The following is a 57671-nucleotide window of genomic DNA, read 5'->3' on the forward strand; positions in this document are numbered from 1 at the left end:
TTTATGTTTAATGGGCATTGGAGACTGAAAGCAAAACTCAGCTATTATATGGTAAGACATTTTTAAAAAGCATAAAAAAGACACCCTAAGGTGCTATCCTCCGACTTGAGAATCGTATCTATGTATGGAGAAATTTTGAAAAGACAAATACAAAAGAGAAGATTCTAACTATAATTTATAGAACTCTTATGCCATGAATTACTTACATATTTCCTTATTTACCAGAAGAAGAATCTCAGTTACATTATTTTCTGAACAGTCTCGTTAAAGCCATCCCAAGAAATCCAATGCCCATTCCTATTAGCCATCCAGTTTGGGCATTACCTAACATAGATCCCACTCCTCCACCAAGAAACATACAGCCAACGAATACTAATCCTCCAATTCCCCAATTTGGCCGTTCCATAATTCAATCACATCCTTTCAATAAAACATATGCGATTAGCTCCCTCAACTTTCTTCCATAGGATAGTTCATTATTTTGCTTAGGTTTAGCACTTCAGGGCATTCAAAAGATGCGAAGCTTGAGTCATTTATATAGATTGTAGAAGTATGAAGATTTTCCACATTTCAAAATAGTAAAGTATAAACATGAAAAAACTCCAAACAAATTTTGTTCGGAGTTTTTTCAAATACGCGATATTTATTTAATCTTCATTATCAATTACTATTGTACCTGTCCTTGCACTAACTTTTAAAATATTTAACAGATTATCAGGTGTCTTGATTTCCACTTCATATTCAAATTTTGATTGTGCTAAGTTGTCATCTTCTAATTCGAATTCTTTTTTCACATTAATAATTTCTCCATTTGTATGAGCTAAAGAAATTTCACGAACTTGTTTCTCTGTGTAGTTTTCATTCTTTTTTGCATAATTGTAACCCATGCCATAATATCCACTAATAATAGCAATACCACTTACTAAAATAGCAATTATACTTATCATTATTTTCTTTTTATGTTTTAACATTTCCATCCACTCCTTAATGATTAATCCTCTATTCCAAATCTTGCTTCAAGTGCATTTTCTGCTTGTTCTAATTGATCTTCCAGTATATCGTGTTCTCTTTCTTGCGTTTGATATTGTTCAACAGTTATCGTTCCAGCGTGATAATCTGCTTCTAGCTGATTATCAGATAGATCTATCTTGTCATCCAGTTGGTCAATTTCTTTTTTTACTGCTAAGTACGTATTTAGGTTTTCTTCTTTTGCTCCAACTGGTTTCGTGTTATTTGCCTTTTCTACAATAGATGAGACTTCGTTTTTGAAATCTTGTATTTGTTTCTTATCATTTGTAGCAGCTTGTGTTTTGTTTGGTTCTTGTTGTAGTTGAGCGACTTCTTTTTGTAATTTATCATTTTCCACTTTCAGTTGTTGTACTTCTGTATTGTTATCAACTTGAGTAGAACAAGCTGTTAAGAATAAACAGGACATTGCTCCAATCAGCATCCATTTTCCCATTCTGTTTTCCTCCCTTTACATGTGCACCTTATCCTTGCCTTTATATTACTGAACAAACATTAAAGGAAGATTAATGTACAAAAAAATAAAGTGAAGGCTTTTACAGGCAGTTAATCCCTACCTCCCTCGCATTCACCGAATTTTGAGGGAGGAGTCTTACTGCCCGTTAATGCGGGATAAAATGATATAATTAACTAGTTTCTAATCTTTCTTTAATGTTTTGGAATTATAGTGATACATATTAATAAGAAGAAAAGGAGAATGTTAATGCGAGTTCTTATCGTCGAAGATGAACAAGACTTACAAAATATATTGGTGAAACGATTAAATGCAGAACATTATAGTGTCGATGCATGTGGGAATGGAGAAGATGCCCTGGATTATATAAACATGGCTACCTACGATTTGATTGTCCTTGACATTATGATTCCCGGAATAGATGGTTTACACGTATTACAAAGATTACGCGCGGACAATAATGCAACTCCTGTCTTGCTTCTTACAGCTAAAGATACAATTGATGATCGTGTAACAGGACTCGACTTAGGTGCAGATGATTATTTAGTAAAGCCGTTTGCTTTTGATGAACTGTTAGCAAGAATTCGAGTGTTAATGCGAAGAAAAACAGGAAATACATCTAATGTATTTGAAATCGCTGACCTAGTGGTAGATTGCAATATGCATAAAGTAACAAGAGGAGACCAAGTTATCACTCTTTCCAGTAAAGAATTTGCTATTTTAGAATATATGATTCGTAATAAAGAAGTTGTGTTGACACGAGATAAAATTGAGCAACATGTGTGGAATTACGATTATGAAGGTGGCTCGAATATTATTGATGTTTACGTCCGCTATCTTCGCAAAAAAATTGATAGCCAGTTTGAAACGAAGTTAATTCATACAGTACGAGGAACTGGTTACGTATTGCGAGTAGAATCATGAAAAGACTATCAATAAAAATGAGAGTAACTCTGTGGTATACGGGGCTAATTGTAATTATTATGGCACTCGTGTTAGCTTTTATTTTAACTTCTTCAGATAAAGTTTTGCTTTTTAATATGAAAGATCAATTGAAGAACACAGTAAAAGAAAGCATGGAAGATATCGAATATAAGCATGGGCAGTTAAAGATTGACGATGATTTTGAAACCTTAGAAGATGGAGTAAATATAAGCATTTATAGTAAACAAGGTGAGCTGTTGGTAGGACATAGTCCAACAAGCTTTAATAAAAAGATATCGCTTAAATCCGATGAAATACAAACCATTAAAGACGGCAATAAAGAATGGATAGTATATGATTTTCTCCATAATGCAGGCGGCGATGAGCAAGTCTGGGTTCGTGGAATAATGACTATGAACCAATTATCCTCAACGATGAATACGCTTATCGTGGTAACAATCATCTCATTCCCATTACTTATTCTTATTGCGGCATTCGGAGGATATTTTATCACGCAAAGGGCGTTTCGACCTGTGCAACAAATGAGTGATTCCGCCAGTAAAATTGGTGATGGTAAAGACCTTTCGAAGAGAATTAATTTACAAGGTTCACCGAAAGACGAAATGTATCATTTAGCACAAACCTTTGACAAAATGTTTGAGCGATTGGAGACATCATTTGAAAGTGAAAAACAATTTACATCTGACGCATCTCATGAATTAAGAACGCCAACATCTGTTATTATTTCACAATGCGAATACGCTTTATCGCAGAGGAATAACCCGAAAGAAATGGAAGAATCGTTAGAAGTAATTTTAAAGCAATCACGTAAAATGTCCGCTCTAATCTCACAACTCTTATTATTAGCAAGAGCTGACCAAGGAAATCATAATACTTTCCAATTTGAATGTATCAATATGAGTGAATTAACGGAAATCGTTGTAGAAGAACTTTCATTAATGGTTCAAGAAAATTCGATTGAAATAACAACTAATATAGAGGAAGACCTATTTATTAAAGCCGATCAAACATTGATGATGCGTTTATTAATGAATTTACTAACGAATGCGATTGCTTATAGCAAAGCGAGTGGAACTGTGAATATGCAACTATTCCGTGATGAAACCAACATAATAGGTAAAGTCTCCGATAATGGCATCGGCATCAGCGAGCAACATATTACTAAAATATGGGACCGCTTCTATCGAGTTGACGCAGCACGAACATCTTCAAACATCGGAAACACAGGTTTAGGATTGTCGATGGTAAAATGGATTGTCGAACTACATGGAGGAGAAATTACGGTTGAAAGTAAATTAGGAGAAGGCAGTACTTTTACATTTAAACTACCAATTGAAAAAAGAGCATAATTTATACGTATCTGTCGCTTCAGAATAAAGATTGATTCAAAGGCTCTCTACAATCCTTATGTAAAAATAACTGACGCATTTTAAACATCATCGATTTTATCATTTTGGACAACCTATTCTGTTAAATTAATATACATGCGAAAACACTATCAAAATAAAACCCCAGAAATCCAATGGTCTCTGGGGCTTCATTATATATTTAGCTCTTTTTGCTTTTTGTTTTGTTTATGTCTATAGAGCAATTTACGACTTATTAGAGAAATCACTAATAAGGTCAGAATTAATAAGATAAGTTGCATAAATGATAAATCAAAATATTTAGCACCTGTAACGATTAAAAGTGTAGAAATCGTGCCTTTTACAACGAAAAAAATAATAACCCATAATCCGCCTTTTTTCCAGTTCATTTTATATTACCCTTTCCTACGTTTAAATTCTTAAAATATTTAATGATAGTTCGTAAATATGACAACTTAATAGAAATCTATTATATTAACAAAAAATTCATGTCTAATTAAATGCGACGATTCTATATTAAGTGAAAATGATATTCATTGTCAATTTTATTGATTATTTGAATACTTATTCTTAATCTCTTTCTACTTTGTTTCTTATAAGCAATACACTCTTGTATTCAAACAAAAACACCTCCATTGCATTTGCACACTTAGTATGCGAATGCAAGAGGTGTTTTTTCATATACCATCAGATAAGATTTCCTGCTTTGTTTATTTCTTGATACGTAGCTATTTTCTAGTACACGATAACTGGATCATACGTGTTCAAACTATCATATACAGTTTTTGCAACATTAGGAAGAAGGTTCACACATCCACCTGATCCTCCTGTTAAATAAGCATTATTTCCCCAGTCTTTTCGCCAGCCGGCATCGTGGAATCCTTGACCACTATTTGTGAATGGAACCCAGTAATCTACTTTAACCGCATAATCAGCTTTTCCTACTGCGTTACCTCTTAGCGTATATGGTGTTCGTTTATATAGGACGTACCACACACCTGGTGATGTATCTTCACCAGTACTATGTTTACCAGTTACTACATTTGTTGTAACAACTAATTTTCCATCTTTGTAAATCCAAATTTGTTGCTCTGCAATTGAAACTTCCGCATACGTGTCTCCGATGCCATTATTCGCTGTTGTTTTATAACCGATACCTTCCTTCTCCCAACCATTTCCGTGAATGTTAGAAGCAGAAAGCGACTTTTCGCCTTTCTCAAAGGCTTGTTGAACTTGTTTAGTTTCTTTTTCAACATCTAGTGCCCAGCCGTAGCCTTGCCCTTTTACTGATATGACTGAACCAGAATGCGTTTTAAATGAGAAATCTTTATTTAATGTTGATTTGGCATTATTAATTTCAGTAATTTTATTCTTAATGTCGCTCGCGTCAATTGTAACTTTCATATCCTTTGACATAGAAGCATTTTGAATTAAATCTTTTGCTTTTAAAGGATAAACTTCATTCTGCACTTTATACTCAACAGACTGCCCAAGAAGATTCTGTAGTGCTTTCTCCTCTTTTTTGACAATCGGATCGTCTTCTTTAATAGGTTTTATGTATGCAGACTTCAGATGAATTTCGCTTTTATATTTTTGCTTATCGTAATCTTTCAGTAGACTAGTAACGTCATACTGTTTTCCTTCAACACTTTTCGAAATAACAATTTTTCCTTGTTCTAGCTTCGCCATAGCATCTTGAGGCGCTTTTAATTTCTCATTCATAGAGATGAGCTTTTCTTCTACAAGTTTTTTCATCGTTTCACTACGATACTGATCTGCCTTCTCTGGTAGCAATGAATAATTTTCTCCCTTTGAGGAAGGGAAAAATGTCCACTGACTTTTTAATAGTTTCTTAACTTGAGGCAAATCTTTTTCCGTAAGTTCCGTTTTTGTATCTTTTTCATCTAAAATTTGTTGTTGATCAACATAGACTTTGTTTGCTAGTCCAGATGTCTTTAATTTCTGTATTGCCTGATCAGCGCTCAGACCACCAACTTTTGTGTCATTAATTGTAACATTCGAATTGAAGTGAGTTGCCTGATAATAACTCATTCCCCCAATAAGAAGTGCAATTACACCAATACCCGCTGCGATAAACTTCCAATTTGTATAACGTTTTTTTGATCTTACTCGTTTTTGATCAATTTCTTCAACTGATTCATTTGTTGTATTGTTGTTCATCAATCTTTCCCCCGTATGCATTAACGTCAAACGATTTTCAACTAAAATCATAGACTAGTGTACCTTATTTTTCCTAAAATTTCATTATTTCCGACCACATTTTATCGCAATTTAATGATTTAATTTAGATTTTTTAATAGTACGATGCATTGAACAGCCCTTTACAAGTCATAAAGTGAAACTTAAATTAACCGTCACACCAAGAGATTTAGCTTAATATTCTAGGGGGAAATTTTTCTCTTTACGTAAAATACGAATTATATTATCCATTTTTATGAACATCAATCCCTAATTTTGTCAAAAAATAAACGATAGTCCTTCTACATTTTTGATAAAAGGACTATCGTTTTTCAGTTAGAGTATTTGTATAATCGTTTAACTTTTTATTTCCTGAAGGTCAAACGTGATGAAGATGATGAAATTTCATCTCCAAGACTTTAAATGAAAACATTATGTTTTTTTATGGCAACCAAGTTTATTTTCTTAGCTTGATGACGATGGGATATCACAGCATGTCCAGCAGCCTAAGATTAAGTAAGAGTCCGTTCAACTAGATTTTTTCTAATATTTTTAGGAGCATCTTATTTCAGCCTCGTCATATTACACTAATTGAATTTAAAACAAATCCGTATGCTATTTAGTAAAATTTACGATTCGAGACATAATTATTGCAGTAGCCAAGATAATAATAGCGGTTATCAAACCAGATTCTCCAATCCAAATCTCAGTTTGATCTCCTGTACTTGCACGTGCGAAAGGTCCTTGAATAATGGCATTCCAAGTAGTATGAATGATAACCGAAGGCCAAACGCTACCTGTGATAAGTCGTAAATAAGCTGTAATATAACTGAATGGCACAATACAAAAATAGATGCCAAGTACTGAAAGTAGGGCAGATGTTCCTTCTACATATAGACCAGCAATAACAATTGGAACATGCCACGTTGCCCAAATCAATCCGCTAATAAGGATTGGGCGTGAAAACTCTGCATCGATTAGTCTTGTAAGCATATAACCTCGCCAACCCATTTCTTCTCCCATAACTGGAATTAAGTTAAGCAAGCTACCTAATACTCCGCTCAATACTACTATAAAAATGAAACTTAATGGTATCGGTAGATACTGAAATCCAAGTATATTGTAAATAGGTTCTAGCATACCACCTTGCGGGGGCTGAAACTTCGCAATTCCGCTCAACCAGGCGATAGAATAAGTAATTCCACAAATAATCATAGGTATTAGCAGAGCAAAACCAATCCCCTTCCATATCTTTAAGTTACCGAGACTAAAAGATACATCTTTAAACCCTTCTTTCAATATTATACGAGTCAAAATAGAAGAAAATGCCGGAGTAAACATATATACCACAATAAGCGGCATACTTTTAGTAATCATTACTAGTACATTTAGGATAATAGAAGTAATAGTTAAGATACTTAGAAAAAGTTGAAGTCCTATTTTAGCACGATGGATTTTATCTTTATTGTGGAACGATTTTGCGTGTAATAACATTGTAATCCGCCCTTCCCCTTTATTCATTTGTTTATCAAATTTACTTCCTGTCATTTCAACAGCTACAACTTAGAATAAAAATATTTTGACATACAGATCATTCATCTTTAAAATCCCTCCCAAATTCATAATCTAGTCTTACTTGCGATTCAACAATTTAATTATTATTTATAAACTGTCATAGCCGATAGTACAAAAGTGTAATGATTAACCTATGACTTGTGTCAATTAATCTTATGACAATATGTAACTAGAAAATATGATATGGAATAAATAACAATTGAATTAAGGCAATTGATTCGTGCAAGTACATGAATCAATCTTGCTTTTGAAAATAATTCAATTGAGGTGGGCAAAAATGAATAAGAAAAGAATGATTGCAATGGTTAGTACAGCTTTATTAGTCACAGGATGCGCGGAAGTAGGAAACGCTCAAACTGTAGCAGTCGAAAATTCAGGTCAATCAGTCCAAAAAAATATAGTTAAATCAATACAATCACAGGCTAACCCATTAAAAACGATAGAGCCGTCAAAACCATTTGAAGATTTAAAACCACTTAAGAAAATGATTGGGAACGCGCAATATGTAGGATTAGGAGAGAATACTCATGGAAGCTCTGAAATTTTTACTATGAAGTTTCGCCTTGTGAAATATTTGGTTACTGAAATGGGTTTTACGAATTTTGCAATGGAAGAAGATTGGGGAAACGGCTTAAAACTAAATGAATATATCCAAACAGGAAAAGGAAACCCTAGGGAATTTTTAAAATTGTTATATCCTACTGATGAAATTATAGCCATGATTGAGTGGATGAAAGATTATAATGCTGATCCATCCAATAAAAAAAAGATCCAATTTATTGGGCTCGACTTAAAGGCGTTGGACCAAGGTAGCTTTAATAAAGTAATTGATTATGTAAGGCTGCATCGACCAGATTTGCTGGCAGAAGTAGAAGAAAATTATAAAGAATTGTCTTCTTTTACTGGAAGTATACAGGAATATATGAAACTTGCTCCTGAAAGGAAAGAGAAGTTTAAAGCAAACGCTGAGAGAGTAGCCCGATTACTAAAAGATGAGAATGAACAAGCCAACACAGAAATAATTCCATCCGAGTACATCTGGGCGAAAGCAACGGCAAGTGCAATAGAGAAATTTACCACAATGCTACTCCCTAACGACTATCCAAGTATAATAAAACTACATGAACAATACTTGGCCGATCATGCAATGTGGGCACAAGAGACATTTGGTGGTAAAACGATGGTATGGGCACACAATATTCATATAGCTAAAGGAATTATCGATGAGAAATTATACCCTTATGTTGCGGGGCAGTTTTTGAAGGAACGTTTAGACAATAATTATGTCACAATTGGTAGTACAACTACGGAGGGGAATTTTACCTTATACAGCGAATATAATCCTTCCACTGGAGGTAAGATTACAACAGACACTATTCCACAAGATGTAAAAAGTTTCAATTATACTCTCGGAAAAGTGCCATATAAAATGTTTTTATTGGATAACCGTCACCTTAAAGGACAAGCAGAAAAATGGGTTAAAGCAAAAAGACCATTACTAAGTATAGGGGGACAAATCCTCCCGAACAGTTCGGTGTATTTTGATACTTCATTGCTTGAGCAATTTGATATTATTTTTCATATTCGAAAAACAAGTCCATCTCATATTAAATAAAAGTACAAAGCAATCCCGTTCTTGCAGATGTAAGAACGGGATTGCTTTGTGGAGGAGTAATAAAGTGAAACTTTAATCAGCAGGTTTTTGTTCATCCCCCACTGATTATTAGCCTTCACCAATCGTGCGTTTACCGGCAGCCCGCCCCCCACCTAACGCTGAATTTTGAGGTGGGAGTCTTACTGCCCAGTAAATAGCGGGATAAAAGCATCTTTTTTAACCAGAAGTAAGCTGCTCTCCCCTTTTTAACATCATTTAGAACTGTCATATGACACTTTTACACTAGTGAGAATGACAAAAAAAGCAGTATGATTCGGTTATTACACAGATAGGAGCGATGAACTTTATGAAATCAAGATTCATCCATAATGGTTATTTTTTATTGCTAACTTTCGGTACAGGATTGTTTTATTTTTGTTTTTACCTAATAGCTCTGCTATTTAGTTTAACCCTTTCATTTACTGTTGTTGGGATTCCATTAATTATGCGCGTACTACAGACTACCACACCCTTTATCCAATTCGAGCGCATACAGACGAAAATTTATACAGATATTTCAACAGACTCTTACGATAGAAGTATAACAATGGATACATCGAACTGGTCTCAGGTGAAATTAGTGCTAACAGATCGTCGCACTTGGTGTGCTGTCTATTGGCTAATGCAGAAATTTACGATTGGCATTTTCAGTCTCATTAGTGCAATCATTTTTTACGTAATGCCACTTATGTTCCTGTTGGCACCACTACTGTATCGATACATCGATATGAATATTATATTTATACAAATAGATACTTTTGCCAAGTCACTCTTTGTAATGTTTATGGGTATAGTATTTACCGCCATAAGTATTAGAATAGTCGATGGTTTGACAAAGAAAATTGGGGGCTATACACGTAGTATGATTCGGCAACTAAATCAATAGAAGTTTGCAGTCTGTGAGTAGTATCGTAGTTTTAAATTAAAAAGTATAATAAGGCAGGAAGGATTAAATTATTATATAGGAAGTAAAATGGTAGGCTATTTAGGGGGTAAAGGACTTGTTAGATATGGTTAAGTATTGGTTTTGGTATGATTGGATTATGTTAGGGGTACGCCTACTTGCTAGTGTGTCTATCATTCTAGCTACATTAAATTTTCAGGATGGTTTAACATTACCACTTTGGATTATTATTCTTTGGGAAATTATTGCCTTCTCTGTTCCATGGGTAGCCTTACTATTCAATTATAAATATTATTTGTTCACAGAAATACTGCTATATGGTGGACTATGTATATATTTAACCTTATTATTTCCAGAAGCTTACAACACATTTCTTATATCGGTGTTTCTAATTGCTGCGAATAGTAAGCATTTGTCCTATTATTGGACAGCTCCAATAACGGTTTTTATAACAACTGGAATTTTCTATGCGGTTGCGCCAAGTAATAGCTATTGGATTATGGTCACCTATTATGGATTCGCATATGTAATGGGCTTCGCTTTTCATTTATTAATCGTCAATCATAAACAAAATGAATCAATTCGTAAACAAAACGCGGTACTTGAGCAATATATGTCTCAGATTGAACGCATTACACTGGCGGAAGAACGAAACAGACTGTCGAGTGAGCTTCATGATACAGTTGGTCACGCTTATACTTCTATTATTATGGGGATGGAAACGTTGCGCACCGAACTTGCTACTGAAATGGGTATACAGAGGCTAGATTCTCTGCTTGAAATGGGACGTAAAAGCATCGAGGACGTGAGAGGTTACCTACATCAAATGGAGTCTCCTTGTCAATCGCCTTCCTTAATTCAATCTCTCCAAAATCTTGGAGCCGAATTTCAGGAGCACGCTCTGGTTAATGTAAGTTTTCGGGCATACGGAGAGGAATATGAATTGTCTCGGCAAGCGAAGATAGCGTTCATTCGTTGCTTACAAGAGTCCCTTACGAATGCAGTACGTCATGGTCAGGGAACTGAAATTATAGTTTCATTGCAGTTTGAACAACAATATACGAGATTAGAAGTTCAAGATAATGGAAAAGGAAATGTAGAATGGCAAGAAGGCTTCGGTATGAATGCGATGAAAGAACGAGCAATGAATTTGCAAGGTCAATTGTCTGTATATACAAAGCCAGATGAAGGAATGCTTGTTACATGTACCATACCGCGACAAACTGAAATAAAAGATGGACTTATTCGTTTGTTAATTGTAGACGACCAGCCATTTGTTCGGGAAAGTTTGAGGACACTACTCGATAGATATGAAGATTTAAATGTAGTCGGTTTGGCCGAGGATGGCAATGAAGCCATCGATTTGTGTGGGCGCCTTCAACCTCATGTTATACTTATGGATTTAGATATGCAACACATGGATGGAGTCGAAGCAACCAAAAAGATTAAGCAACAATGGCCACATATCCGCATATTGATTTTTACCACTTTTCAGGATACCGAACAGGCGTTGGAATCGCTTCGCAACGGTGCGGATGGTTTTTTACTCAAATCTATTGAAACATTGGAGCTAGCTAATACGATCCGACTTATTCACAAAGGTGGGACACTGATTGATCAGGGAATGTCTCACAAAATATTTGAAAAGTTTGATGCGCAAAAAGAGACACCACAATCAAAAGCAACCGCTTATGAGCTAACAGCTAGGGAGATAGAAATATTGCAACTAGTAGCCAAGGGACTTCGATACACTACCATAGCATCAAGGTTATATTTATCGAATGGTACGGTCAGAAATTATGCTTCCACAGCTTATACAAAGCTAGGAGTCCGCAACAAAGAAGAAGCTGTGCAAAAGGCTCTAGAAATTGGAATTATTGAATAAAAAAACGTTTTTTGTTTCTTTACAGCAAGGTAAAATGTAGTTACAAGGTACAGTAGAAGATAAAGTGAAACTTTAATCAGTGGGGTTTGTTCATCCCCCACTGATTATGAGCCCTCACCAATCGTGCTGCCCGTTAATGCGGGATAAACAACATCATTACATTAATCTTTTTTAGGGAGTACAATTCCTTTAAATAATTGAACAGTAATCCAGTAATACATCGAGTAAATTACTACAAAAATAACAAGTGGTAACCAAATGCGAGAGTACGGATCGATTACAAGAGGGCTAAACATGTTCATACCAACTAATATATGAGTAATCCCTACAATTGCTGGGAATAAGAATATGAAGAATAACTCTTTATAAATCGATTTTGTTAATAACTCTCGGCGAACACCAATTTTATGAAGCATTTGATAACGTGTTACATCTTTTGATGCTCCCGACAGAACTTTAAACATTAAGCAGCTTGCCATCATTGCTAAAAATGCAATTCCAACGAAGAAACCCATAAACATTAGTCCGCTGGCAAAATCATGACTCATAATATATGTTTGATACTTACTACCCAATTCTTCCGCTTTCACATTTTTATATTTTGCTATCTGTAATTCATCAAGTTTTTTCCATTCTTTTATGTATGATCCAAAATCATCTGTTTTCCCCATAAACACAATACTTTCTTTCCCCTTCAATCCATTGTATATGTTATAATCTACAATTTTTATTTCATAATCAGGATATAAATAATTGGGCTGGATCGTTCTGAAAACCTGAATCCATTGTTTTGTGTCTGTCTCTCCTTCAGCCCGTTTTATTGAAAATGCACCAATTGGTATTTCCTCTGAAGCTTTCTCTATTTTCATACCTTGCAAGAAAGGGCGATTTTTCTCTACATCTTCTTTAAGATAATAAACATATCTATCATCAACTTTGTAATGATATTCAAGTTTTTCTTGAAATAAGATACTACCCAAAATTGTCTTTTCTTCCACTGTTGGATTATGAATGACTGAATCGTAAATTTGTATTTGATCTGTAATTTTTAGGATGTTGTTTTTAAATGCCATACCACAAGCAATTCCACCAGCACCAAGAGCCACTAAAATTGCTACTGTTGCAAGCACATTTGTTAGACTATTAATGCGGAAATTTAATTGTGCAAAAGTAAAAGCATTGAGGCCTTTTTCACTACGTTTTTTATTACTCTTTAGCTTGTTAATCATAACTGGAAGAAGTGATCCAAATATAAGGTAAGTACCAACAGTTGCTGAGATTAATCCAACAGCCATTAATCCCAAAACAATTAGCGAATTTGCATATGATATATAAATAAGTGATGCATAACCAATACCCAATAAAAGAATACCAAGGAATGCAACTACAACTGTCATTTTTCCTTTTATGGCAACACGTTCTGTTTGTTCATCAGCATGTACAAGTTGCAGTACAGAAATACGAGATAATTTAATACTATTCATAATTGCAGATAATACAAAGAGTGCAAAGAAGAAGATGCAAGTAATAGCTATAGATGGCAGATAAAATGCTTTATAACCTTCGCCAGCAAACTCGAGTTGTTTCATTAATAGCTGACCGATACCTTCTGCAAGTCCTACACCAATTGTAATTCCAATCAAAAGAGAGGTGGCACCTAATATGATTGTTTCAATGAACATAAGTAAGGTAACTTTATGCTTTTTTGCTCCTAACATCATATACATACCAAATTCTTTTTGACGAAGAGCTGATAAGAAAGAGTTTGCATATAAAATATAGAAAAATGTGATAATCGCTAACAAAACGGAACCAATTTTAAAGACAGCCACAATATCCCTAGTAGAAGAGTTAGATTCAAGGAACGTTTTATTGGATGCTAGCGTTTGAAACATATAAAAAGTTGAAATAGAGACAATAAGACCAACAAGTAAAACAATGTAATCTTGCAACTTACTTTTTAGGCCTGACATAGAAAGCTTAAATAACATGATTGAACTTCCTTCCTTACGCTTTTTGTGTGCCTAAGTTTGCAAGCACATCTAAAATTTCTTTATAGAATTCTTCACGGGTACTACCGCGATGAATTTCTTTATATAACTCACCATCTTGAATGAATAAAATACGTTGACAGTAACTTGCGCTGTAAGGATCATGCGTAACCATCATAATGGATACACCTTGCTCTTTATTTAAGCTTGTCATGGCATTAAGTAAACTCGTTGCATTTTTAGAATCTAGAGCTCCAGTCGGCTCATCTCCCAAAATAATTGCTGGTTCATGAACTAACGCACGTGCTGCTGCGGAACGTTGCTTTTGTCCACCAGATACTTCAGAAGGATATTTTTGAAGTATCGCTGTAATGCCTAACATATCAGCTACTTTTTCTACTTTCTTTCCAATATTACGAGATGAAACACCTTGAAGTGAAAGTGGGAGTGCGATATTTTCATAGATAGATAAATTCTCCAATAAGTTAAAGTCTTGGAAAATGAATCCTAACTTTTGTGAACGAAAATCAGAAAGTTCCCCCTGCTTCATCCTCGTAATATCCGTTCCTGCAATTTCAACAACGCCGCCTGTCGCTTTATCTAACGTTGAAATTACATTTAATAATGTTGTTTTACCAGAACCAGAAGGCCCCATAATACCAACAAACTCTCCCTCTTGAATTGAGAATGATACACCTTTTAATGCGTGTGATTGATTCTCACCTTTTTTACCGTACAATTTTTGAATGTTTTTTACATCTACAACTGGCTTTATCATTTATATCCTCCTACATTTTTTTATTTCATTACAATAAGCTACTAAATTTGTTTACTACTAACAAAATAGACATGTTTCCTCCACACTTAAGCTACAATGAAATCTTTCCTTTTATCTTCTTTGCTCACCTCATCACTTTGAATACACCCATGATAAACTATGAAAATTAGGAAACACCCCGTAAAATCCTTAAGATTTCTTAAGTTTTAAAAAAAGCTTATGGAACCTGTAGTTCCATAAGCTTTCTATCTAATTGAATGTTCAACAATAAAAGACATCCAACCATCTTTATATTCTGCATGTATATTACCATGATGAAGTTCAACAATTCTTTTTGAAATAGCAAGTCCCAGTCCATTTCCCTGGTCATCTTTTCTTGCCTTGTCCCCCCTGAAAAACCTTTCAAACAATTTATTTGGATCGCTAACAGGCGGTTTCTCGACTTTATTTGATACTTTCAACATTGCCTTGTTACCTATTAGTTCAAGACATATAGATAATTCGGATGGTTTCATGCTGTACTTTATCGCATTCATAAAAAGATTTTCATAAACACGTACCATTTTTTCTACATCTATGAAGATAGGTATTGTTTCTTGCGTAATTGATTTTTGAACGATTAAACTTTCCTTTTCAAATATAGGTATGTATTCTCCAACTATTTGTTCCAACAAACCTGATAAATCAACTTCATTAAGGTTTAACTTAGCATCTATACCTGATAAACGAGTATACTCAAACAGCTCATCAATTAAATATTTCAGTCTCTGTGACTTTGAATACGTGGTTTCAAGGTATTCCTGTAATTGTATGTTACTGTTGTATTGCCCTCTTTTTAATAAATCTATATAGCCAATAATAGATGTTAAAGGTGTGCGTAAATCATGAGATACATTGGTGATAAGTTCATTTTTTGTACGTTCTAATTGTCTTTCTTGTTCAAATGTATTCTCCAATTCCTTGGACATATAGTTGATATTTTGAGCAAGTTGGGTCAATTCGTCCTTCCCCTTAATCCCAATTGTTAAACCCAGTTTTCCATTTGCAATATCATTCACATTTTCCGAAATGAGCTTCAAATATACTATTTTCTTTCGAACCAATAGCAAAAAGATTACTATAAAGTTTAAGATTGCGAACGTAAATAAGAACAACATTACGAGTCTCACTTCAAACATGCCAAAATCTTCGTGTTTTATAAAAAATGGATCTATGACGTATTGCACAATGAGGATTGTTAAACCAAATGAAATAAAAAAACTAATTGCAACAGCACCAAGAAGTTTTATAATAATCTTATTTCTGAAACTAACATTCTTCATATTTTATACCCAATTCCCCAAACAGTTTTAATATAAATGGGATGTTTAGAATCTTCTTCAATTTTGTCTCTTATTTTTGTAATATGCACCATGACGGTATTATCTGATTTATAAAAAACCTCTTTCCAAACTGCTTCATATATTTTTGCTACACTCAGGACAATCCCTTTGTTACGGGCGAGTAGTTCGAGAATAGCAAACTCTTTTGGAGTTAACCTTGTTTCTTTTCCCCTTACCCATACTTGACGAGTATCTGTATTCACGGTTAAGTCACCAATTTCTAGAATACTTTTATTATGTTCTATGGACGTATTGTATTTTTTAAACCTTCTTAATTGGGATTTTACCCTAGCAATTAATTCTAGTGGGTTAAACGGTTTTGATAAATAATCGTCTGCACCAGAGGCTAGGCCCTGAATTTTGTCTATATCCTCAGATTTTGCAGATAGCATAATGATAGGCATATTGCGATCTTCCCTAATTTTCATACATGCTTCAATGCCATCCATATTCGGCATCATAATATCTAAAATAATCAAATCAAATTCCTTTTCTTCTAACAGTTGTAAAGCTTGTATAGCATCTTCTACCTTTTGAGTTTTTAGGCCTTCATTTTCCAGATATACAGAGATAAGATTTCTAATCTCTTTATCATCATCAACAATAAGAATTTTTGACTCCATATTATTCCTCCACATTAAATGCAATAAGTATCCAATAAAGCATATATTTGTTGTTACTTAGTTAATAAACTTAATAGAGATGGTTTCTATCTTCTTTCTTTACTTAAGACGATCTTTTGTAAAATACACAAAAAGACCGTCACAGTATTGTGACTAAAAAACAAGAAAATTTCAATAACTAATACTATTATTATTTATTTTTAGCTTTTAAGACACCCAGCGCTATTTTGGTTGCTTCTGCAATAAGCTTATCATCGTATTTAGCATCCTCTTTATCATGATTAGAAAGTATCGCAAGAACAATTGGCTTTTTATTTGGTGGCCAAATAATTGCGATATCATTTCTGGTTCCATAAGATCCTGATCCAGTCTTATCAGCTACTTCCCATCCTCCTGGAACTCCAGCACGAATTAAGTTGTCTCCCGTAGTATTCCTTTTCATCCAATCTATTAATAAATCCCGTTTCTCAGTTGAAAGTACATCTCCTAGCGCAAAAGCCTGAAGACTAGTAGCTAATGCCTTTGGGGTACTAGTATCATGTACGTCTCCTGGATGCACTTCGTTTAACTCTGGTTCAAAACGTTCAGGATTTGTAACGGTATCTCCTATTTCTCTCAGTGATTTTTTGAATTCACTAGGTCCACCTAATTGTTTAAGAATAAGATTTTGGGCAGTATTATCACTATATCGAAGGGAAGCATCTGCAAGCTCTTTCAGAGTCATACCCCTATCAACATACTTTTCTGTAATTGGATTGTAATTAACAAGATCTTCACGAGTATACAAAACTCTTTGATTTAGATCTTCTATTAATTTCTTTTGTAAAAGTACTCCCACAGCTAAAGCTTTGTGGGTAGATGCGTATGCAAACCGTTTATCTGATTGATACGTAACGGTTTGATTCGTATCAGTGTCCAATGCATAAATACCGAGTTTAGCATCAAATTCTTTTTCAAGTTTAGCAAAAGAATCATTACCAGTAGTTTCTTGTTTGGTTTGATTTGTTTGTTTCGTTTGTTTCGTTTGTTTTGTTTGTTTAGGTAATTCAGACTGAGTATTGCCATCGGAACAGCCTATAAGCGTTGCACACGAAAGAAATACTACAGGTACCATCTTTTTGTAATGTAAAATGTTAAAAAACTTGTTTAAGACTATCATATATTTTCAACCTCTTTCAAGAATATATAGTTTTTCTAGGTGTTATACATATCGATACAATTAAAGAGTGTATCGGATATCACTCTTCTTGCATCTCACTTTTCATAAAATGATTGAACTATCATGAACACCTGTTTTATACGTATACTTAATAGACAACCTAAGTAACAAGTTTGTTCCATTTTTATCAGTAGTCGTATCTAGAAACCTAAAAGAGTCCATTTAGAAGATTTAAATGGACTCTTTCACTCATATAATACTATCTATTGTTAAACAAATAAGATTAAATACATTTAAATTTTCTTGTTTTATCTACTAAACTGTTTAGGCATTTCTTTAACGTGCTTATCATCATCACGCCAATCATAGGTTTCTTTCTGCGAAACATCTAAAGTTTGATCTCCAATTCTAACAATATTCTTATTTACCCATTCAATATATGGATCGGTATCTGGATAATTCCAATATATATTTTTCTCTGAATCTGTATCAAGGTTAACTAATTCACCCCTAACAGCATCCGCACTTAATGATCCTGCATTATGAAAATAAGTCTTGATGAGATATTTTCCATCTGGAGATTTCACTGTTCGAATTAATTCCCCTTTTGGAACACCTTGCAAACTAAAAAGTTTCCAATATCCAAATCCAATTATAATTACTAACATAGTAAGTATAGTTAGTAATACTTTTCTTTTTGTTTTTTTAATTTCACCTTTTGTATTTATAATACTCATTCAACTCCATTCCATAATATATCAAAAATAAAAATCCTCCGTTAATACGGGATAAACATGAAAATTCCCATTTAGGAAAACTTTAAAAAATCAGACTGTATACTTGAATTGCTCTTCGCAAGAGAATATACTAATAAAGCAGGCTATGACGTTCCTTCCTTCTAACTTCTTTGGCGAAATAGGGATGTTACTTTCCTGCTAAACACATAGGCTATGACAATTCTTCCTTCTTTGTAGAAATTTCAAATTGTTTTAGAGTTGTCAATTTCCTATGAAAATAATTAGACTATAAAACCTCTTTCTTCTTTGGGTTTGAATAAACTTTAGTTTATCAACCATTGATGTAGAGGTTTTCTTTTCTTAATTAACAAATTACCACTTAACAACTAAATGTTACACCCCTAATTTTCCACTAAAAAATAGCTTTATACCCTCAGTGCATTTCTCTACAATTAGTGTGTTTATGCATGTAAAAATAAAAATCTACCACTGAAAGGAGGACAGTCGGACTATTCCCCTCTTTTATAAGGAGTGAATAATCGGCGTTCTCATGAAAAATTCTATTTACATAAGAAGAAGTTTGAAAGTAATTATAAAAAGAGAAGAAAATAAACTACCGAACATGTATTTAGCCACTGCTTTAAAAAACTTGGAAAGTTTAGGATTTACTTTTTCTGAGCCTTTAATAGAAGAGTTGCAAACACTTTCGGTTGGTGCATTCACATCGTTTTACAAAGAGTTGGTAAAACATTTAAAAGAAATGGTTGGTGCACATATTCAGTTTACTCCTATGTATCCAAACTTTCCGCAACAAATGATGGATTTAAGTGACGCTGATTTATACATCAATGCCGTTATTCATTATGTGACGTTGCGCCTACCTGTATCAAAAGTAGAAGAACGACTTCCTCTTTTAGATAGCGTTGATTTGAAAGTTATTGACTTAGGAAGTGAAGAAGATTTCAATCAAATGATTTCTCAATTGATTCGTGCAAACAGCTCTATTTCCTCAACTGATAAGACAGATGTAGAATGGGCTATTACACACACTGAAGATGTTTCCTGTTTTCTACCTAATGTAATTCCCCATAAGGAAAATATGTCTTTTATAATTGGGGTTTTATTAATAAACAGAAAAATATCAGCCGATGCTGCTGCAAAGTATTTTAAAACAGCAACTGATGTTCTTCGCCTTGCAGTTGCTTTATCTGAAGGTGATGTGAGTTTAGCATCCTCCGTTCGATTCAAGAAGTTTAACCGAGTAGAAAGACGCTTCCTTTTAGGATTGTTAGAGCAATGCGGAAACATTACCGAAGATATGATTCGATACAAAAAACGTTGGATTCGTTTAGGTGAAATTCTTCATCCAGCAGAATATCATACTCGTTTCCCAAAAACCCACCGAGCATTTGAGATGCTTCGCAACAACATTAAAGTTGAAACATTTAATGGAAAAATAGAAGCAGCTTTGTTGAATCGTGATATCATGACAGCGAAAAATCTTTTAAAAACTCGCCCGGGGGAATTTGCCAGACGCTTGGATCATTTAATCCGTTTATGTAGTGATACGTCAACAGATGTTTTCAATATTCTCGAAGAGTTTCTAAGTATAATAGGAAATGTTTCTACTCCTGTATTACTTCAACTCACGGCTCATTTTAAGCATCGAAATGATAAAAATGAATTTCGCACCTTTTTTCCAAAGGGAAATGTAGCAAAAGCTATAGGTATTGAAAATACACTTCCATTTATCTCAGAGGATATTTGTTTAATGATTGTAAAAATGTGTGAAGATACTTTAAAAAATCGCTTCGCAGAACTTCCAAGTCTCGGAAAAGTATTTTTGGATGAACAGTTAAAAAATCACTTAGTTCCCTTCTCTCAACGTTCAGCCAGCAAAGCGCTTCGCACATTATCTCGAGGAAGTAAAGTAGATTTGCCAGAAGGAGATACGATTCGTTTTTTCCTATGGTGGAAAGAAGGCTATGTGAATGGACAACATACAGGACGTGTTGACATTGATTTGTCTGCTGCAATGTACGACGAAGATTGGCAATACAAAGAACATGTATCCTTCACGAACTTACGTTCAAAAAATTTCAAAGCCTACCATAGCGGAGATATTACTTCTGCACCAAAGGGAGCATCTGAATTCATTGATTTCGATATTCCGTCTGTGCTGAAATATGGTGGACGCTATGTAGTTATGACTTTGCTTTCTTACACAGACCAACCATATAAAGATTTACCAGAATACTTTACTGGTTGGATGGTTCGTCAATATCCTGGTTCAGGTGAAATATTTGAACCTTCTACTGTTCAAGATAAAGTGGATATTACTGCCGACACCCAAATCTCTATTCCAGTTATTTTAGACTTAAAGGAACGAAAATTGATTTGGACAGATTTGTCTCTTACAAGAGATCTAACTTATGATAATACCATCGAGGCTAATCAAAAAGGTATGATACTAGTTGGAAAGGCTTTAACTAATTTAGTTAAACCAAATTTATATGACTTGTTCCGATTACATATTGAAGCTAGAGGTGAACTCGTTCAAGACATCGAAGAAGCAGAAACTATTTTCTCTTTGAATAAAGGGATTACTCCTTTCGATATCGAAAAAATAATATCTGATTTTATAGCTGACTCAAAAGGCTAACTACATTACAAACATTGATAATGTGTGGAAAATATCGATGTATAATGTCTATGTGAAACAGGACCTGATAGATGTTATCAGGTCCTGTTTTTTATTTAGTAGATACTAAATAATCTGGTTAATCACTATTCATCTAAATACACTATACTAATAAAGTGAAATTTATTCGAAAGAAGTTCATTAGTTAATATGTATCTAATTAAGAAACATTCATATACCAGCCCAAACATCTTTTCCATATCGCCCTTCATCTTGCACACGATTCAACCAATTTCTTGCTTCTTGTTCACTGACTTCATGAATTTCTTGATATGCTTGACAAAGGGTATCTTCTACATCCAGAGCCATTTTACTTCCATCACCACATATATAAAGATGAGCTCCATTATCTAATAACGAAATTAAATTGATTCTATCTTGTTTTATCAAATGCTGTACATATGTTTTTGGATGTCCCTCTAAACGAGAAAAAGCTGTGTGTAAAGAGATTAATCCATCTCTTTCATCATTTTCTAGTTCTGTACGATAAAGATAATCTTTTTCAGGATGACGACAACCAAAATATAGATGCGCTTGTCCTAAGTTCATACCTTTTTGCTTTTGAACACGACGCGCTTGCAAGAATCCACGGAATGGTGCAATTCCAGTACCTGGCCCAACCATAATAATTGGTGTTTCTGGATCTTTAGGTAATTCAAAGTTTGATTGTGGCGTTCGAATGAAACAGATAATCTCATCTTTATTATGACGCTGAGCTAAGTAATTAGAAGCGACTCCTTCATATGTCCCTTCCCCACTCCATGCAGGTGCATTAACAACACCGACCGTAATGCTCAGACGATTGTGTGCAACGAGTGGAGAGCTTGAAATAGAATAGTAACGCGGTTTGAGCGCAGGGAGAAGTTCTAAAAAGCGTTCAAATCGGATTTCACAAGCCTCATACTTTTCAAGAAGGTCCAACATTGAAATCCGTTTCTTTAATATTTGTTCATGATAAACTCCTTCTTCTAATAATGCTTCCAATTCTTTTTTATGAGGAGGACATGCTGTGAATGTTACCATTTCTCGTATTTGTGCTCGAGTGGCAGCTTCTTGAACTTCAACACTATAACTAAGAAGGTCCAATAAACTAACAGGACTGTCTAAAGGTATGTGATTTATACTTCGTCCACTTGCACTCAGTATAACTTGATCCTTCCCATTTAATCCAAAACGTTTTAAAATTCGGTTGATATTTTTCTCGCTATTAACTGGCAACACTCCAAGGTGGTCTCCTTCTTTATATGTAGCGCCTTCTGGCAAAGATACCTCGATATGTCGTGTACTTCTATCACTGCTGGATGATTGAAGTTCACGATTTTCTAGTATAGATGCATAAACTGCTTCATATGTTCGTGCAAGAGGAGATCCTCCAAGACGACTGACAAATTGCAGACTCAAAGTACTGCGCTCTTTTTCCATATTTTTGTTGAGCTCCAATCCAAATGCCTTCATCGCATCAGACCACATGTTTTGTTTCCATTGCTCAAGCTGTTCCTCGAAATCACCACTTGCATCTGCTTCTCCGCGTTTAGAAAATCTTGTTGCTCCTTTTTGAGCCATTTGCTCATCAATGTATCTTGGAATCCGTTGGTAGGTACTAGCCCAATTATGATCTCCACAACCAAAAACTGCGTATTGAACCCCTTTTAGCTCATCTGGTTTTAGTTCCTCCAACCATTGCACAAACTGCCCTGCATTACTTGGCGGTTTTCCATTATAAGAAGAAGTCACAATAAGTACCGCTCCTTCTTTTGGCAAACTTCCAATTCGATCGTTAAGAGCTACCACTTCCGTTTGAACTCCTTCTAAACTAGCTGTATCTGCTAATTCTCTTGCAATACCTTCTGCTACACCTGTATCCGAGCCATACAGAACAAGAAGTGAAAGATTATCGGCCCCAATAATAGAAGGTGTCTTCTGGACGTGTTGCTTAATTTCATCGTTTTTCAGCTTGTCCTCTGTAGGTGCAAGAACAGTAGGATGACTAATAGTTTGTTTTCGGGGTAGAATCCTAATCTTAAAATCACCGGGCTTTAGCGTTAATGTTTGTTTTACGTCCAGCTGATAGTTTTGATAATCGATTAATTCAAAATGTTGAAGAAGCATTCCCATTACAAGAGTGGCTTCATGAAGTGCAAATTGCATACCGATACATGCTCTCTGGCCATTTCCAAATGGCTTATAAGCATGATGAGGAACCTTATCCAGCTCTTCAAATCGTTCAGGTTGGAATTCTTCCACATTGTCTCCCCATGCATCTTTATCCCTATGTAGCTGTGGAATAAGAACAGAAATACGATCTTCTCCTTTCTTAATTGGGTATTTCCCGCCAATCACTGTATCTTCTTTTGCATAGAGACTGAATGCTGGAGCGGTAGGCCATAGACGTAGCGATTCATTTAAAATCATCCGTATATACTTCAGTTTCATAACTTGTTGGTATGTTGGAGTAGGATCTGTCAAAACACGGTCTACTTCTTCATAGGCTTTTTTCAATTTATCCGGATTCTTTAATAAGAAGTAAATTGCAAAAGATAACAATCCACTTGTTGTCTCATGTCCAGCTATTAAAAAAGTAATAATTTGGAAACGAATGTTTTCATCATCTAATTTTTCACCAGTTTCCGGATCTGGCACATTTAGCATACGGGAAAGTAAATCATTTTCTTCCTGATCTCCACTACTTTTACGTTCAGCAATAATATTATCTACTAAAGAAAACATAGATTGAATATCATGCTGAAATTGACGTTTCGTTCTCCACATAAGTTTGTCTTCTATATCCAGCCGCTGCAATTGGTGCATCGCCTCATCTAGAGCACGGGTCATGCTAGTAATAAAAGGATGAGGGGTCTCACGATAAAAGCTATTGAATCGGTAATTAAAACCACATAGACCAATTGTATCTAACGTAAGACGAGTCATATCCTCCGGAACATCTACGTTTTCATTCGGATTAAGCCGTGCCCATTTTTGAACGAGTTGTACAGCAATATCGACCATCATGGCATGGTAATCTTTCATTGCCCGTTGGCTGAATGTAGGCATCAAAATATTATGAGCTTTTTTCCAGTTAGGCTCGTGAGTCTCGCTAGTAAATAATCCGTCCCCAGCAAAGGCACGAACTTTTGCTAAAGCACCCTCTATACTTTTATCGAACCGCGTTTCGTCACAGACTTCTGCTACCAATTCATGTCCAGAAACGACAATGATGGTATCACTTAAAGTTTGAATTTGAAAAATGGGACCATACTCTTCCGCTATCTTGATAAAGGATAGGGTCGGTTTATCTTTATCGATTAATGGGAGATTACCCAGCGGTCCATATGTTTTCGGCTGAGGAATGGCAGATACTTTTTTTTCCATTTAAAACACCCTTTCAAAAAAGCATGAAATAAAGTGAAACTTTAATCAGTGGGGGTTTTGTTCATCCCCCACTGATTATTAGTTGAACCAATCGGGCTTTTACGGGCAGTTGGTCCCCCACCTAACTTCTTTGCTTCCGCTAAATTTTGAGGTGGGGGTCTTACTGCCCGTTAATGCGGGATAACATATCCCATTTAATAAAGAGGAAATAGCAACTAATCGCCTGGGATAAAGATATGTAATTGATTACCTTATTTTATCTTTTCCCTAACTATTCATGATTATGATATTGCGTATAAGCTTGGCAATTAGATTTATAACTTGTAGAAAAATACTAAATTAAAATGAAGCGAATAAATATAGTTGGAGCCTTTTAATGTTGGTATTAAAAGATAATCTAAACTTGTAATGTTTATGAGAAATTGCAAACGGATCTCATCTCTTGTATTTGTTCATAAAAATGATTATTTTGATTCATTTTCTTCTAAAACACCCCAAAATAGAGAAGTTGACGAGCTTAAGATTGTAGTATTTGAAAAATCAGTGGTTTAGTTAAACCAATACAATAAGCAATATACCGTGTTACTAATGAAAGAGGACCTGATATGAACATCAGGTCCTCTTTCACTATATAATTATGTCACTGCTTCTTTCAGTTCTTTTCCCATTTTAAATACCGGCGCCTTAGTAGCAAAAATTTGTATTTCTTTATAGTTTATCTAATCAGCAAACAACTTGTAGGAATCATTATCTAACGTTTTATTCTTCTCTACCGATTTAACTTCTCGACGGCTTCCGCACTTGTGTCTACACGTTTAACGAAAAAAACTAATAGTAGTGCAACAACATTCATGCCAAGCGCTACATTGAATGAATATTGAATTCCGGATAATAAAGCCTTCTGAGTTACTATTGCCTTCGTAGTTTCTGTGAAGGTTGTTGGATCTATATGAGACATTAAACTTTCAGCTTTTGTTTTTGTTACAGAGTTCATAATCGTAACAAGAATAGCAGTACCAATCGAACCGGACACTTGTTGAGCTGTATTATTAACAGCTGTACCGTGTGGATTTAGGCGAGTTGGCAATTGATTAAGACCATTTGTCATAAGTGGCATCATCACCATCGCCATCCCAAACATCCGCAGTGTATAAATAAGAATAATATGTGTGTGACTAGAGTCAATTTGCAGATTTGCCAACATATAAGTTGAAACAGCTGTAATGGAAAGCCCTACTATGCCAAGAATCCGAGGACCATATTTATCAAATAGTTTACCTGTAATTGGTGACATAATCCCCATTATTACCGCACCTGGAAGCATCATCAGCCCAGAGCTCAGCGGCGAAATGCCACGGACGTTTTGTACATAAGCTGGTGTTAAAATCATACCCGAAAACATGGCCACCGCGTTAACAATTGCAATTACAGACGCAAGTGCAAACATTGGGTACTTGTAAACACGTAAATCCAATAACGGCTCATCCATTTTTAATTGACGGATAATGAAAGCAATTAAGGCAATAGCGCCTATGATTAAGGCTGTTAAGACAACTTTATTCGTCCAGCCATCGGAGCTTGCAGAACTGAATCCATATAACAGACCGCCAAAACCGACAGAAGATAATAGTAATGAGAGATAATCAAGTTTTGCATTTTTGTTTTGTTTCATGACATTCTCAGATTTCCAAATCCCTAACAGTAAGCTAATGATTGCTAACGGTAAAATCATTTCAAAAAGCAAACGCCAGTCATAATACTCTACAATATAACCTGATAGTGTCGGCCCAATTGCTGGAGCTGTAATCATAACTAGTCCAAAAATCCCCATTGCTGTTCCCCTTTTTTCTCTCGGAAAGCTTACTAGCATAATATTCATTAACAAAGGTCCCATAACTGAAGAGCCTGCCGCTTGAACCATCCGACCAGTAAGTAATAAACCAAAATTCGGTGCTACAGCCGCTAAGGCAGTACCAAGAATAAAAATCACCATAGATGTAATAAATAGGCTCCTATTTGAAAAACGCGTTATTAAAAATGCTGAGGCCGGAATTAATATACCACTTACAAGCATATACCCTGTAGAAAGCCACTGGATCGTTGAATAATCTTGAATGTTTAAATCTTTCATTATTGATGGCAAGGCTACATTTAAAAGGGAGTTATTTAGAAATGAAACAAATGCCCCAATAAAAAGGATTACAAGCATTAAATATGGTGGTTTTCTTTTATGTAATGTTTCACTCATATATTTAATTGCCCCTTCATTATAAATTTCATTGATTCGTTTAAATCGTTTACATATTTGCACAAGAAAACATTACCCTTGCAGTATTTTGCCAAACTCTTCGAATGGATATTCTCTTTTTAGCAATTCCACTTGCTCAACATACCATTTTAAAATCTTTTTGTTGATGAAACCTTTATAAAAACGTTTGTTAACGGAATTTAAATTAGGCTGAAATACAAAAAGAAGCAACTGAAAATACCCTTCTAAAATAAATTGAAACTTTAAATCAATGGGAATTTTACAGGCAGTGAGAAAAATCAACAAGACCACGCACCCATTCCTTTAAATACAGGCTTGTAGATCTAGTTATGTAACCATCCCAAAAAAGGAATATTACATAGGCTAAGTCTAACATTACATTTTTAAAGTGAGGGGAATTAGCGTATGCACCAATATTGGTATTTGAAGTCACAGGGAAACGGGGAACAATATAATAACCAAATTTCATTATATTCACAGCCCGAAATAACTAAATCTGAGGTAATGAATGATTTGAAGCTTCCTGAGAATTGGAGTTACCGAGTTTATCCAGTTAGTTGGGATTCATCAGCCAATTATACGGGGTTCAATCCCCAACCTCCTCCCTTCTCTTTGGGGCAGCAGCCAATTAATTATGCAGGGATAATACCACAAGGTCACCCTGCTAATTGGACTCCATTACCAGGTCATGCAGGTTTTAATTTTCAAAAACCTCCCTTCCCCTGGGCGCAACCATTCAATCATACAGGGATGTTCGCACAAGGTCATCTTGCAGCTTTACTATCGCCGCCAGCCAAGCCTTTTCATTTCAATACCAATAACTCGGGTGTTTTTGGAAACCCTCCAGGATGGGGTGGTCCGTGGGCCCCAATAGGATGGGGAAATAACGGAGGTAGCGGTCAGCTAGGAATGCTTGGAAACTTACTTACAGCAGGAAAAGGCACCATGAGTGGAATAGGAATGATCAGTAGTTTAATCGGGATGGGGAAGTTCTTCTTTTAGTTAATTAGAACAGGAGAATGTGGCTGTAGCTTTAATCAGCCACATTTAAGGACAGTAATCTCCCACCTAACTTCCTAGCATAGCATTCGCGGAAATTTTAGGTGGATATGTATTGTTACAAGTTACTGTTTTACTTTGAGTACTCCTTTACTTTCTTATCAAGTGCCTTACTATAAGCATCTTTGTTTTCCTGTGATAACTCATAAACTGCTTTTTTCCAATGCTCTCCGTCTACACCTGATAAAAATTCAGTACCTTTCATTGCAGCTTCTTGAATCTTCTGTTTATCTTCTTTACCAGCATCCTTAATTAACTTCGTTGCTTTTCTTGCCTCTGTTACCCCTTCTTGTATGGATTTGTGAATGTCTTTGTATGTATCAGGTACTTTTATGTGTTCCATATTATCTAAAATTTTATCTATCTCGTTTGATGTTTTTAAAACAGCTTTTGCTTTTTCTTTATCCTTTAAGGATTCCCCTAAGTTTAGTAATAGTTCATCCTTCTTAAATTGGAACTCTACCACTTGCTCACATATGTAGTACGGATACTGTTGTTCGGAAAGTATTGTTATTGCTTTACTAGTTTGCTCAGTCTTATGAGTAGAATCTTTATCTCCTACCTCGCATCCGACTAACAGCATAAATGGAACTGCTAACGTTACTAGTTTCTTTGCTCTCATTATGTATTCTCCTTGTGGAAAGTATTGTAAGTAATTAACATATCAAACTATAACATACATTACATTATGGTTCACTTCCATTACGCTTTTAAAATGTAAAATAAGAATACACCCCATAAGCCACAAATAAGATTAATAGAATAGAAATGCCGAGTACCGTATATATAATCCATTTTAAATTTGAATTCATATTATCCTCCTACCTCTCAATAATTCCAGTATATAACAAAAAAGCATTGGATACCCAATGCTTTTTACACTTACGCAAATAAAGAAGTATTCGCATATAAAGCTGGTGAACCACCTGAATGTACGAATAAAATATTGTCTTCCTTATTAAAATTACCTTTTCTAATTAAGTCGATTAATCCCGCTACTGCCTTACCTGTATACACTGGATCAAGTAAAATACCTTCTGTTTTCGCAAGTAACTGAACTGCCTCTACCATTTCCGGCGTTGGTAACGCATAGCCTGGTCCTACATATTCATCAAAGCACGTAACAGCGTCGCGCGAGATAAAGTTTGGAATACCAACATGTGCTGAAGTTTCATCTACAAGTTTTGCTACTTTCTCTTCTTGCTCAGCTTTTCCTCTACTTACATTAATCCCGATTACAGGAATATGGCTTTGTGTTCCAGAAAAACCAGTAATTAAACCAGCATGCATACCGCCGCTACCACTTACACAAACAACTGAACTGAAATCAATTCCTTGCTCAAATGATTGCGCCATAATTTCTTGCGCACAAGCAACGTATCCCATAGCGCCTGTAGGGTTTGATCCACCAACTGGAATTACATATGGTGTATTTCCTTTTTCACTTACTTCTTTTGCTACTTTATGCATTTCTTCCATCAGGTCTGCTCCGTTCGGTACAACAATGACGTTTTCAGCACCTAATAAGTGATATAAGAAATAGTTTCCGTTAAAGTCTCTCTTCTCTTCTGGCTCAAGCCCTTCCTCTAATACAAGAATACATTTCATTTTTTCTTTTACCGCAGCAGCAAGTGTCAGGCGGCAATGATTTGACTGAATACCACCAGCTGTAATTAACGTATCTGCACCATTTTCCTGTGCATCTGCAACTAGAAATTCTAACTTTCTCGTCTTATTGCCACCGGCTGTTAAACCAAGTAAATCATCTCGTTTAAAATAAATAGTCGGACCACCAAGTGCTTCTGAAAAATTGTTTAACTTTTCAATTGGTGTATATGATTCTGTATATTTTTTTCTCGGGAATTTAGCTAAATTCATTGTAACGCTCCTTTTGTACTTCTTTCACAATATATGTAACGTTACTATTATTACACGTAAAAATGGTGAAGTCATCTTTCTCGGTTAAAAATGTATTAGAATTTCATTTTGATAAGTAAAACCGTATTAATGATTTTAACTTAATTACGGTACATGAAATTTATATCAACGATTTTTTAAATATATCGTTCATTACTTACAATTTATCAACGATTTTTCAAATATATCGATCGTAACTTGCAGTATATCAACGATTTTCTTAATATATCGATCTATCGACAAAAAACGACAGACAGGCAACCCCTTTTTCATCAACAAAAAAAGAGCCCACACATTCAAATGCAGACTCCCTCCAATCACTTATTTACCGAAAAACGAAGTAACTGCGTTAATCCCGGCTCTAAATTCATTTCACCTTTATGGCGTACGTATACGACTTTATCTCCATCAAATTTCGGAGGGTTTGCTTTACTATACGTATGCCACTCATTCGTTCCTTCTATAGTGTACTCCATATATTCAGTTGCACCGACAATTATATTTTTACGATCATCTGCCGTTACATTTGGTGCCATCTGCGCAATTTTTGAATCACTAATTAATAACTTCTTTATATCCTTATCACGTTTGTAATCGTAAGCTGTCACAATTACATCGTTACCATATGCTTTCACTTGTAACCCTTGTTTAAATGAATAGCCATCTGGAGCAGTTTTCTCTCCTCCATTTGGTCCTGCTGACATCCAGCCTGTTTCAATCCCGCCCGTATTTACAACAGTGAAACCTTTTTCATCTCCGCCTTTAATTTTCTTTTTACCAGCCCAGTCAGGTAAGTTTAAATCCCAATGCGTATGACTCGTGAAGAAAACAACTTGCGGATAGTCTTTTAATATATCGTACAATTTATCCACGTTTAAATAATCTTGTAAATATGGTGATTGTCTTGATCCAGATACTGTATCAGGTAAAACGTGATGAGAGAAAATAAAGATTGGCTTATTTTTATCTTTTTGACTGTACTCTTCTAAATTTTGTTTTAACCAACCTAATTGCTCATCACTCATATATACTTCGTCCCACATTTTTGAATCGTGGTATTTCATATATTTTTCCGTTCCTAAAAATAGAAACGGATAACCGTCTAATTCTTTTTTATCATATACCTTTTCTTGTCCACTAAATTTCAGATAGCGGTTAAATAAAGTTTCCTCATTTACACCATTTGGCCATGTACTTTGAGAGAGTTTTCCATCTGCTGTCCATTTACCAGCATAAAACTCATGATTCCCAACAGTAGACCATACATTTTCTGGATGCTTATTTTTATTTAACACACGCTTTACATCATCATATTGTGACTGTTGTCCAGTCGGCGTTATATCCCCATTCATAATAAGCGCTCTAGAAAGTGGCGTCACTTTGTTCATATCTTTTAGCACATGATCAAAATCCCCTAAATCACCTTGAATATCACTAATAACATTAAAAGTTGTAGCTGATTTTCGGGCTTGCTCTTTCCCTTCCGCATGCACTGAAAACGTCGGTAATAATGCCACCATAACTGCTAACGAAGCAACTGTCTTTTTCATACAAATTCTCCCCCTAATAATAGAATGTACAAACTGACATGTTCTGCTTTCTCTTAGGTGCTTGTCCAATTCACATTATAAAGAGGGATTGTAAAGATAGATGGAGTAAAAAATTAAGTGTTTTTTAAGAGATTTTGTTGTTTTTTGCACTCCACAATTCGCGATTCACGCCAATCTAGCTTTCTAGTCTTTTACATTACATACATGTAAATTTTGATGTTAAATCTTTTCGTTTCATACGTTGTTTTTATTACTTTTAATTTTCGGGAAAAATCCACTAATTAATAATGTTATAATCCATACCATTATTAGAATGAAATTTATTGTATTACCGGAATTCAAACTAAACACTCTCCACAAATCGGCAGCACAAAAAACGAGAACAGCAGGAATAATAAGTAAAAATGTCCTAACTACTAATCCGATGTAAGATTTCTTCTCTTGCTTAAAAATGAACGTTCTTCTACCTTTGTACAAACTAATCACAAACAGTAGCAAATATATACTAAATGTGGCGCCAATAACAATTGATGTAATGAAGTTAGTTTTTCTCTGCTCAGCTAGAGCGAAGTAACTTTCAGGTAATTTTCCAGTTTCATATTCAATCCATGCGTGGTAAATATCCTGTCGTAAGTCTATACCACCTTCACCATTTGTAAGGATTACCAATCCATCCTTTGTATTAGGAATGAAACCATAAAAAGAATGCCAGCCACGATTGTCACCAGAATGATAAAGTAATTTCCATTGATTAGATAGTTTTTTTTCAAATATACCTAAACCATTCTCCCCTAATATCGGCTTTTGCATTTCCTCAACACGTTCACTTTTGATGACACCATTCCCTTTATTATTTGCATCCATGCTTGCAAGTATCAATGCCATCATATCGGTAACATTTGTCTTAAGACCTGCAGCAGCCTGTTCGGTAAATTGGTAACTAGGGAGCTCCGCCCTTTTTTTCAGAATATTCTATCCGTTAATCAGAGTATCCTATTCACATATCTAGTTCTATCGATTTTTATTACTTAACCTTACAAAATTGTAATAAAAATCAAAGATCTAAAGTTTTACTGTTCTTTATCCAAAGACAATGATATTCATCAACAAGATAGACATGAGGTTATATTTATGGTTTCAGTTAATGTCCCTAAAATACTAGTTCGGTTAATCAATTGGATATATTCCACACTACAAATATTCATTTTATAAAAAGAAGGACCCCACACATTTTGAGTAAAATGTGTGGGGTCCTTCTGGCTTCCCTAAGTTTTTATGAAAAAGATTGATTATTTTATGTAGCCTACTAAAAAAAACATTTTGTTCAATCAACTAACAGAACAAGATTAAACACTTATAACTCCTACAAATTACGAATCTTATCCCTTTTTTGCTTAAAAGCGATGTTTTTTTGCCATCGGTTCTATATATGTATTTAATATCCACATTAATACTTTCCATACCTTTTGTTGTCTAGGTGGTAAATGAGCGTTATATACATAACTGTATTCAATCTGCTGTATTGCACCACGATTTCGTTTGAACTCTCCAGCCCCAGCACTACAATGACAAATTAAACCTTTTTCGATAGAATCCATTGTAATAAGGAGGGAAAGTATACGGTATAAACCTTGTTTCTGGTCAGAGTTTGTATTATAGCCAAGGATCGGCGTTGTCATAACTCCATCCCTAATAAAATAAGCAATGACACCATCAATTGCATTCCCTTTTTTTATGGCCTTTATCTCAAATAAACGATGCTGAAGAGCATTCCATACATAAGCGGGTGTAAACATTGGGTTATGGGCGGAATATTTTTCAATATATAGTTGGTTGTATAGCTGGGAAATTTGTGAAATATCATCTTTTGTTAATTCTTCATTCGTAATGATTTCATAATTGCTTTTCTCTAATAAACTTTTATCATTTAATAAGTCTTTTCGTTTTTTTCGATTCATTTTTTTATAGTGTTTCGGATCAAATAAATATATAGAACGAGACATAATTTTATTGTAACCTGCTGTAGATAGTGCTTCTGTCGTTAAGGGATATAATTTGTTATTTAAAGAGCGAAATAGAATTGTATGCTCTGGAAATTTTCCAACTAATAATTTCGTTATTTGTTCGATTTGTTGTTCGTTGATAGAGTGATAAAGATTTGTTGAAAGCATCCAATTATTTACTACAATTGCTTTATTAATATTCGTTTGTCTTAGCCAATTTCCCATAAGATGAATCGGATAGGTTAATAGCTTCTCTAGCCATGGTTTTTTCAACTCCCATAGCTCTTCTAACGCATAAGATATGTAATGTGTATAAGGAGAACATACATATGAATTTTCAAACTCAGCGTTATTAAGAGTGACTGGTAAGATGAGATCATCAATTTCTAGTAGAAAGAGCTGCGTGTTAACATTTTCTATAAATGCTGTAACGCCCTTTTGAAAAAGGGGCAAGAAACTATCTCGTACATACGCTCCATCTTTTTTGGATTCCCAATCAATGCTATGCAAAGAATGAACATCATGTAACTGAATCATTTATGTTCACCACGCCTTACAAAACTTTCTATTCTTTTTAATTTTTTATCATATACTTGAATATCGTAATGTGAAAAGAAAAAATGTGGTATCGCACACTTTTTCGTAGACCACAGTGCATGTAACTCTTGCATTACATTGGATTTACATAATTCGAGATCTTCAGGTAGTGCTTTAAGTTTAATTTCAATTTTATCTACGCTATGTTGTATTACTTTAAATTCTTGAATTTCATTAGATGCAAACAAAATTGCTCTTCTAATGAAATCTGGAAAAATAAATATTTCGCTATGATCCACTTCACTTATTCCAATAAATATATCGTCACATCGACCATCAATACGTTCTAATGCTAAGAAAGGTGAGCCACAGCTGCACGGCGTTTTTTTCTCAATTAATATGTCATTGAGACGATATCGTATAATCGGCTGTGTTTTCCTCATGAAATCAGTAATAATGGGAACGAATATCCCTTTCTCTTGATCTAAGTATTCTTTTTCAATATGAACGAGGTCTTCATTTATGTGTAATGTCCCCTGCTTGCAGGTTGTAGCAAGAAAACCTTCTGTACATTGGTAAACTTGGTGTACTGTCTGCTTGAAAGTTGCAGAAATAAAGTCTCTATCAATATCTTCAAGCACTTCTGCTACAGAGATAATTTTCTTAGGACAAATTGTAATCAGTCCTTCTTGCTGCCAGTAAGCAATTTTCCGTAACATAGACGGAGGTGCAATTAAAATAGATGGCTTTACTTCATTTAATCGCGTGATATGCTGTTGAAACGAATCTAGTAAATCAAAAAAATGAAATGAGATTCGCTTATTTTTTGTCGCTTCGTATAAATTGCTATTTGCACGTAAGAAAAAAGCAATCGTGTGTTTATGTAGAACGCTAGAAGGAAGCACCTTTCCAATAATCGATCCAGCCCACAACGTTTGTTCTTCCTCGGAAACGAGAAAAACCCCGCGATTTCCACTAGTGCCTGATGATAAACCGACAGTTATATTACGAATGGTTGGTGAGAAATTCCGGGTCTTCTCTGCTTCAAATGCTATATGAAACGCTTCTTCCTTTGAAATATGGACTGTATTTAATGTATCAAAATGTTCCATCATTACTTCTTTATCAATAATCGGGAGTGCAGACAAATTTCCCTTTTGAATTTCATGTGAAAACGGTTTATATAACTGGCGATAAAAAGGCGACGCCTCTATCGTGAACAAAAGTTGTTTTTCTATTTGTCGTTTATGAAACTGTTCCAATTGTTTGCGATTTGAAAATCTCAAGCCATATTTTGTTTTCAAGTATTGCTTGAGAATCCGTAGTTTATTCATAGTACACCCCTGCTTTAATTTTATCCCATGTATGTTCACAATGAGTGGGTACAATTTCAATCTCAGGTGATGTTTGTGATAAATAGTGTAACTTCTCAATATTCTTCCGATAAGACTTTGGATCGCTCGTTAAAAGGTTGGCAATCTTACTAGGAAAGACAAGGTTTTGATACGTTTTACTTAGCCACACTGCGTCTGCACAAAGAAAGACAATTTTATTACTCTGTAAATGGACGAATATACCAAATTGACCAGTTGCATGTCCTGTTAAGTCAACAGCAAATAATGAACCATCACCAAATACATCATACCCCTCTTCAAACTTTCCATATGTAGAAGGTAAGTTAAGGAATGGAGTTTGATCAATGAATGTCATCCTCTGCTCTAAATCCACTGGCAGTGTATCTTTTAGACACCCTTTTAATAGAGCACCAAATTTACTTCTCTTTTTAATATCCTCATAAGCTTTTGCGAAGGTTAATATTTTCGCTTTTGGAAAATCGGGTAAACCAGCTGTATGATCACCATGAAAATGAGAAAGAATAATGTATTTAATTTCTTCTGGCTGAATACCATCAAGAAGAAGTTGCTGTTTAATAGATTGTTCTTCCGTAAAATGAACAGGCGTTAATTTTGCATATACAGAGTAAGGGAATTTTTTTGTCGCTTCTTTAAAGTGTCCTGCATATCCAGTATCAAACAAAATATATCCTAATTCTGGATGCTGGAGTAATCCTACTGTAGCTGGAAAACAGATTTGTTTCCAAGTGCCCTTGGAGTATGCGATTTTTTCTGGATGTGTGCAATATCCTGTATCATATAGCTTTAAAGATTTGATTTTCATCGTATTTTCCACCAATCTACAAATTTTGTAATTCCTTCTTCTATACTAACCTTTGGAACATATCCTAGTTCTTCTTTAGCTTTATCAATACTTAACGTCTGGCTTTTTGAAAGGACGCTAACGGTATACTTTGTAAGAATAGGTTCTTTTCCGAATAAAATAGTTTTTGAGATTCCTTCTAATATAGTCGCTAGTGTAAAAGCAGTTTTGTAGGAAATTTTTTTATATCGCACTTCCTTATCAAGGCGCTTCATTACATGTTCTATGACCTCATATAAATTTATACGTTCGTCATTTGTTATATTGTACTTTTGCCCTAATGTATGTTTTGGGGAATGCATACAAAGAAGTAAGGCATCTACAACATTCTCAACATACGTAATATCAACAAGAACATTTTCTGTACCAATTCTCGGTAAGGCCCCTTTTTCACATACTTTAATAAGACGCGGAAGAATCGCGTTATCTCCTGGTCCGAATAAAGCGCGCGGGCGTATTGTGATAACTGGTAAACCCTGCGCGAAAGCTTGATCAATAGCTTGTTCAGCCATGTACTTCGTTGTTGCATAATGATTTACAAACGTATCAGGAAGTTTCGCATTTTCTACTACATTTTGTCGCTCATCATAATAGAAATAAATACTTGGTGTTGATACGTGGATAAGGCGTTTTATACCGTACTTCTGACTTCCCTCGATAATATGTTTCGTTCCTAACACATTCGCATTATAAAAATCTTCATATTTGCCCCAAGGGGAAGAAAGTGCGCCACTATGAAAGATATAATCTTTATCTTTACAAACTTGTAGCACACGCTCCCTGTCTTCAAAAGGACAATGAACAAACTCGATTCCATTTTGTTCTAATCCCTTACCGATTGTTTTATTTCTTCCCGTTGCCGTTACTTCATAGCCCATATTCTTCAGTCGAAAGGCGAGTTTTTGTCCTAGAAAGCCCGTTCCACCAGTTACTAGCATTTTCATAAATCTTCACCATCCCACGATATGTCATATGTTGTTTGCTCTAAAATAGTCCGTTCATGTTTATAACTTTCACGCCATAATTTGTACATGCTAAAAAACTGATAAAAAAATGGTTTCCAATCATTGTGACGATAAACGATATCTGGATATGAGCATAGAACTTTTAAACATCGTTTACGTTTTTGTTTACTTTTTAAATAAGGAAATCCATATAAAAGCATCGCTAACCGAATTGCACACTCCGAATTTTGTTTTGGAATGAATGAATTGTTTACTGTTTCATTAAAAAAAACGGGCAATATTTCCTCATCGAATAAATGTAATCCACTTGTAGTACGTGGATTACATTCAATTGGAATCGCATCTCCATTCTCTGTAACGATAAAATCAAAAGCGATTTGTCCTGAGAAATTTAACTCTTTTACAATATGCGTAACAAACTGATCAATTTTAGGATGATTCATATGCTTAAACGCAATGGTAGCACCCAAGCCTGCCGTGAATTCCGTTTTATACGTAGAGTGAGCTAACACTTCTCCAGATTGTGCAATACTGTAGGAACAATGCTGCGTCCCTTGTATAAACTCTTGCATAATATAATTCGATTTATGTATCATGCTTTCTTTTAGAGCAGCCTCTTTTGTAATAAATTCCACTTTATCAGAAAACCGAGAATAAATCGGCTTTAATACAAAAGGAGTATGAGCTGGTGTTTTGTATATCATTAACCTTATCGCTTCTTCATTACTTATTCTGCTTGTTGCAGGTACTTGCCACCCTAAATTCGCTACTAACTGAATGAATTCCCACTTATTATGCAGTAATGAAAGTTTTTGAAAATCATCTACTAATACATGACAAAACGCATTTAATTCCTCTCTATATTTAGATATATAAAATACTTCTTCACAAGTAGGGATAAGCAAATCTACATTGTGACGTTGAATAATGGATAGTAGCGCACGAATACTTTCATTTATTTTCCACTTTGGGGATGGGATTTTATAAAAGTAATCCGTACTCTTTGAAACTTTACTTAACGGATAAGGAATACTATCTGCAATAATAACGGTATGTCCGGCGTTATGAAACAGTCTGCATAAATGCAAAGTTGCTGGTGCACGTGCCCCTGTAATTAATACTGTTTTCTTAGTATTCAAGAAGGATGCCCCCGATAGAAAGTCCCGCAGAAGTACCTAATAATAATATTTTATTTCCGCGTTGCACTTTCTTTTGCTTAATCGCTTCGAAAAGAGCGACTGGAATAGATGCGGAAATCATATTACCGTAGTCTTCAAAAATGGTCATAAAACGTTCTTCATCTACCCCTAATTTTTTACGAATGAGTCTCATAGCTGGTCCACTTGCTTGGTGAGGAACAATTAAATCAATATCAGCTAAAGAATAACCAGTATCCATAAGGAGCTTGTCGATAAACTTCAATAAATACTTAGAAGATAGTTTAAAAATGGCTCTTCCATTCATATCGAACAAGAAGTCTTCTTTTCTTTCCTCACTATACTCCCTAGGATGAATCATCGTTCCACCGCCACGGATTTCTGATAAATGGGCACCAGAGCTATATGTTTCCATATGGGAAGCAATAATAGAAGATGAATGATCGCCTTTTGTTATGACAACAGCTGCCGCACCGTCACCGAATAAAATACTGCTTTCATTTTGTCCCCAATTTAATCCAACAGAAGAAATTTCAGAAGAAATAATAACAACATTTTTATATCTTCCACATTCAATTGCGTAAGAAATTGTATCAAGTGCTGTTATAAAACTTAGACATGTTGAATTGATATCAAAACATGGAATACCAGAATGCTGTAGCCCGAGCTGTTCTTGAATAAGTGATGCAGTAGAAGGGATTGCCTGCTGAATCGTTCCGCTTCCGCAAATAATACAATCGATATCATCCCATGTTAACTTAGCATCTTCTACAGCTTTTTTTGCAGCTTCCGCCCCCATATAAGAAGACGTTTCCTCATCAACAAAGTATCGTGTTTTTACTCCAGCTTTTTTTAATGTCCAGCCTTCTGGCACATGTAGCATACGATCTATTTCAAAAGAAGCTACCTTTCGTTTTGGAAGATAGCTACCAATTCCTTTTATACTAATATACCTTTTCATTTTCTATCGCCTCTTAATCTTTTTATAAATTTAAAAATTCCGTCATATCTAAATACTGTTGTGGATAAATACAGATTTTTTCTTGAAATTCTGCCATCCCATTATGTACATCTAATCCTATTTCTCTTCAACAAAGAGCCAGTTCTCTACTTGAGAACTGGCTCTTTTTGCATGAGAATTCTTCAAATACATAATATAGAAAAAACATTTATATCAATCCAACTATATTATAACAATTATCCAAAAATAATTAATAGTATTTTTTGTAAATAAAAGTGAATATGTGGTACAAACTTATGTGAGATGATAGTTTATTGAGCAGCAAATATAAATATATGGAACGTATATACATCTCATTTAAACATCTTCTATTTTCTCTTTTGTTTAAAAAAAGACACAGAGATTCCTCCCTATGCCTACTAATTCCTTACCTCTTCACCGCATGCACATAATATACCGTCTCGAAAGCTTTCAAATAATCATTTCTTCCGGCAAAATATAATGTATTTATATCCTCTGGTGATAAATGCTCATAAATGAGTAAGCCCGCCTTCTCTAACAGTGCTTCCATTTCAGCATAAGAATAACATGACTTCATCGGTTCTCCGCATACCGCAGCCATTTTCACCATATTTTCAACTCGATTGGACAGTCCCTTTTCCGTAAACAAATTTTCATCGGGATAATCAAAAACGATAGAACTACCTGCCGGAACCATCTCGAATAAACATTCTAATAAACTAGCAAGTTCCTCTTTCGTTAAATAGTACGTAACACCTAAAAGGCTAAAGAAAGTCTTTTTATGTTCAAATCCTTCATTGCGTAACTGTTCATAGGAAAATCCTTTCGTAAAATCCATTGAAACAAAATGAAGGTTATTTGGAACTTCAAGTTCTACTTCTTTTATTCTTTCCTTCTTAAACGCCTGCGTAGAAGGATGATCCACTTCAAATATTTCTATTTTATTTTCTAATTCTTGGTGTCTAAAACTGAACGTATCTAAGCCTGCACCGAGTATGACGTATTGTTTCGCTCCCAGCGTAATCTCGTGTAGTAATACTCTTTCACAATATGCCGCACGTGCTAAAGGTGTTGGTGATAATTGCACTTGTGTAATCCATTTTAATATTTCTTGTGGATTATCTTGAAACTGCTGTGCAATGTCTGTATTGAAGAAATGTATTCCTTGAACCATATTCGTTTCAATATTAATTCGTTCTTTTGGCGAAATGAACTCTTTAGCTACATAATCATCAAAGATTTTCGGATTATCAAATTCACTATGATATGCCCTGCTGAAAGCTGATACTAACGACGTTACACTTGCTTCACCTTGTTTCACGCACATACACTCTCCTTCATTTTCACAACAAAAATAGGGTTCCCCTGGCCAGGAGAACCCTATTATACACCTTATTTTTATTTTGGTAAATTATAGCATAAATAAGTTTTTTTGTCAAATTTCCAACCTGCTACGCTCCAACAATTTTTGTAATCTCTAGCAGGAAGACTTCGATCTACACCGAATATTCCAGTTTATAACAACACAAATGGAGGGCGTCATGAAAAGATTAGTTATCATTACAGTAGGAAAAACACACAGTGGAAAAACTACATTTGCAAGAGCATTAGAAAAAGAGTTACCCCACTCTTTCGTTATGGATCAAGATAATCAAGCTGAATTTATTAACACGCATTACGAAAAATTACAGCCGGCTAAAGGCCCTAATACATTTAAGCACTGTCTTTCTAAATTCATTGTTGATTATGCGAAAGAACATACAAATTTACACCTTATTATTTGTAATTCCAATCGCAGTAAAAACGGAAGATTCTATTTACTAAACGAATTATTTCCACAGAATGAATATGTACGCATATTAGTTCATTTTGACATTCCAGATGATGTACTTTACAAAAGAGTGGCTCGAAGCACGCGAAGTACGAATATTTTTAGAGGTGGATATTCTAGTTTCAAAGAAGTACTTGATCGACAACAAACTGAATCACTTCACGATGATGTGGTAGATCCTGTAGAAAACGAGGCTGATTATTTGTTTGTTATTCGCAATAATAAAGATGTAAGCTTTACTATAGAAGAAATTGTTCATCTAGCTAAAGGTTTATCCCCTACCCCAAATAAGAGATTATAAAAATTACATAATCATAGATTATTATGCAAATCCTTCCTCTAAGCGCCTAACATAGTATATAATAATAAGATAATCTACTTCTATATGCTCAATTTTACACAAAACAGCTCATGCATATGAAAGAAAAGAGGTACAAAAATATGAAAACAAAACAAACAATTGCTGCGTCTACACTAGCTTTAGCAATGATTGCTGGCGCGAACTCTGCTCAGGCGGAAGTAAATGATGCTACTCCTCAGCAAAGTACGGGAGATCGATTAGCTGAAATTAAGCAACATAAACAAGAGTTAGATGCGAAATTACAGCAACACAAAGAAAACGTGGATCAAACATTAAATGAACTTAACAAAGTTAAGGAAAATGTTGATACGAAGGTGAATGAACTACATGAACGTAAACAAGTTGCTGATGAAAAAATTAACGAGATTAAACAACATAAACAAGAGTTAGATGCAAAACTTCAGCAAGACAAACAAATCGCCGAAGATAAAATCGCTGAAATTAAAGAGCATAAAAAACAAGTAGAAGATAAAGTTGCTGAAGTAAAAGAGCATAAACAAAATATCGATAACAAAGTGAATGAGATTAAAGAACATAAACAAACTGTCGATGAAAAAGTGAATGAAATGAAGCAACATAAAGAGAACATTGATCAAAAGGTTAATGAACTTAAGGAAGTTAAAAAACAAGTAGATGAAAAATTAGCTGAGTTAAAGAAAGCGAAACAAACTGCTGAAGACAAACTCGCTGAACTAAAAGAAAACAAGCCGAATACTGGTAACACGTTAGAGGAACTTAAGAAAATTAAAGGCAATTTAGACAGTCTTTCCGCTAACTTAGAACTAGCTAAACAAGATGTAAAAAACAAACTAGCTGAATTACAAAAGGCTAGAGAAGATTTACTAAATAAAATTAACGAAATTAAACAATCGAAACAAACTGTTTCAGACGATTTAACAAAGAAAAAACAAGACTTAGATATTAAAATCAACGACTTTAAGCATACTGAGAAAAAAATTGACGACAAATTAGCTGAGTTACATACAACGAAGCAAAATGTTGATAACAAGATTAATGAAGTATCACAGTCCAAACAAACGCAAGCAGATAATGGTACTAAAAACAATAACGCTAAAGAACTTCCTAACGCTGGTAGCGAGCAATCAAACAATATGGCTCTAGGAATGCTATCTGTATTAGGCGGGATTTTATTACTTACTCGTAATAAAATTAAAACGTTATTCTCTAAATAAATCCATTAAAAAAAGGAAAACCGCACATACATGTACGGTTTTCCTTTTTTTATATTAACTGTCCATCTCGAAGCGTCAATATACGATCACATACATCAAGCATTCTTTCATCATGTGTAATCATAATTGCTGCTTTTTGGCTCTCTTTCACTTCACGTTTCATCATTTCAACAACTTCACGTGCGCGTTTTGAGTCTAAGCTTGCCGTTGGCTCATCCGCTAATATTAAATCTGGGTTGTTCATGAACGCACGAGCAATTGCTACCCTTTGTTTTTCCCCACCAGATAGTTGATTTGGATAATGATTTTTTCTTTCTCCTAATCCAAATGCCGCTAATAAATGATCCGCACGCTTTTCTGATTCTTGTTTACTTTCTTTTTTTAACTTAGCAATGTAAAGTAATTGTTCTTTCACATTTAAATATGGAACAAGATTTGCGAACTGGAAAATGAAGCCGATTTTTTTCAAACGAATGTCTGTCATTTCCTTTTCTGATAGCTTCGTAATATTTTGCTCACGAATGTAAATATCCCCTTTTGACGGTGATAATAGTGCACCCGCGATTGATAATAATGTACTTTTCCCTGATCCAGAAGGACCGACGATTCCGATAAACTCTCCAGCTTTCACATCAAGCGACATCGGATGAAGGGCTGTTACTTCCGTATTCCCTTCTCCGTACACTTTACTTACTTTGTCTAATTTCAATAATGAAGTCATTACATCCCGCCTCCAATTGCTTCTAATGCATCAACTTTTAATACTTGGTATAACGAAATAAGTGTTCCTAAAATACTAATTACGATAAAGATTGCTGCGTATTGTGCAATCATCGGTGTTGTTAATAAGAACGGCATACCCGCTGGTAAAATTTGTTCTAATCCTTGTACAAGAACGATACTAATTACCATCGCAACGACTGATAAGAATAACGCCTGTACGACTAAACTATTTGCTAAATACGAGTTCTTCGTACCAATTGCTTTTAATACACCTAATTGCTGTGTTTTTTGTAGTGTAATAACATAGAAGAATACACCGATTAATAACGCAGCGATCACAAGTAAGAACGCAATGATCATCGTTAAAGTTCCTTGCTCTTCTTTAAATCCTGGAATACTTTGCAGTACTTCTTTTTTATCGATAACGTGAGCATTTTTAATTTCTTTATCTGTGTTAAGTGCAATTGCACTATAATCTTTTTGGTTTGGTTGTGAAATAGATCCCCATACGTCTTCATTTACATAAACGACTGGTGTATGGCTAAACATTTGATCTTTCGTAAATCCGACGATTGTAAATTCTTTCTTTGAAACAGGATCGATAATTGTATCTCCAATATCGATTCCCTTCTCTTTAATCGATTCATCAGCAACCATCTCGTTGTTTGCTGTACCTAATTTCTCCCCTTTTACAATGTTCGGTTCTAAAAATGAATCTCGTTCGCTTGAGAAAATAGCGATATCAACCTTTTTCGAGCTATCTTTCTTTTCATATGTTGAAACTTTCACACGAAACGGAACTGCCTCTTTCTCGCCTACTTGACTTACTACGTTATCTACATCGTCTTTCTTAATTTGTGAACGAAGTAATTTATTTTCCGCATCATCTGCTAAAACGAACTTATTTGCCTCCATATTTTGAATCGATGAAGCATTATCATATGATAATCCATTTGCTAATCCTGAAATAACAAGGACTAAAAATGATAATAACACCATAATCAATCCGATTAATCCGTATCGTAATTTTGATTGTTTTAATTCACGCAGAGCTAAAAACATTTCGCTCGCTCCTTCCTCTTTCTTTCTATGCACTTATCATAAAAAAGAAATATGAACGGAATATGAACAGAAGATTACAGAGATTAAGATTTAATTTTCAGAAAGTATTGAAACCATTCGAAATCCTTGATACAATTCAGTCAAATAATATTGACCGAGTAATTTTATTCAAGGAGTTGATCATTTTGAAGCCCGTGTTCACACTAACTACCTATAGCCAACTAAAAGCAATGAGCGATCCACTACGTGTCGAAATGATGATGCGTCTATGTGAACGTCCTTATACAGGACAACTACTATCTGAAAAATTCGGCATTCCAAGGGCGAAAATTCATTATCATTTAAAAGAATTAGAGAAAAATGGCTTTATAGAAATCGTATATACAGAAGAAAAAAATGGCATCGTTCAAAAATTTTATCAATCTGTCGCTAGAGGCTTTACCCCTGCTGCCGAACTATTACCTCATTTAGAAATAGTAAGTGAATCAGGTCGCCAAATCTTTTTACAAATGACGGAAAGAACGAAAAGTCATATTCTTGCTGCACCCGAAGAAGCTTTTACATTAAGAAAAGAAAGTGAAGACCCGGCTGAGTGGAATTACGTTTCATCTTGCTGGGAGTTTGATGCTACGCCAGAACAATTTCAAGTGTGGGTGAAAAAATTTCATCAATTGATGGCTGAATTAAATGAAATCGCAAAAGACGCGGATAAAGATCCAAATAGTAAATCTTATTACATTTCTACTACTGCACTTCAAATCGCAGAGAGAACAATGCAGCAATTTGTTAAAGAAGAAGAAAAATCGTAATACGATTTTTTTTTACATAAACGGTCAAATTTATTTTACCGAATAAATTTCTTATAAAGGAGTAGATTAAATGGACATATTGAAAAACCGGAATTTCCTCTTATTATTTTTAGGGAGAATTTTTACAAACATAGGAGATAGCTTGTACTACGTAGCAGCAATGTGGCTCGTATATAAGCTAAGTGGTAATCCTTTTTATTCTGGATTGGCTGGTTTCCTTACGTTACTACCTTCTGCATTACAATTTCTTACCGGCCCATTCGTTGATAGATGGCCAATTAAAAACACCCTCGTCATCACACAAGTTTTGCAATGCATTCTTATATTAATCATTCCTATTACACACTACTTCGACCTATTAACAGTCCAACTACTACTCATCATCATGCCCATCGTAGCCTTTATCGAACAATTCGCCTATCCTGCACAGTCAAAAGCTTTACCACTTCTACTGAATAAAACACAATTATTAAAAGGAAACTCTCTCTTCTCATTTGCGTATCAAGGCATTGATTTAATTTGTACGACGCTTTCTGGAATATTAGTAGCACTATTTGGCGCGATCACTTTATATGTAATTGACTCTTTCACATTCGCGATTACTGCCCTTTTGTTCTTTTCATTGAAAATACCAAAGCAAACCGAAACAGGTACAACACTTTCAACTAAACAATATTTCTCTGATTTAAAAGAAGGTTTTTCAATCGTCTTCCGTTCCTTAATGGGCGTATTCTTAATCGGTTCCGTTGTCGCTAATTTTTCAATTGGTATGACGATGGCCATACTCCCTTCTTTCGCTGATTCTTTAGGGGGCGTGAAATCATATGGCTTCTTCTTAGCTGCTATATCAGCAGGTAGTCTCATCGGTGCATTATTCAGTTCATGGGTTGGTAAACGTAATGTTGGCCGTGTCTCTATTATTGGCTTTGCGACTGGCGCTACCTTTTGGTTTCTCTCTACAATCGTACCGTTTCAATGGCTATCTATTCTCTTATTCGGCCTAGCTTGGATTCCAATTGGTGCAACCAACATATTATTTGCGACAATTAGCCAAATTGTAATTCCAAATCAATATATTGGCCGCATCAATTCAGTCATGCGAAGTATGAGCACAATTGCTATGCCGATCGGTTCTTTAATTGGCGGATACACTGCAAATGTATTTAGTAGCCAACTCATTTTCGCACTCGCTAGCATCGGTATTTTATTTATTTCTCTCGTATGGCTACTTCATCCGAAATTACGAGCATTGCCAAAAGCTGATGAGATTACAGCGGATACTTTTGGAGTGCAGTTTAGGGAGGAGCGCGGGAAAGGTGCTGCTTTATAGCCAGCAAACATAACCCCGTTCTAAATTTGGGACGGGGTTAAAAATATAATAATAAAGTCGTTTGAATATCTAAATTTTATTCAACAAAAGCACCAACCTAAAACGGCAGTTAACGCTTTGATGGCCATGCCCCCTGCATTTTCCTTAATTGAATAATTTGGCCTGTATGATAAGCATCATGAAGCATGATGTCCAGTAATTTACCTTCAAGTGAATTTTGTTCAAGCCCTCTTTCAGAAATTGCACTTAATACCTGTCTTAAATTACGCTGAGCATTTTCAGAGCGTTCAACGACTTCCTTCCATTCCGTATCATTATTAGATTGCTTAGTCAGATAAAAGGTGTCATTACCGTCAAGATTATGTGTCCATTCACGTCCTTCCAAGTTTGCAGCAAGTCTTTCTTTGTAATAAGTGAGATGATTAACATTCTCCCAAATGGTATTCGTTGTCTCTCCAGCTGGTTTCCACATAGCCTGTTCAGCTGTAAGTCCTTCTATAGCATGTTTAAACGGTGCATACCAACTCTCTTTATCGAATGTTGAATCTAGTACGTTTAATAACAAGTCAATTCGTTTCAAAGTAATTTCCTCCCTACACAGTTCAAGTTTTAATACACTTCCTCTAACTCTGTAGAGATTCTACATTTTTAAATAAACTTCCTCCTAATCCCACTCCATAAACTCATCCGATTATGCAATTAAAATGACTCATATTTTTTCATTTTACACGTATACTTGCGACAAAAAAAGAAGAGGCTGTTCCCAAACAGCCTCTTTCATCTATTTAGGAAGTTCAACCCGAACAGTCGTCCCTTCCCCTTTCGTGCTATATACCGAAACGGTCCCTTTATGCAGTTCAACAATCTTCTGCACGATTGATAACCCTAAACCGCTACCTTCTACGTTTCTTGCTCTCGCTGTATCCACCTTATAAAAACGATCAAAAATACGATCCATTTCTTCTTTTTCCATACCGATTCCGTTGTCTGATATAGAAATTATAACGCTAGACTCTAACTCTTCCACGAAAAACTCAATCGTTCCACCATCGTTTGAAAACTTAATGCTATTCGTGAAAATGTTACTCCATACTTGATGAAGTAAGTTTTCATCACCTTGAATTGTAATGTCCGGCACATCAAATTCAACGGCGATATCTTTTTCCCGCCATTTCCATTCAAGCATAAAAATGACGTCTTTAATTTGTTTTTGTAAGGAAAAGTCTTTTATTTGTAAAACCTTTTCCTCCTTATCTAATGAAGCGAGCGTAAGCAACTGTTTACATAAACTAGACATTCGCTTACTTTCACTTTCAATAATTTGTAAGTAATGATTTCTTTCTTCCTCACTCATCTTTTCTGTTTGCAACGTTTTTGAAAAACCTTGTATGGAAGAAAGTGGTGATTGAAATTCATGTGAAACGTTCGAAACGAATTCTTGTCTCATTTCATCTAGTTCTTTAATACTTTTCGTCATCTTTTGGAAGCTTGTAGATAACGTTCCTATTTCATCTTTTCGTTTTACGTCTAATTCAATTTTATATTCCCCACTCGCAATTTTTTGCGTAGCCTTCGTAAATTTACGGATTGGGCGAACGATATAACCTGCTGCAATCGCTATAAAGATAATGCTTAATAGTACGATAAACCCAAGTAATACCGCTAAGAAAATTCGCATTTCGCCAAATTGGTTCTGAATGTCGGGGCGAATAAATAACGCGTACTGTTTATCACCGTGCTTTACCGGTACACCAACACTATTTATTAATTCATTATCGAAAAATCCTGTAATAAAAAGACGCGTTGGATACGTAGAAACACCATTAAACGTTTCTCCTTGCAATACTTTATGAACAGTAGCATCGCTAATAGACGTCTTACGAAACGCATTACCGATACGCTTTCCATTCTTTTGATCATCGACAATATAAATTTCATACCCTAACTTTGCAATAGAATGCAAATACGTCTCTTGATTTTCTTCACTTTGCTTTTCATATAATGATTTAACTTCTTCCGCATACTTTAAAATCTTTTCACTATTATACGGTTTTAACTTCACTTGATAATATACGTTCGTTAATAAAAAGCCGATAATACTACTAAGTAGCATAATGCCGACCGTCATAAATACAAATCTAGAATATAGTGATTTCATCTTATTTCAACTCCAACTTATACCCGAGGCCGCGCACTGTCGTAATTTGAAAATCATCCGTTCGTTTTGAGAAACGATCTCTCAGCCGTTTCACATGAACGTCAACCGTTCGTTCATCCCCTTCAAAATCCATTCCCCATACTAATTCAATTAGCTCTTCTCTTGAAAATGTTCTCCCAGGATAACTAGCTAATTGTGATAATAATTCAAATTCCTTTAACGGAAGTAGAATCGTCTGTCCGTTACACTTCACCTCAACACCTTTACGATCAATTGTCGTTCCGTGGAGTGTAATAATGTCTGCACTCAGCATTTGATAACGGCGCAGCAATGCTTTCATACGGAAAATCACTTCAGCTGGTTCAAATGGTTTTACGATATAATCGTCTGTGCCAGAAATGAATCCTTTTTCTTTATCCACTAACTGGTCTTTCGCAGTTAATAAAATAACAGGAATATCATGATACTTCCGTATTTCTTCACATAACGTATAACCATCAACAAACGGCATCATAATGTCTACAATCGCAAGATGAATATTTTCCTTCTCTAATACTTCTTGCGCTACCTTTCCATCTTCAGCTTCAAAAACTTTAAACCCCTCTTTTTCTAAATGGTAATGCAATAACTCTCTAATATGTTTATCGTCATCAGCTAATAAAATATGTATCATCTTCATTAAACCCTCTCTCGTTCATCCTTCTACATCACTACATTAAAAAACAATTAGATTTTTTGCAAGAAAAAGAAAAAGAATCTATTTTGAAAAAAGATTATTCAAAATAGATTCTCACGTTTTAGTATTAAGATTATTTTAATCAAAAACAATTTTTAAGCCTTCGAAATATCAACAAATCCTTCTCCGAACACATCACGAACATCGTGGATAGCGATGAACGCCACCGGATCCGTAGTTTGAACAATCCGCTTTAGCTTCACTACTTCTTGCTTATTAATAACAACATAAAGAATGTCCTTCGGAGTTTTCGTGTAATAACCATGACCTGAATACACAGTAACCCCTCTACCCATTAAAGTAGTCACCTTCCCGGCAATTTCATCTGGTTTATCAGAAATAATTGTAATGGCCTTTTTCGGATTTAAACCTTCAATTACAAATTCCATTACTTTCGTTCCTACATATAGCATAATAATTGTCAGCATCAGTTTTTCTGCACCAATGATGAAATAAGATGAAAATGCAACGATTAAATCGAAGAACAGTAGACCATAGCTAATGCTCCAGCCTAAGTATTTATGTGTCATCCTCGCTAAGATGGTAGTTCCTGCTGTCGTTCCACCAACGCGAATGATCAGACCAATCCCGCATCCGATAAATATTCCACCGAAAATGGCATTTACCAGCATTTCATCTGAAGTAATCGTCCATCCTTCTGTTAAATGAAGAAATAGCGAGTTCGTAACTACAGCGATAATCGTATAAATCGTTGTGATCTTATTTAAAAATTTATAGCCGACTATTAGCAAAATCGCATTTAAAATTAAATTGACTAAACCTGGTGACCATTCAAATAAATAGTACGTAATAATCGTGATACCTGTTACCCCGCCCTCACCAAACTCGTTCGGGATAACAAACAAATTGACACCTAACGCAAAAAGAAATGCACCGATAATAATAAAAATAATGTCTGTCGTTCTTTTTTTCATACAGTACCTCACTTCTTATGTAAATATTTATTCTGTCATAAACTCTCACCATTATATCGTGGAATATTCAAATCGAACAGTGGTTTGTTTTTATTTTAATATAAGATAAAAAATCAACATTATTTATTATGTACTGCAAATAAAGTTTTGATTTCAACCGTAATTTACTCTTAAAAAGAAATGCTAAACATTGACTTGCACAAATTTCAAATAAAAAAGTACCCATCTAATTGTCATACGCAATGAGATGGGTACTGCATGATACATTTAGTTTTTACATGTATTGTTTGGAGAAAATTGCAAATAACGATTTATACTCGCCTTATTAAGACCAAATCCATACATCATCATTATTTTCAACGTTCGTCTTTGCTTCATGAACTTTTTCTATATGGTCAACTGTGTTCCAGTTAATAGAACTTCCGCCCCACCCTACATACTTCATATCAATTTTCACTTTCTCACCCACATTAAATACTTGTCCCTTTGTTAAGAAAACATCAATAATATCTTTCTTCCCATTTAACGATGGATACTCAACTACAACATATTTAGTAGCACTGTCTCCCTCATCTTCCATCGTTCCTACTTTTGATACTTCTCCAATTACATAATTAGGTGAGCCATCTTCTTTCATGTGCATACCTAACTTGTTTGTTGTATTTTCAACTGCAGTTGCAACCATATATTCTGTAAAATTACGCATCATAGATCCAGTAGCTTTTACTTCATCTCCTACTTTCACGTTTGAAAGTGAATCAATATACACACTAACAGGTTCCACATATTGCTTAGATTTTACAACAATCACACCGTTATCTACTTCTACTACTCGTCCTTCTAACGTCGAGAAATTCGATTCAATAGAAGCTGCACTCGCTTTTGTTAGTTCTAATCCTGGTACATTTGTTCCTGATAATGCTGCGATCCCTAAAGCACCTGCTAAAATTATTTTTTTCATACCCATATGTAACATCTCCATTCATGATGATTTTATTTTTTTGATTGGTATCGACCAATCTGTAATCATTATAGTTACAGGTTATAAAAATAACAACCGTTTTCCTCATGCAATGATGCATACTGTGATTTTCAAATATAAATTTTAGCAAAAAATATTTGTAGATTATTCCTATATTCAGCACTAATACTAAATTCTCAAATTACAGCAGGTGAACTTATTGAAGGCGGAGAAACTAATGTCATGTACAATGTTCTTCAACTCTACGGTTTGTATAGCCGTAGTTCATTACATTATGTAGGAGCGGGATTCATATGTTAATAAAACCAAAGAGATTACAGCCAGGAGATATCGTAGCGACAGTAAGTCCTTCGTGGGGAGGAGCAGGTGATGCTGAAATAAGATGGCGATATGAGCAAGGAGTAAAAAGATTAGAAGAAGTTTTTAGTCTTACGGTTATCCCAATGCCAAATAGCTTAAAAGGTAGCGAATACCTTTATAACAATCCAGAGGCTCGTGCCGAAGATATAATGACAGCATTTAAAGATACACGCGTGAAAGCAATTATCGCGAATATTGGCGGTGAAGATAGCATCCGGTTACTTCCCTATATAGATTTTAATGTGATACGCGAAAACCCGAAAATTTTTATGGGGTACTCTGACGTTACTATTACACATTTATTTTGTCATAAAGCAGGCCTTTCCTCTTTATACGGTCCAGCAATTCTGACCGATTTTGCCGAAAATGTAGAAATGGATCCATACACAATTGAAATGGTAAATCGTACCCTCTTTTCAAATGAAACGATTGGCGAGATTCAACCAGCTCATGAATGGACAAGTGAGCATTTAGAATGGATTGAAATAAATAAGGATACAAGACGTACGATGCAGCAAAACAATGGATATGAGGTACTTCAAGGCTCTACCACTGTACAGGGGCGCTTAATTGGTGGTTGTATTGAAGTATTGGAATTTGCAAAAGGAACGGAACTTTGGCCTGAGAAAAAACATTGGGAGAATAGTATTCTCTTCTTTGAAACTTCTGAAGATCATCCAGAACCAAGTTATATAAAATATTGGTTACGAAATTATGCAGCACAAGGTATTCTGCAAAAAGCAAAAGGAATCATTTTTGGTAAACCGAAAGATGAACAATACTATGAAGAATATAAACAGGAAATATTGCAGGTTATGAAGGAACATAACTTAGAAGATTTGCCGATTCTTTATAATTTAAATTTTGGCCATACTGAACCGAAGTTTATTTTACCTTACGGTGCAATGGCAGAAATTGATTGTGAGAATGGATCTTTCTCTATTTTGGAGAGTGGTGTGGAATAAAGGAAAACTTTAAATAAGTTTAGCCATAAGTTTTATAATTTTTTTTCATTTTAGGGTGTATTTTATTTTGATGAGCTTGATAGCAATATGACAGGACTCAAATAAATAAAAACACTCCTATGAGATATGACAGTGAATTGGTACTTTTTAAATGATATGGAGATTACTTATCTAATGATAAAGGGGGATTTACGTGTATGGAAGTAACATTTACAGTAAGTAAGTGGGATGAAAAACCAATTGATGATAATAAAAAAGATTTCCCTATTAATATTGCTCATGTCGAATATGATATTGATGGGGAATTAAAAGGAAAGGCTTTTGTTGAATACTTATTATATTATTTAGACTCAAATATAAATGATGGTCACTTGGCTACGGCTAAAATTTCTGGATTTTTACACTTTGAAGGGATTTATAAGGGGCAACAAGGGACATTTACAGCTATAGAGCAAGGAATATTTGATAAAGGAAATTTAGATTCCCCAGGAACAATTATTAAAGCTACCGGTAACTTAGAAAACCTGAGAGGATCCTATAATTATCAGTTTACAGGTCAAACTAGTAAACTGATTTTAGAGTTTGAATTTTAGTAAAATATCCTATAATTTAGTGGAAAGGACATTTCTTGTAATACTAGGAATGTCCTTTTTGTTGACGAGCTTATTCAACTATTTTCTAATAGTTAAGGAAAGAACAGAGTATACGTTATGGAGGGAATTAAAACGCTAAGCCTGGGAGGCATCGGGGGCCCACTTATTCATTACTTTTCCTACCAATCAAAGAATAATGCCTGAAAAGCTCCCCTGCATTACTTCTTTTCCAAGTTGATTCATACATATAAACATCGTAATTATCTTTGGACGTTTTTTCATCAGGTTCTAATTGTTCAATGCTTACGTCACAACGAATGGTTACTATTAATTGGTGACTTTCTATTAAATGAAAATCGCCTCTTATAGAGCGCAGTTTTACTTATGTTCATTCTTATGCAAATTCTGAAGCATATTCTTCGTATGTCTTTAATGTATTAAGCAATCGAGCTGATTCAATCATGATTTCGTTCGATGAATCAGTTACACAAATGACAATAAATCGATTATCATCTCTATCTCCAAACAACCCTTCTGATTCAAGTTCCATTAACACATTTAACGTTTCTTTCAACAGTGTATGTACTCGTATGTTAAAGTCATCTTCGACGATATTATGATATTTCTTAATAATTTTGTTCACTTCATCAAACATTCCAAAATCGTTCCATTCGCTCCACTCAACAGCTCCGTATCTATAATAATTGTATAAAGGGTCCGATTTATTAACTTTGATTAGTCTTTCTTTATTTGCCACTGGTCCAATGCTATTGACACAATCGTCTGTTAATATGGAGTACCCGTATATTGTGTCAACACCGCATCTTGTTAAAAGTTCGTTATAATGACAACGAATTGCATTTTTCAATTCAACATAAAAACTTTTTTGCAGCTGCATTTTCATCGTATTTCCTCCATTTTTTTTGTAGCGACCTGTTGTTACATATTTCAATCTTAACATTAAAATCAACATTAAACGTTTACTGAGCCAAAATAAGAAAAACCGAAACTAAAAATCATTTCGGTTTTTCTAACTAAAGAAGTCTATTTATTTTAAAGAATGAACAAACAACCCACTACGCAGTTTCGGTTCAAACCACGTTGATTTCGGTGGCATGACTTCTCCGGCATCTGCGATTGCTAATAAATCTTCCATAGATGTCGGATATAATGCGAATGCTGCTTTGTATTCGCCGCTGTTCACAAGGCGTTCTAGTTCTTCTAATCCGCGGATTCCTCCGACAAAATCGATACGTGAATCAGAACGCGGATCATGTATTTCAAGCACTTGGCTTAATAAATGATCTTGCAGAATAGATACATCTAAACCTCTAACAAGATCATTCGCATCAAATGTTTCTTCTTTCACAGTAAGCTTATACCACTTCTTATTTACATACATACCAAATGATTTGGGCTCATTTGGTTTATACGGAGAAACAGTTGCTTCTTCTACATAAAAGTACTGCGTAATTTGATTTAAAAACTGTTCCTCTGATAAGCCATTTAAATCTTTCACAACTCGGTTATAGTCCCAAATCGATAATTCATCATGAGGGAATAGAACCGATAAGAAGAAATTAAATTCCTCTTCTCCTGTGTAATTTGGATATTGTTCTCTTCGCATAAGTCCTACTTTTGCAGCTGATGCAGAACGGTGATGCCCATCTGCAATATAAAGATTAGGAATATCTTCAAATGCGTTTACTAAAGTCGTAATTACATCTTCATCTGCAATCTTCCACGCAACATGCTTAACACCGTCTTCTGCTGTAAATGTATAAATTGGCGCATGCTCTTCTTTCCAGCTTCTAATTAAATGCTTTACTTCATCTTTTGTACGGTACGTTAAAAAAATCGGACCTGTATTTGCGTCACACACATCTACGTGGCGAATACGATCTAGCTCTTTTTCATGACGTGTTCTTTCATGTTTTTTAATTGTATCATCTTCATACTCATCAATAGATGTACAAACGACAAGGCCTGACTGCGTTCTTCCTTGCATCGTCAGTTCATAAATATATAGCGCTGGCTCTTCATCTTGTATGAACACTTCTTCTCGTATAAATTGCTTTAAATTGTCTCCCGCTTTTTCATACACGCGATCATCGTACGGTGACAGTTCAGGATCTAAATCAATTTCTGCTTTATCAACATGCAAGAAAGAATATGGATTCCCTTTTACAACTTCCCTTGCCTCTTCACTATTTAATACGTCATACGGTAAAGCTGCCACTTGTGCCGCTTTTTCCTCTACTGGACGAATGGCCCGAAACGGTCGTATTTTTGCCACATTCCTCTCTCCTTTACACAATCATTCGAACGGCTACAACACCTGTAATTTTGCTTATATTTTCTACAATATTCTCTTTTATTATATCATCAATTCCGTTATCGATATCAATCATTGTGTATGCCCAAGAATGTTTACTACGATTAATCATATCGGCAATATTAATATGATGTTCCGCTAAGCATCCTGTAATTTGCCCTACCATATTCGGGACGTTTTGATGCATAATTGTAATTCGTTTCTTTCCGATATACGGCAATTCTACGTTTGGATAATTTACTGAATTACGAATATTTCCTGTCTCTAAATATTCACGTAATTGACGTGCTGCCATTACTGCACAATTTTCTTCCGATTCAGACGTAGATGCACCAAGGTGAGGCGTCGCTGTTACATTTTTCATCTTTATTACATTTTCATTCGGGAAGTCCGTTACGTAATGTGTAATAATATCTTCTTCTAATGCTTTTTGAAGAACCTTTTCATCTACAAGTTCTCCTCTAGAGAAATTAAATAGACGCATCCCTCTTTTCATCTTCTCTACAGCGTGTTCCCCAATAATCCCCTTCGTTTGATTCGTAAGAGGAATATGCAGTGTAATATAATCACACGTTGCAAAAATTTCATCAAGGCTAAATGCTCTTTGCACATGTGTAGAAAGACGCCAAGCTGTTTCAACTGAAATGTAAGGGTCATATCCGATAACATCCATCCCTAACGCTAACGCATCGTTCGCAACTAAAGCACCGATTGCGCCAAGTCCGATAACACCTAGACGTTTCCCTGCAATTTCTGATCCAACAAATTGTTTTTTTCCTGATTCAACAAGCTGTGGTACTTCTTCACCCTCTAAGTTTTTCGTCCAACTTACACCATTAATAATGTTACGTGAAGACATAATAAGACTGGCAATAATGAGTTCCTTTACAGCGTTTGCATTTGCCCCCGGCGTGTTAAATACTACAATTCCTTTTTCTGTACATCGCTCGACAGGAATATTATTTACACCAGCGCCAGCTCTTGCAATCGCCTTTAAATCTTTTGAAAACTCTTCTTGATGTAAAGAATAGCTACGAAGCAAAATTCCATCTGGATGCTTGATTCTATCTCCTACTTCATAACGTTCTTCAGTAAAAACTTGCAAACCTTTTTCTGCAATTTGATTTAACGTTTGAACACGAAACATATCCCCATCTCCCTATCTATTCTCAAGCTCAAATTCCTTCATATAATTTACTAATTGCTGTACGCCTTGTACTGGCATCGCATTGTAAATACTAGCGCGCATACCACCGACTGATCGATGCCCTTTTAACGTAACAAGTCCTCGTTCTTTCGCTTTTTGTAAAAACTCACTGTTCAGCTCTTCTGACGGTGTTGTAAACGGAATGTTCATAAGTGATCGATACGTAGGATCAACTGGTGAAGTAAACAATTTTGATTCATCTAAGAAATTATAAAGAAGTGAAGATTTCATTCTATTTTGTTCTTCAATCGCAGATACTCCGCCTTGCTCTTTCAACCACTCTAGTACAAGTTTCGTTACGTAAATACTAAAGGACGGCGGTGTATTATATAAGGAGTTATTTTTACTGTAAGTTTCATAATTTAACATTGTCGGACAAGAGCGATCTGCTTCCCCAATTAAATCTCTTTTTATAATAGCAATCGTTAAGCCCGCAGGTCCTAAATTCTTTTGCGCCCCCGCATATATAAGACCAAACTTCGAAACATCATATCGCTCTGATAAAATATTTGAGGACATATCCGCAACGAGCGGCACTTTTTCTACATGTGGAATGTCCACATATTTTGTCCCCTCAATTGTATTATTCGTTGTAATATGTACATAATCTAGTTTTTCATCACTTAATAAACCGTCCAGTTTAGGAATCTTAGTAAACTTCTCTTGCTCGGAAGAAGCAATCACTT

49 protein-coding genes and 1 pseudogene (1 of these 50 only partly in view) are annotated in these 57671 nt (G+C 35.0%); 13 read left to right on the forward strand and 37 right to left on the reverse strand.

Annotation, left to right across the window (positions count from 1 at the left end; all coding sequences use genetic code 11):
- Positions 1 to 244: 244 nt before the first annotated feature.
- The 3 genes from V7S45_RS15660 to V7S45_RS15670 form a co-directional block, all read right to left on the reverse strand.
- Positions 245 to 406 carry a hypothetical protein gene (locus tag V7S45_RS15660; protein ID WP_000441009.1) on the reverse strand — a complete coding sequence of 54 codons (162 nt, stop codon included), beginning with the start codon at positions 404 to 406 and terminating at the stop codon, positions 245 to 247.
- A 241-nt stretch (positions 407 to 647) separates the two neighbouring features.
- On the reverse strand, positions 648 to 971 hold the full coding sequence (locus V7S45_RS15665; RefSeq protein WP_025686869.1) for a PepSY domain-containing protein: 324 nt from the start codon (positions 969 to 971) through the stop codon (positions 648 to 650).
- Between the two features lie 20 nt (positions 972 to 991).
- On the reverse strand, positions 992 to 1462 hold the full coding sequence (locus tag V7S45_RS15670) for a hypothetical protein (protein ID WP_025686868.1): 471 nt from the start codon (positions 1460 to 1462) through the stop codon (positions 992 to 994).
- Between the two features lie 267 nt (positions 1463 to 1729).
- Between V7S45_RS15670 and V7S45_RS15675 the strand changes: the two genes are divergently transcribed.
- On the forward strand, positions 1730 to 2404 hold the full coding sequence (locus V7S45_RS15675) for a response regulator transcription factor (RefSeq protein ID WP_001264516.1): 675 nt from the start codon (positions 1730 to 1732) through the stop codon (positions 2402 to 2404).
- Positions 2401 to 3774: a HAMP domain-containing sensor histidine kinase gene (locus V7S45_RS15680; RefSeq protein ID WP_025686867.1), complete on the forward strand. Its 1374-nt coding sequence runs from the start codon at positions 2401 to 2403 to the stop codon at positions 3772 to 3774. The genes V7S45_RS15675 and V7S45_RS15680 overlap by 4 nt, the downstream gene beginning before the upstream one ends.
- Positions 3775 to 3965: 191 nt before the next feature.
- Here the strand turns inward: V7S45_RS15680 and V7S45_RS15685 are convergent, their stop codons facing one another.
- The 3 genes from V7S45_RS15685 to V7S45_RS15695 all read right to left on the reverse strand — a co-directional run bounded on the left by V7S45_RS15685 (position 3966) and on the right by V7S45_RS15695 (position 7485).
- Positions 3966 to 4181: a hypothetical protein gene (locus tag V7S45_RS15685; protein WP_001104104.1), complete on the reverse strand. Its 216-nt coding sequence runs from the start codon at positions 4179 to 4181 to the stop codon at positions 3966 to 3968.
- A gap of 346 nt (positions 4182 to 4527) precedes the next feature.
- Positions 4528 to 5973 carry a L,D-transpeptidase family protein gene (locus V7S45_RS15690; protein ID WP_025686866.1) on the reverse strand — a complete coding sequence of 482 codons (1446 nt, stop codon included), beginning with the start codon at positions 5971 to 5973 and terminating at the stop codon, positions 4528 to 4530.
- A 633-nt stretch (positions 5974 to 6606) separates the two neighbouring features.
- Positions 6607 to 7485, reverse strand: a complete 879-nt coding sequence (locus tag V7S45_RS15695) for a CPBP family intramembrane glutamic endopeptidase (RefSeq protein ID WP_002183718.1) — start codon at positions 7483 to 7485, stop codon at positions 6607 to 6609.
- A 358-nt stretch (positions 7486 to 7843) separates the two neighbouring features.
- Here V7S45_RS15695 and V7S45_RS15700 point away from each other — a divergent pair, with 358 nt between their 5' ends.
- From V7S45_RS15700 to V7S45_RS15710, 3 genes are all read left to right on the forward strand, one after another.
- Positions 7844 to 9181 carry an erythromycin esterase family protein gene (locus tag V7S45_RS15700; RefSeq protein WP_001036231.1) on the forward strand — a complete coding sequence of 446 codons (1338 nt, stop codon included), beginning with the start codon at positions 7844 to 7846 and terminating at the stop codon, positions 9179 to 9181.
- 346 nt (positions 9182 to 9527) lie between these two features.
- Entirely contained in the window at positions 9528 to 10106 is a 579-nt protein-coding gene (locus V7S45_RS15705; protein ID WP_000842190.1) for a sensor domain-containing protein, read from the forward strand.
- 115 nt (positions 10107 to 10221) lie between these two features.
- Positions 10222 to 12009 (forward strand): hybrid sensor histidine kinase/response regulator transcription factor, encoded by a 1788-nt coding sequence (locus V7S45_RS15710; protein ID WP_000886428.1) that lies wholly within the window; start codon positions 10222 to 10224, stop codon positions 12007 to 12009.
- Positions 12010 to 12170: 161 nt separating this feature from the next.
- On the opposite strand, the gene V7S45_RS15715 is transcribed toward V7S45_RS15710, so the two are convergent.
- The 6 genes from V7S45_RS15715 to V7S45_RS15740 all read right to left on the reverse strand — a co-directional run bounded on the left by V7S45_RS15715 (position 12171) and on the right by V7S45_RS15740 (position 18679).
- Positions 12171 to 14000, reverse strand: a complete 1830-nt coding sequence (locus V7S45_RS15715) for an ABC transporter permease (RefSeq protein WP_025686865.1) — start codon at positions 13998 to 14000, stop codon at positions 12171 to 12173.
- 16 nt (positions 14001 to 14016) lie between these two features.
- A complete protein-coding gene (locus V7S45_RS15720; protein WP_000595170.1) occupies positions 14017 to 14778 on the reverse strand; it encodes an ABC transporter ATP-binding protein in 762 nt (253 codons plus the stop codon).
- Positions 14779 to 15023: 245 nt separating this feature from the next.
- Entirely contained in the window at positions 15024 to 16100 is a 1077-nt protein-coding gene (locus tag V7S45_RS15725) for a HAMP domain-containing sensor histidine kinase (RefSeq protein ID WP_025686864.1), read from the reverse strand.
- The gene (locus V7S45_RS15730) at positions 16097 to 16783 is read right to left on the reverse strand and encodes a response regulator transcription factor (RefSeq protein ID WP_000444089.1); all 687 of its coding nucleotides are present in this window, start codon (positions 16781 to 16783) and stop codon (positions 16097 to 16099) included. The genes V7S45_RS15725 and V7S45_RS15730 overlap by 4 nt, the downstream gene beginning before the upstream one ends.
- Before the next feature lie 190 nt (positions 16784 to 16973).
- On the reverse strand, positions 16974 to 17942 hold the full coding sequence (gene bla, locus V7S45_RS15735; RefSeq protein ID WP_342761424.1) for a class A beta-lactamase: 969 nt from the start codon (positions 17940 to 17942) through the stop codon (positions 16974 to 16976).
- A 308-nt stretch (positions 17943 to 18250) separates the two neighbouring features.
- Positions 18251 to 18679 carry a DUF5412 domain-containing protein gene (locus V7S45_RS15740; protein WP_000022543.1) on the reverse strand — a complete coding sequence of 143 codons (429 nt, stop codon included), beginning with the start codon at positions 18677 to 18679 and terminating at the stop codon, positions 18251 to 18253.
- Between the two features lie 550 nt (positions 18680 to 19229).
- On the opposite strand from V7S45_RS15740, the gene V7S45_RS15745 reads away from it, so the two are divergent.
- Positions 19230 to 21341 carry a hypothetical protein gene (locus V7S45_RS15745; RefSeq protein WP_025686862.1) on the forward strand — a complete coding sequence of 704 codons (2112 nt, stop codon included), beginning with the start codon at positions 19230 to 19232 and terminating at the stop codon, positions 21339 to 21341.
- Positions 21342 to 21551: 210 nt separating this feature from the next.
- On the opposite strand, the gene cypD is transcribed toward V7S45_RS15745, so the two are convergent.
- The 3 genes from cypD to V7S45_RS15760 form a co-directional block, all read right to left on the reverse strand.
- Entirely contained in the window at positions 21552 to 24749 is a 3198-nt protein-coding gene (gene cypD, locus V7S45_RS15750) for a bifunctional P-450/NADPH--P450 reductase (RefSeq protein ID WP_025686861.1), read from the reverse strand.
- Positions 24750 to 25518: 769 nt separating this feature from the next.
- Positions 25519 to 26997, reverse strand: a complete 1479-nt coding sequence (locus V7S45_RS15755) for a DHA2 family efflux MFS transporter permease subunit (protein ID WP_025686860.1) — start codon at positions 26995 to 26997, stop codon at positions 25519 to 25521.
- Positions 26998 to 27069: 72 nt separating this feature from the next.
- Positions 27070 to 27309, reverse strand: a complete 240-nt coding sequence (locus tag V7S45_RS15760) for a hypothetical protein (RefSeq protein WP_000243463.1) — start codon at positions 27307 to 27309, stop codon at positions 27070 to 27072.
- A 114-nt stretch (positions 27310 to 27423) separates the two neighbouring features.
- Here V7S45_RS15760 and V7S45_RS15765 point away from each other — a divergent pair, with 114 nt between their 5' ends.
- A complete protein-coding gene (locus V7S45_RS15765) occupies positions 27424 to 28020 on the forward strand; it encodes a hypothetical protein (RefSeq protein ID WP_025686859.1) in 597 nt (198 codons plus the stop codon).
- 130 nt (positions 28021 to 28150) lie between these two features.
- Here the strand turns inward: V7S45_RS15765 and V7S45_RS15770 are convergent, their stop codons facing one another.
- The 11 genes and pseudogenes from V7S45_RS15770 to V7S45_RS15820 all read right to left on the reverse strand — a co-directional run bounded on the left by V7S45_RS15770 (position 28151) and on the right by V7S45_RS15820 (position 40732).
- A complete protein-coding gene (locus V7S45_RS15770) occupies positions 28151 to 28699 on the reverse strand; it encodes a hypothetical protein (protein ID WP_001201796.1) in 549 nt (182 codons plus the stop codon).
- Between the two features lie 260 nt (positions 28700 to 28959).
- Positions 28960 to 29955, reverse strand: a complete 996-nt coding sequence (locus tag V7S45_RS15775) for a D-cysteine desulfhydrase (protein ID WP_001046615.1) — start codon at positions 29953 to 29955, stop codon at positions 28960 to 28962.
- A gap of 356 nt (positions 29956 to 30311) precedes the next feature.
- Positions 30312 to 31544, reverse strand: a complete 1233-nt coding sequence (locus tag V7S45_RS15780) for a DUF4073 domain-containing protein (RefSeq protein WP_025686858.1) — start codon at positions 31542 to 31544, stop codon at positions 30312 to 30314.
- A 196-nt stretch (positions 31545 to 31740) separates the two neighbouring features.
- A pseudogene (locus V7S45_RS15785) lies at positions 31741 to 32495 on the reverse strand (penicillin-binding protein); the annotation flags it as partial.
- Positions 32496 to 32938: 443 nt separating this feature from the next.
- Positions 32939 to 34084, reverse strand: a complete 1146-nt coding sequence (locus tag V7S45_RS15790) for a hypothetical protein (RefSeq protein ID WP_025686856.1) — start codon at positions 34082 to 34084, stop codon at positions 32939 to 32941.
- Positions 34081 to 35418: a F390 synthetase-related protein gene (locus V7S45_RS15795; RefSeq protein WP_025686855.1), complete on the reverse strand. Its 1338-nt coding sequence runs from the start codon at positions 35416 to 35418 to the stop codon at positions 34081 to 34083. Before V7S45_RS15795 ends, V7S45_RS15790 begins: the two co-directional genes overlap by 4 nt.
- Complete coding sequence (locus tag V7S45_RS15800) at positions 35411 to 36262, reverse strand: MBL fold metallo-hydrolase (protein WP_000695253.1); 852 nt, start codon at positions 36260 to 36262, stop codon at positions 35411 to 35413. Before V7S45_RS15800 ends, V7S45_RS15795 begins: the two co-directional genes overlap by 8 nt.
- A complete protein-coding gene (locus V7S45_RS15805; protein WP_025686854.1) occupies positions 36259 to 37245 on the reverse strand; it encodes an NAD(P)-dependent oxidoreductase in 987 nt (328 codons plus the stop codon). The genes V7S45_RS15800 and V7S45_RS15805 overlap by 4 nt, the downstream gene beginning before the upstream one ends.
- Entirely contained in the window at positions 37242 to 38405 is a 1164-nt protein-coding gene (locus V7S45_RS15810) for an ATP-grasp domain-containing protein (protein WP_025686853.1), read from the reverse strand. The genes V7S45_RS15805 and V7S45_RS15810 overlap by 4 nt, the downstream gene beginning before the upstream one ends.
- Positions 38395 to 39384, reverse strand: a complete 990-nt coding sequence (locus V7S45_RS15815; protein ID WP_025686852.1) for a beta-ketoacyl-ACP synthase III — start codon at positions 39382 to 39384, stop codon at positions 38395 to 38397. Before V7S45_RS15815 ends, V7S45_RS15810 begins: the two co-directional genes overlap by 11 nt.
- A 427-nt stretch (positions 39385 to 39811) precedes the next feature.
- The gene (locus V7S45_RS15820; protein WP_089607566.1) at positions 39812 to 40732 is read right to left on the reverse strand and encodes a class I SAM-dependent methyltransferase; all 921 of its coding nucleotides are present in this window, start codon (positions 40730 to 40732) and stop codon (positions 39812 to 39814) included.
- Positions 40733 to 40946: 214 nt separating this feature from the next.
- Here V7S45_RS15820 and V7S45_RS15825 point away from each other — a divergent pair, with 214 nt between their 5' ends.
- Both V7S45_RS15825 and V7S45_RS15830 read left to right on the forward strand, forming a co-directional pair.
- Positions 40947 to 41537: an AAA family ATPase gene (locus V7S45_RS15825; protein ID WP_025686850.1), complete on the forward strand. Its 591-nt coding sequence runs from the start codon at positions 40947 to 40949 to the stop codon at positions 41535 to 41537.
- Positions 41538 to 41677: 140 nt separating this feature from the next.
- Complete coding sequence (locus V7S45_RS15830) at positions 41678 to 42790, forward strand: LPXTG cell wall anchor domain-containing protein (RefSeq protein ID WP_025686849.1); 1113 nt, start codon at positions 41678 to 41680, stop codon at positions 42788 to 42790.
- Positions 42791 to 42839: 49 nt separating this feature from the next.
- Here V7S45_RS15830 and V7S45_RS15835 read toward each other — a convergent pair whose 3' ends face one another.
- Together V7S45_RS15835 and V7S45_RS15840 are read right to left on the reverse strand one after the other, a co-directional pair.
- Positions 42840 to 43511, reverse strand: coding sequence for an ABC transporter ATP-binding protein (locus V7S45_RS15835; RefSeq protein ID WP_000202606.1), 672 nt, complete (start codon positions 43509 to 43511; stop codon positions 42840 to 42842).
- Entirely contained in the window at positions 43511 to 44575 is a 1065-nt protein-coding gene (locus tag V7S45_RS15840) for an ABC transporter permease (protein WP_000477773.1), read from the reverse strand. Before V7S45_RS15840 ends, V7S45_RS15835 begins: the two co-directional genes overlap by 1 nt.
- Before the next feature lie 185 nt (positions 44576 to 44760).
- Between V7S45_RS15840 and V7S45_RS15845 the strand changes: the two genes are divergently transcribed.
- Both V7S45_RS15845 and V7S45_RS15850 read left to right on the forward strand, forming a co-directional pair.
- Positions 44761 to 45384 (forward strand): winged helix-turn-helix domain-containing protein, encoded by a 624-nt coding sequence (locus tag V7S45_RS15845; protein WP_025686848.1) that lies wholly within the window; start codon positions 44761 to 44763, stop codon positions 45382 to 45384.
- A gap of 70 nt (positions 45385 to 45454) precedes the next feature.
- On the forward strand, positions 45455 to 46714 hold the full coding sequence (locus tag V7S45_RS15850; protein ID WP_025686847.1) for an MFS transporter: 1260 nt from the start codon (positions 45455 to 45457) through the stop codon (positions 46712 to 46714).
- A 109-nt stretch (positions 46715 to 46823) separates the two neighbouring features.
- Here V7S45_RS15850 and V7S45_RS15855 read toward each other — a convergent pair whose 3' ends face one another.
- The 5 genes from V7S45_RS15855 to V7S45_RS15875 form a co-directional block, all read right to left on the reverse strand.
- Complete coding sequence (locus tag V7S45_RS15855) at positions 46824 to 47294, reverse strand: DinB family protein (protein ID WP_025686846.1); 471 nt, start codon at positions 47292 to 47294, stop codon at positions 46824 to 46826.
- Positions 47295 to 47495: 201 nt separating this feature from the next.
- Positions 47496 to 48872 carry a HAMP domain-containing sensor histidine kinase gene (locus V7S45_RS15860; protein WP_025686845.1) on the reverse strand — a complete coding sequence of 459 codons (1377 nt, stop codon included), beginning with the start codon at positions 48870 to 48872 and terminating at the stop codon, positions 47496 to 47498.
- A 1-nt stretch (position 48873) separates the two neighbouring features.
- On the reverse strand, positions 48874 to 49551 hold the full coding sequence (locus tag V7S45_RS15865) for a response regulator transcription factor (protein WP_000781959.1): 678 nt from the start codon (positions 49549 to 49551) through the stop codon (positions 48874 to 48876).
- 152 nt (positions 49552 to 49703) lie between these two features.
- Positions 49704 to 50543 carry a YitT family protein gene (locus V7S45_RS15870; RefSeq protein WP_000747502.1) on the reverse strand — a complete coding sequence of 280 codons (840 nt, stop codon included), beginning with the start codon at positions 50541 to 50543 and terminating at the stop codon, positions 49704 to 49706.
- Positions 50544 to 50868: 325 nt separating this feature from the next.
- The gene (locus V7S45_RS15875) at positions 50869 to 51510 is read right to left on the reverse strand and encodes an ATP F0F1 synthase subunit alpha (RefSeq protein WP_025686844.1); all 642 of its coding nucleotides are present in this window, start codon (positions 51508 to 51510) and stop codon (positions 50869 to 50871) included.
- A gap of 308 nt (positions 51511 to 51818) precedes the next feature.
- Between V7S45_RS15875 and V7S45_RS15880 the strand changes: the two genes are divergently transcribed.
- Together V7S45_RS15880 and V7S45_RS15885 are read left to right on the forward strand one after the other, a co-directional pair.
- Positions 51819 to 52850: a S66 peptidase family protein gene (locus V7S45_RS15880; protein ID WP_000905874.1), complete on the forward strand. Its 1032-nt coding sequence runs from the start codon at positions 51819 to 51821 to the stop codon at positions 52848 to 52850.
- A 197-nt stretch (positions 52851 to 53047) separates the two neighbouring features.
- Complete coding sequence (locus tag V7S45_RS15885; RefSeq protein ID WP_000454089.1) at positions 53048 to 53443, forward strand: DUF3224 domain-containing protein; 396 nt, start codon at positions 53048 to 53050, stop codon at positions 53441 to 53443.
- 394 nt (positions 53444 to 53837) lie between these two features.
- Here the strand turns inward: V7S45_RS15885 and V7S45_RS15890 are convergent, their stop codons facing one another.
- From V7S45_RS15890 to serC, 4 genes are all read right to left on the reverse strand, one after another.
- Positions 53838 to 54347, reverse strand: coding sequence for a DUF4303 domain-containing protein (locus tag V7S45_RS15890; protein ID WP_001989073.1), 510 nt, complete (start codon positions 54345 to 54347; stop codon positions 53838 to 53840).
- A 144-nt stretch (positions 54348 to 54491) separates the two neighbouring features.
- Positions 54492 to 55739 carry a DUF1015 family protein gene (locus tag V7S45_RS15895; RefSeq protein ID WP_001063073.1) on the reverse strand — a complete coding sequence of 416 codons (1248 nt, stop codon included), beginning with the start codon at positions 55737 to 55739 and terminating at the stop codon, positions 54492 to 54494.
- Between the two features lie 13 nt (positions 55740 to 55752).
- Positions 55753 to 56925, reverse strand: a complete 1173-nt coding sequence (locus tag V7S45_RS15900) for a 3-phosphoglycerate dehydrogenase family protein (RefSeq protein ID WP_025686842.1) — start codon at positions 56923 to 56925, stop codon at positions 55753 to 55755.
- A gap of 12 nt (positions 56926 to 56937) precedes the next feature.
- A protein-coding gene (gene serC, locus V7S45_RS15905; protein ID WP_016124867.1) for a 3-phosphoserine/phosphohydroxythreonine transaminase crosses the window boundary here: on the reverse strand, positions 56938 to 57671 show its 3' portion. 349 nt of this gene lie beyond the right edge of the window; only the last 734 of its 1083 coding nucleotides appear in the window; its start codon lies off the right edge, out of view; the stop codon is at positions 56938 to 56940.

The organism is Bacillus sp. BR3(2024) (genome assembly GCF_039134555.1).
Classification (GTDB): domain Bacteria; phylum Bacillota; class Bacilli; order Bacillales; family Bacillaceae_G; genus Bacillus_A; species Bacillus_A cereus.

What these genes read in the sequence shown, in the direction of transcription:
- V7S45_RS15775 (WP_001046615.1), bottom strand. Translation starts at nt 29,955, where the DNA reads ATGAATTTAGCTAAATTCCCGAGAAAAAAATATACAGAATCATATACA.
- V7S45_RS15780 (WP_025686858.1), bottom strand. Translation starts at nt 31,544, where the DNA reads ATGAAAAAGACAGTTGCTTCGTTAGCAGTTATGGTGGCATTATTACCG.
- V7S45_RS15670 (WP_025686868.1), bottom strand. Translation starts at nt 1,462, where the DNA reads ATGGGAAAATGGATGCTGATTGGAGCAATGTCCTGTTTATTCTTAACA.
- V7S45_RS15680 (WP_025686867.1), top strand. Translation starts at nt 2,401, where the DNA reads ATGAAAAGACTATCAATAAAAATGAGAGTAACTCTGTGGTATACGGGG.
- V7S45_RS15900 (WP_025686842.1), bottom strand. Translation starts at nt 56,925, where the DNA reads ATGTTTCGTGTTCAAACGTTAAATCAAATTGCAGAAAAAGGTTTGCAA.
- V7S45_RS15870 (WP_000747502.1), bottom strand. Translation starts at nt 50,543, where the DNA reads ATGAAAAAAAGAACGACAGACATTATTTTTATTATTATCGGTGCATTT.
- V7S45_RS15715 (WP_025686865.1), bottom strand. Translation starts at nt 14,000, where the DNA reads ATGTTATTTAAGCTTTCTATGTCAGGCCTAAAAAGTAAGTTGCAAGAT.
- V7S45_RS15860 (WP_025686845.1), bottom strand. Translation starts at nt 48,872, where the DNA reads ATGAAATCACTATATTCTAGATTTGTATTTATGACGGTCGGCATTATG.
- V7S45_RS15825 (WP_025686850.1), top strand. Translation starts at nt 40,947, where the DNA reads ATGAAAAGATTAGTTATCATTACAGTAGGAAAAACACACAGTGGAAAA.
- V7S45_RS15660 (WP_000441009.1), bottom strand. Translation starts at nt 406, where the DNA reads ATGGAACGGCCAAATTGGGGAATTGGAGGATTAGTATTCGTTGGCTGT.
- V7S45_RS15805 (WP_025686854.1), bottom strand. Translation starts at nt 37,245, where the DNA reads ATGAAAATGCTAGTAACTGGTGGAACGGGCTTTCTAGGACAAAAACTC.
- V7S45_RS15740 (WP_000022543.1), bottom strand. Translation starts at nt 18,679, where the DNA reads ATGAGTATTATAAATACAAAAGGTGAAATTAAAAAAACAAAAAGAAAA.
- V7S45_RS15745 (WP_025686862.1), top strand. Translation starts at nt 19,230, where the DNA reads ATGAAAAATTCTATTTACATAAGAAGAAGTTTGAAAGTAATTATAAAA.
- V7S45_RS15885 (WP_000454089.1), top strand. Translation starts at nt 53,048, where the DNA reads ATGGAAGTAACATTTACAGTAAGTAAGTGGGATGAAAAACCAATTGAT.
- V7S45_RS15890 (WP_001989073.1), bottom strand. Translation starts at nt 54,347, where the DNA reads ATGAAAATGCAGCTGCAAAAAAGTTTTTATGTTGAATTGAAAAATGCA.
- V7S45_RS15720 (WP_000595170.1), bottom strand. Translation starts at nt 14,778, where the DNA reads ATGATAAAGCCAGTTGTAGATGTAAAAAACATTCAAAAATTGTACGGT.
- V7S45_RS15675 (WP_001264516.1), top strand. Translation starts at nt 1,730, where the DNA reads ATGCGAGTTCTTATCGTCGAAGATGAACAAGACTTACAAAATATATTG.
- V7S45_RS15695 (WP_002183718.1), bottom strand. Translation starts at nt 7,485, where the DNA reads ATGTTATTACACGCAAAATCGTTCCACAATAAAGATAAAATCCATCGT.
- V7S45_RS15875 (WP_025686844.1), bottom strand. Translation starts at nt 51,510, where the DNA reads ATGGGTATGAAAAAAATAATTTTAGCAGGTGCTTTAGGGATCGCAGCA.
- V7S45_RS15835 (WP_000202606.1), bottom strand. Translation starts at nt 43,511, where the DNA reads ATGACTTCATTATTGAAATTAGACAAAGTAAGTAAAGTGTACGGAGAA.
- V7S45_RS15820 (WP_089607566.1), bottom strand. Translation starts at nt 40,732, where the DNA reads ATGTGCGTGAAACAAGGTGAAGCAAGTGTAACGTCGTTAGTATCAGCT.
- cypD (WP_025686861.1), bottom strand. Translation starts at nt 24,749, where the DNA reads ATGGAAAAAAAAGTATCTGCCATTCCTCAGCCGAAAACATATGGACCG.
- V7S45_RS15880 (WP_000905874.1), top strand. Translation starts at nt 51,819, where the DNA reads ATGTTAATAAAACCAAAGAGATTACAGCCAGGAGATATCGTAGCGACA.
- V7S45_RS15665 (WP_025686869.1), bottom strand. Translation starts at nt 971, where the DNA reads ATGTTAAAACATAAAAAGAAAATAATGATAAGTATAATTGCTATTTTA.
- V7S45_RS15865 (WP_000781959.1), bottom strand. Translation starts at nt 49,551, where the DNA reads ATGAAGATGATACATATTTTATTAGCTGATGACGATAAACATATTAGA.
- V7S45_RS15815 (WP_025686852.1), bottom strand. Translation starts at nt 39,384, where the DNA reads ATGAAAAGGTATATTAGTATAAAAGGAATTGGTAGCTATCTTCCAAAA.
- V7S45_RS15755 (WP_025686860.1), bottom strand. Translation starts at nt 26,997, where the DNA reads ATGAGTGAAACATTACATAAAAGAAAACCACCATATTTAATGCTTGTA.
- V7S45_RS15850 (WP_025686847.1), top strand. Translation starts at nt 45,455, where the DNA reads ATGGACATATTGAAAAACCGGAATTTCCTCTTATTATTTTTAGGGAGA.
- V7S45_RS15770 (WP_001201796.1), bottom strand. Translation starts at nt 28,699, where the DNA reads ATGAGAGCAAAGAAACTAGTAACGTTAGCAGTTCCATTTATGCTGTTA.
- V7S45_RS15705 (WP_000842190.1), top strand. Translation starts at nt 9,528, where the DNA reads ATGAAATCAAGATTCATCCATAATGGTTATTTTTTATTGCTAACTTTC.
- V7S45_RS15700 (WP_001036231.1), top strand. Translation starts at nt 7,844, where the DNA reads ATGAATAAGAAAAGAATGATTGCAATGGTTAGTACAGCTTTATTAGTC.
- V7S45_RS15795 (WP_025686855.1), bottom strand. Translation starts at nt 35,418, where the DNA reads ATGAATAAACTACGGATTCTCAAGCAATACTTGAAAACAAAATATGGC.
- V7S45_RS15830 (WP_025686849.1), top strand. Translation starts at nt 41,678, where the DNA reads ATGAAAACAAAACAAACAATTGCTGCGTCTACACTAGCTTTAGCAATG.
- V7S45_RS15840 (WP_000477773.1), bottom strand. Translation starts at nt 44,575, where the DNA reads ATGTTTTTAGCTCTGCGTGAATTAAAACAATCAAAATTACGATACGGA.
- V7S45_RS15765 (WP_025686859.1), top strand. Translation starts at nt 27,424, where the DNA reads ATGCACCAATATTGGTATTTGAAGTCACAGGGAAACGGGGAACAATAT.
- V7S45_RS15725 (WP_025686864.1), bottom strand. Translation starts at nt 16,100, where the DNA reads ATGAAGAATGTTAGTTTCAGAAATAAGATTATTATAAAACTTCTTGGT.
- V7S45_RS15790 (WP_025686856.1), bottom strand. Translation starts at nt 34,084, where the DNA reads ATGATTCAGTTACATGATGTTCATTCTTTGCATAGCATTGATTGGGAA.
- V7S45_RS15730 (WP_000444089.1), bottom strand. Translation starts at nt 16,783, where the DNA reads ATGGAGTCAAAAATTCTTATTGTTGATGATGATAAAGAGATTAGAAAT.
- V7S45_RS15800 (WP_000695253.1), bottom strand. Translation starts at nt 36,262, where the DNA reads ATGAAAATCAAATCTTTAAAGCTATATGATACAGGATATTGCACACAT.
- bla (WP_342761424.1), bottom strand. Translation starts at nt 17,942, where the DNA reads ATGATAGTCTTAAACAAGTTTTTTAACATTTTACATTACAAAAAGATG.
- V7S45_RS15685 (WP_001104104.1), bottom strand. Translation starts at nt 4,181, where the DNA reads ATGAACTGGAAAAAAGGCGGATTATGGGTTATTATTTTTTTCGTTGTA.
- V7S45_RS15690 (WP_025686866.1), bottom strand. Translation starts at nt 5,973, where the DNA reads ATGAACAACAATACAACAAATGAATCAGTTGAAGAAATTGATCAAAAA.